The 57,671-nt window shown below is 70.7% G+C and carries 41 protein-coding genes and 4 pseudogenes (2 of these 45 cut by a window edge); 22 read left to right on the top strand and 23 right to left on the bottom strand.

Annotated elements, in window-relative coordinates:
* The 8 genes from ACZ5VQ_RS38350 to ACZ5VQ_RS38315 form a co-directional block, all read right to left on the bottom strand.
* Positions 1-3,877, bottom strand: partial view of a wHTH domain-containing protein gene (locus ACZ5VQ_RS38350; RefSeq protein ID WP_469109017.1) — the 5' portion only. It extends 77 nt beyond the left edge of the window; the window shows 3,877 of its 3,954 coding nt (coding positions 1-3,877); its start codon is at positions 3,875-3,877; its stop codon lies beyond the left edge, outside the window.
* 71 nt (positions 3,878-3,948) lie between these two features.
* Complete coding sequence (locus ACZ5VQ_RS38345) at positions 3,949-5,223, bottom strand: helix-turn-helix domain-containing protein (protein WP_469109029.1); 1,275 nt, start codon at positions 5,221-5,223, stop codon at positions 3,949-3,951.
* A gap of 337 nt (positions 5,224-5,560) precedes the next feature.
* A complete protein-coding gene (locus tag ACZ5VQ_RS38340) occupies positions 5,561-7,195 on the bottom strand; it encodes an acyl-CoA dehydrogenase family protein (RefSeq protein WP_469109016.1) in 1,635 nt (544 codons plus the stop codon).
* 85 nt (positions 7,196-7,280) lie between these two features.
* Complete coding sequence (gene sbnA, locus ACZ5VQ_RS38335; RefSeq protein ID WP_469109015.1) at positions 7,281-8,270, bottom strand: 2,3-diaminopropionate biosynthesis protein SbnA; 990 nt, start codon at positions 8,268-8,270, stop codon at positions 7,281-7,283.
* A gap of 62 nt (positions 8,271-8,332) precedes the next feature.
* Positions 8,333-9,403, bottom strand: coding sequence for a 2,3-diaminopropionate biosynthesis protein SbnB (sbnB, locus tag ACZ5VQ_RS38330; protein WP_469109014.1), 1,071 nt, complete (start codon positions 9,401-9,403; stop codon positions 8,333-8,335).
* Positions 9,400-10,404, bottom strand: a complete 1,005-nt coding sequence (locus ACZ5VQ_RS38325) for a TauD/TfdA family dioxygenase (RefSeq protein WP_469109013.1) — start codon at positions 10,402-10,404, stop codon at positions 9,400-9,402. Before ACZ5VQ_RS38325 ends, sbnB begins: the two co-directional genes overlap by 4 nt.
* Before the next feature lie 120 nt (positions 10,405-10,524).
* Positions 10,525-12,876, bottom strand: coding sequence for a non-ribosomal peptide synthetase (locus ACZ5VQ_RS38320; RefSeq protein ID WP_469109012.1), 2,352 nt, complete (start codon positions 12,874-12,876; stop codon positions 10,525-10,527).
* A 102-nt stretch (positions 12,877-12,978) separates the two neighbouring features.
* A complete protein-coding gene (locus ACZ5VQ_RS38315) occupies positions 12,979-15,474 on the bottom strand; it encodes a Pls/PosA family non-ribosomal peptide synthetase (RefSeq protein ID WP_469109011.1) in 2,496 nt (831 codons plus the stop codon).
* Positions 15,475-16,275: 801 nt separating this feature from the next.
* On the opposite strand from ACZ5VQ_RS38315, the gene ACZ5VQ_RS38310 reads away from it, so the two are divergent.
* On the top strand, positions 16,276-17,427 hold the full coding sequence (locus ACZ5VQ_RS38310) for a YihY/virulence factor BrkB family protein (RefSeq protein WP_469109010.1): 1,152 nt from the start codon (positions 16,276-16,278) through the stop codon (positions 17,425-17,427).
* An 85-nt stretch (positions 17,428-17,512) separates the two neighbouring features.
* Here the strand turns inward: ACZ5VQ_RS38310 and ACZ5VQ_RS38305 are convergent, their stop codons facing one another.
* Positions 17,513-18,349: an NAD(P)H-binding protein gene (locus ACZ5VQ_RS38305; protein WP_469109009.1), complete on the bottom strand. Its 837-nt coding sequence runs from the start codon at positions 18,347-18,349 to the stop codon at positions 17,513-17,515.
* Positions 18,350-18,429: 80 nt separating this feature from the next.
* Here ACZ5VQ_RS38305 and ACZ5VQ_RS38300 point away from each other — a divergent pair, with 80 nt between their 5' ends.
* Together ACZ5VQ_RS38300 and ACZ5VQ_RS38295 are read left to right on the top strand one after the other, a co-directional pair.
* Entirely contained in the window at positions 18,430-19,365 is a 936-nt protein-coding gene (locus ACZ5VQ_RS38300) for an AraC family transcriptional regulator (protein WP_469109008.1), read from the top strand.
* 10 nt (positions 19,366-19,375) lie between these two features.
* Positions 19,376-20,110 (top strand): helix-turn-helix domain-containing protein, encoded by a 735-nt coding sequence (locus ACZ5VQ_RS38295; RefSeq protein ID WP_469109007.1) that lies wholly within the window; start codon positions 19,376-19,378, stop codon positions 20,108-20,110.
* 95 nt (positions 20,111-20,205) lie between these two features.
* Here ACZ5VQ_RS38295 and ACZ5VQ_RS38290 read toward each other — a convergent pair whose 3' ends face one another.
* Both ACZ5VQ_RS38290 and ACZ5VQ_RS38285 read right to left on the bottom strand, forming a co-directional pair.
* Entirely contained in the window at positions 20,206-20,607 is a 402-nt protein-coding gene (locus ACZ5VQ_RS38290) for a VOC family protein (protein WP_469109006.1), read from the bottom strand.
* Positions 20,608-20,683: 76 nt separating this feature from the next.
* Positions 20,684-21,178: pseudogene (locus tag ACZ5VQ_RS38285) on the bottom strand (LysR substrate-binding domain-containing protein); the annotation flags it as partial.
* Between ACZ5VQ_RS38285 and ACZ5VQ_RS38280 the strand changes: the two are divergent.
* Both ACZ5VQ_RS38280 and mmuM read left to right on the top strand, forming a co-directional pair.
* Positions 21,176-21,313 (top strand): annotated as a pseudogene (locus ACZ5VQ_RS38280) (dehydrogenase); the annotation flags it as partial. The pseudogenes ACZ5VQ_RS38285 and ACZ5VQ_RS38280 overlap by 3 nt on opposite strands.
* A gap of 41 nt (positions 21,314-21,354) precedes the next feature.
* The gene (mmuM, locus tag ACZ5VQ_RS38275; RefSeq protein WP_469109005.1) at positions 21,355-22,359 is read left to right on the top strand and encodes a homocysteine S-methyltransferase; all 1,005 of its coding nucleotides are present in this window, start codon (positions 21,355-21,357) and stop codon (positions 22,357-22,359) included.
* Here mmuM and ACZ5VQ_RS38270 read toward each other — a convergent pair.
* Complete coding sequence (locus tag ACZ5VQ_RS38270; protein ID WP_469109004.1) at positions 22,306-23,400, bottom strand: LacI family DNA-binding transcriptional regulator; 1,095 nt, start codon at positions 23,398-23,400, stop codon at positions 22,306-22,308. The two genes, mmuM and ACZ5VQ_RS38270, sit on opposite strands and share 54 nt — an antisense overlap.
* Positions 23,401-23,791: 391 nt before the next feature.
* On the opposite strand from ACZ5VQ_RS38270, the gene ACZ5VQ_RS38265 reads away from it, so the two are divergent.
* Positions 23,792-25,378 carry a carboxylesterase/lipase family protein gene (locus ACZ5VQ_RS38265; protein ID WP_469109003.1) on the top strand — a complete coding sequence of 529 codons (1,587 nt, stop codon included), beginning with the start codon at positions 23,792-23,794 and terminating at the stop codon, positions 25,376-25,378.
* A gap of 25 nt (positions 25,379-25,403) precedes the next feature.
* Here ACZ5VQ_RS38265 and ACZ5VQ_RS38260 read toward each other — a convergent pair whose 3' ends face one another.
* Together ACZ5VQ_RS38260 and ACZ5VQ_RS38255 are read right to left on the bottom strand one after the other, a co-directional pair.
* Entirely contained in the window at positions 25,404-26,081 is a 678-nt protein-coding gene (locus ACZ5VQ_RS38260; protein WP_469109002.1) for a ThuA domain-containing protein, read from the bottom strand.
* A 91-nt stretch (positions 26,082-26,172) separates the two neighbouring features.
* Complete coding sequence (locus ACZ5VQ_RS38255) at positions 26,173-26,886, bottom strand: hypothetical protein (RefSeq protein WP_469109001.1); 714 nt, start codon at positions 26,884-26,886, stop codon at positions 26,173-26,175.
* Positions 26,887-26,901: 15 nt separating this feature from the next.
* On the opposite strand from ACZ5VQ_RS38255, the pseudogene ACZ5VQ_RS38250 reads away from it, so the two are divergent.
* Positions 26,902-27,291: pseudogene (locus ACZ5VQ_RS38250) on the top strand (serine hydrolase); the annotation flags it as partial.
* A 31-nt stretch (positions 27,292-27,322) separates the two neighbouring features.
* Here the strand turns inward: ACZ5VQ_RS38250 and ACZ5VQ_RS38245 are convergent.
* Complete coding sequence (locus ACZ5VQ_RS38245; RefSeq protein ID WP_469109000.1) at positions 27,323-28,450, bottom strand: endonuclease/exonuclease/phosphatase family protein; 1,128 nt, start codon at positions 28,448-28,450, stop codon at positions 27,323-27,325.
* Between the two features lie 164 nt (positions 28,451-28,614).
* Here ACZ5VQ_RS38245 and ACZ5VQ_RS38240 point away from each other — a divergent pair, with 164 nt between their 5' ends.
* Together ACZ5VQ_RS38240 and ACZ5VQ_RS38235 are read left to right on the top strand one after the other, a co-directional pair.
* Positions 28,615-29,310: a response regulator transcription factor gene (locus ACZ5VQ_RS38240; RefSeq protein ID WP_469108999.1), complete on the top strand. Its 696-nt coding sequence runs from the start codon at positions 28,615-28,617 to the stop codon at positions 29,308-29,310.
* Positions 29,311-29,320: 10 nt separating this feature from the next.
* A complete protein-coding gene (locus tag ACZ5VQ_RS38235) occupies positions 29,321-30,415 on the top strand; it encodes a sensor histidine kinase (RefSeq protein WP_469108998.1) in 1,095 nt (364 codons plus the stop codon).
* A gap of 24 nt (positions 30,416-30,439) precedes the next feature.
* Here ACZ5VQ_RS38235 and thrS read toward each other — a convergent pair whose 3' ends face one another.
* On the bottom strand, positions 30,440-31,735 hold the full coding sequence (gene thrS / locus ACZ5VQ_RS38230) for a threonine--tRNA ligase (protein WP_469108997.1): 1,296 nt from the start codon (positions 31,733-31,735) through the stop codon (positions 30,440-30,442).
* A gap of 206 nt (positions 31,736-31,941) precedes the next feature.
* Here thrS and ACZ5VQ_RS38225 point away from each other — a divergent pair, with 206 nt between their 5' ends.
* Positions 31,942-33,069 carry an aminoglycoside phosphotransferase gene (locus ACZ5VQ_RS38225; protein WP_469108996.1) on the top strand — a complete coding sequence of 376 codons (1,128 nt, stop codon included), beginning with the start codon at positions 31,942-31,944 and terminating at the stop codon, positions 33,067-33,069.
* An 84-nt stretch (positions 33,070-33,153) separates the two neighbouring features.
* Here ACZ5VQ_RS38225 and ACZ5VQ_RS38220 read toward each other — a convergent pair whose 3' ends face one another.
* Positions 33,154-35,346 (bottom strand): autotransporter, encoded by a 2,193-nt coding sequence (locus tag ACZ5VQ_RS38220; protein WP_469108995.1) that lies wholly within the window; start codon positions 35,344-35,346, stop codon positions 33,154-33,156.
* A gap of 242 nt (positions 35,347-35,588) precedes the next feature.
* Here ACZ5VQ_RS38220 and ACZ5VQ_RS38215 point away from each other — a divergent pair, with 242 nt between their 5' ends.
* From ACZ5VQ_RS38215 to ACZ5VQ_RS38200, 4 genes are all read left to right on the top strand, one after another.
* Positions 35,589-36,671, top strand: a complete 1,083-nt coding sequence (locus ACZ5VQ_RS38215; protein ID WP_469108994.1) for a glycoside hydrolase family 43 protein — start codon at positions 35,589-35,591, stop codon at positions 36,669-36,671.
* A gap of 1 nt (position 36,672) precedes the next feature.
* Positions 36,673-38,085 (top strand): RICIN domain-containing protein, encoded by a 1,413-nt coding sequence (locus ACZ5VQ_RS38210; RefSeq protein ID WP_469108993.1) that lies wholly within the window; start codon positions 36,673-36,675, stop codon positions 38,083-38,085.
* Positions 38,086-38,103: 18 nt separating this feature from the next.
* Entirely contained in the window at positions 38,104-39,177 is a 1,074-nt protein-coding gene (locus tag ACZ5VQ_RS38205) for a rhamnogalacturonan acetylesterase (protein ID WP_469108992.1), read from the top strand.
* Positions 39,178-39,261: 84 nt separating this feature from the next.
* Positions 39,262-40,989 (top strand): DUF2264 domain-containing protein, encoded by a 1,728-nt coding sequence (locus ACZ5VQ_RS38200; protein ID WP_469108991.1) that lies wholly within the window; start codon positions 39,262-39,264, stop codon positions 40,987-40,989.
* 9 nt (positions 40,990-40,998) lie between these two features.
* Here the strand turns inward: ACZ5VQ_RS38200 and ACZ5VQ_RS38195 are convergent, their stop codons facing one another.
* Positions 40,999-41,421: a hypothetical protein gene (locus tag ACZ5VQ_RS38195; protein WP_469108990.1), complete on the bottom strand. Its 423-nt coding sequence runs from the start codon at positions 41,419-41,421 to the stop codon at positions 40,999-41,001.
* A 271-nt stretch (positions 41,422-41,692) separates the two neighbouring features.
* Here ACZ5VQ_RS38195 and ACZ5VQ_RS38190 point away from each other — a divergent pair, with 271 nt between their 5' ends.
* Together ACZ5VQ_RS38190 and ACZ5VQ_RS38185 are read left to right on the top strand one after the other, a co-directional pair.
* Positions 41,693-41,890, top strand: a complete 198-nt coding sequence (locus ACZ5VQ_RS38190; protein ID WP_469108989.1) for a hypothetical protein — start codon at positions 41,693-41,695, stop codon at positions 41,888-41,890.
* Between the two features lie 61 nt (positions 41,891-41,951).
* Complete coding sequence (locus ACZ5VQ_RS38185; RefSeq protein ID WP_469108988.1) at positions 41,952-42,374, top strand: NUDIX hydrolase; 423 nt, start codon at positions 41,952-41,954, stop codon at positions 42,372-42,374.
* A 54-nt stretch (positions 42,375-42,428) separates the two neighbouring features.
* Here the strand turns inward: ACZ5VQ_RS38185 and ACZ5VQ_RS38180 are convergent, their stop codons facing one another.
* The 3 genes from ACZ5VQ_RS38180 to ACZ5VQ_RS38170 all read right to left on the bottom strand — a co-directional run bounded on the left by ACZ5VQ_RS38180 (position 42,429) and on the right by ACZ5VQ_RS38170 (position 45,285).
* Positions 42,429-43,154 (bottom strand): hypothetical protein, encoded by a 726-nt coding sequence (locus ACZ5VQ_RS38180; protein ID WP_469108987.1) that lies wholly within the window; start codon positions 43,152-43,154, stop codon positions 42,429-42,431.
* Positions 43,155-43,170: 16 nt separating this feature from the next.
* Positions 43,171-44,565 carry a hypothetical protein gene (locus tag ACZ5VQ_RS38175; protein ID WP_469108986.1) on the bottom strand — a complete coding sequence of 465 codons (1,395 nt, stop codon included), beginning with the start codon at positions 44,563-44,565 and terminating at the stop codon, positions 43,171-43,173.
* 141 nt (positions 44,566-44,706) lie between these two features.
* Entirely contained in the window at positions 44,707-45,285 is a 579-nt protein-coding gene (locus tag ACZ5VQ_RS38170) for a TetR/AcrR family transcriptional regulator (protein ID WP_362081970.1), read from the bottom strand.
* A gap of 153 nt (positions 45,286-45,438) precedes the next feature.
* Between ACZ5VQ_RS38170 and ACZ5VQ_RS38165 the strand changes: the two are divergent.
* Positions 45,439-45,654 (top strand): annotated as a pseudogene (locus tag ACZ5VQ_RS38165) (MmyB family transcriptional regulator); the annotation flags it as partial.
* Positions 45,655-45,739: 85 nt separating this feature from the next.
* On the opposite strand, the gene ACZ5VQ_RS38160 reads toward ACZ5VQ_RS38165, so the two are convergent.
* A complete protein-coding gene (locus ACZ5VQ_RS38160) occupies positions 45,740-46,231 on the bottom strand; it encodes an FBP domain-containing protein (protein WP_469108985.1) in 492 nt (163 codons plus the stop codon).
* A gap of 71 nt (positions 46,232-46,302) precedes the next feature.
* Here ACZ5VQ_RS38160 and ACZ5VQ_RS38155 point away from each other — a divergent pair, with 71 nt between their 5' ends.
* The 4 genes from ACZ5VQ_RS38155 to ACZ5VQ_RS38140 all read left to right on the top strand — a co-directional run bounded on the left by ACZ5VQ_RS38155 (position 46,303) and on the right by ACZ5VQ_RS38140 (position 55,148).
* Positions 46,303-46,872 (top strand): TetR/AcrR family transcriptional regulator, encoded by a 570-nt coding sequence (locus tag ACZ5VQ_RS38155; protein WP_469108984.1) that lies wholly within the window; start codon positions 46,303-46,305, stop codon positions 46,870-46,872.
* 104 nt (positions 46,873-46,976) lie between these two features.
* On the top strand, positions 46,977-48,155 hold the full coding sequence (locus ACZ5VQ_RS38150) for a GDSL-type esterase/lipase family protein (RefSeq protein WP_469108983.1): 1,179 nt from the start codon (positions 46,977-46,979) through the stop codon (positions 48,153-48,155).
* A 303-nt stretch (positions 48,156-48,458) separates the two neighbouring features.
* A complete protein-coding gene (locus ACZ5VQ_RS38145; RefSeq protein WP_469108982.1) occupies positions 48,459-54,677 on the top strand; it encodes a DNRLRE domain-containing protein in 6,219 nt (2,072 codons plus the stop codon).
* 105 nt (positions 54,678-54,782) lie between these two features.
* Positions 54,783-55,148: a hypothetical protein gene (locus ACZ5VQ_RS38140; RefSeq protein WP_362081957.1), complete on the top strand. Its 366-nt coding sequence runs from the start codon at positions 54,783-54,785 to the stop codon at positions 55,146-55,148.
* A gap of 135 nt (positions 55,149-55,283) precedes the next feature.
* Here the strand turns inward: ACZ5VQ_RS38140 and ACZ5VQ_RS38135 are convergent, their stop codons facing one another.
* The gene (locus ACZ5VQ_RS38135; RefSeq protein ID WP_469108981.1) at positions 55,284-56,609 is read right to left on the bottom strand and encodes a jacalin-like lectin; all 1,326 of its coding nucleotides are present in this window, start codon (positions 56,607-56,609) and stop codon (positions 55,284-55,286) included.
* Between the two features lie 264 nt (positions 56,610-56,873).
* On the opposite strand from ACZ5VQ_RS38135, the gene ACZ5VQ_RS38130 reads away from it, so the two are divergent.
* Positions 56,874-57,671 carry the 5' portion of a PHP domain-containing protein gene (locus ACZ5VQ_RS38130; protein ID WP_469108980.1) on the top strand. The gene runs 906 nt beyond the window's last position, so only the first 798 of its 1,704 coding nucleotides appear in the window; the start codon lies at positions 56,874-56,876; the stop codon falls past the right edge of the window.

The following is a 57,671-nucleotide window of genomic DNA, read 5'->3' as shown; positions in this document are numbered from 1 at the left end:
CCGTCAGCCAGAAGTGCACCCGTTCGATCGGCTCGTGCATCAACCGGGCCCGCGAGAGCAGGTTCTGGAAGGAGACGTGCTGGTCGGCCGACAGCAGCATGTCCTCTTCGTTCGTGCTGAGAAGCATCAGTGCGTTCGGGTACGAGAGTCCTTCCGGCAGTTTCGAACACGACAACTGGATGCCGTGTGCGGTCAGTCGGGCCGCGATCTCCTCCGGGCTGGTGAGGAGCCTGCGTGCGGCGGCCAGCACATGGGCGAAGGGCATGCCCTCTGCGGCCGTCACGCCGAACCAGGAAAGGGGCCCTTCTTCGGTGAACAATTCCGGGTCCAACGCTGAGAACGAACGGGGTTCCTGGAGCGGGATGTCGAGACCGAACTCGCGCAGACGGGCGGCAACGTCCCACACTGTCATGTCCAGTTCGCTTGCCGTGTACAACAGGTGGGTGTAGTTGACGGGGCCGCCCTGTCGCAGAGGCGCCTCGATGCCGCTGTAGTCGTCGGAGTGGTCGGTCAGTAGACGCTCGTCCGTCGGCTCGATCTCGTCGGGAAACGGCTTCGGCGGAAGGAACCCGAGCTGCTCGTACCACTCGACGGCCTCGGCGGGAGTGAGCTGCAATTCCTCGGCGGCGAGTAGAACGTGCAGGGGAGGGACCGGTTCGGTGTGAGACAACCCCGGTTCGACGTCATGTCCCAGATAGCCGAGTGCCTCGCGCAACAATGCGGCCAACTCCTCCGTCGGCTCCGTCGGCAGATGCGTTCCGTCCGCCTCCAGACCGCATCGCACGAGGCGGTCACAGAGATCGGGAACCGTGATACCGAGCTCCAAGGCCGTGGAAACTATGTCCGCGCGGTGGACCGGGGTACCCGGCACGAGCCAGGACACTCTGTCCTGGCTCAGGTGGGCGAGCAGCACCTCGTCCCTCTCGACAGCCGCGGCAGTCACGTACACCTCGTCCGGTACCACGACGCCCCGCTCACGCCACAGGTCTGCCGTATCGCCGACCGTGGCCCCGGTTTTCGCCGCCTCACGCACCAGTGAGGACACCGTGACGGTCTTTCTGCGCGCGGCGGTCTCACGTTGTGCGTTCCGGACGAGCTTCTTGACGGTTCCAGGGGACACCGGGACGTCGGGGAACGCCTCCGACGGCAGGTCGTGCAGGCCCAACCGGGCCGAACGCAGAGCGACTTCGCGAGGCGTCGTCCCGAGGGTCAGAGCCGCTGCCGTGAGTCGCTCGTGTCTGTCCTGGGCGTAGTCGTCCATCCTCAGTCCCATGGCCAGCAGGTGGTGGTCGGAGGGCAGGGCGGGCAACACGGAGGCCACGACCGTGATTTCCGGGCACAGCTCGGCGAGCTGGTTCACCGTCTGGTGCGGTCGGTGGGCCAGTAGCCGCCACAGGAAGACATGATCGGGCACCACGGACGTGTCCTTCAGCAACGGATTGGGCTGCTGTGACGAGTAGGGGACCAGGTCCCTCCGGATGAGGTGGGCATCCATGGGCAGGAACCCCGTACGGGCGGTGTCGAAGAACGATTTGCCACCGCGGAGCCGATGGCCTGTCGAAATGCACTTCTTCGCGATCAGGTCGGCCGTTGCCATGCTGCCGTGGGCGACATCGCACAACCAAGGAAAGTCCAGGATCGATGCGCCGTCCGACACGAGGCACTCCAACGCGCCGGTCAGCAGCTCTCGGACGGTGTGGCGCAGGTCGTCGAGCACCTGGGACCGGTCCGCCGACAGCCGCTCGGGCGAGAAAGCCCCCGACAGGTTGACGACGACGCCGGTCAGTCCGGACGGCTGCGACGACAGCACATCACCGCGTGCCGCCGGCTGGACCACCAGGCCATCGACCAGCAGACCGCCGCCGTGCCCGCACCAGATCACCTGCGCCCCCGCGGGCGCGTCCGGCCAGGGCACTTGGACGCCGGCAGCGTCGAGACCGAACAGTTCTCCGTCGGGCCGCGTACGGCCGCTCAGCTCCCCAGGCGTCCAGTGGAGGACATCGCTTCCGTGCCGTGCCACCGTCGGGAACTCCGCGATCCCCAGCAGCCGGCTCAGAACATCGGTACAGGACCAGGCCGAGCCTTCCTCCTCGGACCGCTCCTCACCCCGCCGCAGGTAGATCCGGACGACGGTGCCCGGCTCGTCCCCCCGCTCCGCCACCCGCACAATCCGGAACAGGTGCCCTGGCCCGAAGATCGACACCTCGAGAACCGGACCCGGTGTACCCGTCGGACCCATCCGGCAGGTGGTCACTCGGATCTCGTCGGCCAGCATGAAGTAGCTGAGTACGCCGATACCGAAACGGCTGTTGGGATGGAAGGCCACCGGTGGGTCGAGTCGGCCCCAGGCCGCGCGTTCCTCCTTGAAGTCCGGCTGCTCGGCGAACCGGGCGCCCGCATTGGAGAAGACGCCGCGGAGTTCCGCTTCACCCATGCCGATGCCGTTGTCGTGGCACTCCAGGTACGCGCGGCCCTCGTCGTCGGTGTCCTGGTCGAAGGAGACGCGGCCCTCATACGTGTACGAGGCGGCCGAGTCGGAGCGGTCGAGGTACTCGGTGCGGGCCCGCCGGTAGCGGCAGGCGTCGAGCGCGTTCTGGTACAGCTCGCGCACCGCCAGGTCGCGGTCCTTGTATAGCTGGACCCCCATCAGCAGGTCCCGGATACGCCTTTCGTCGAGGCGGAAGCCGGCCCAGGCGGTGAAGGCGCCGTCCGAGGGCCGTACACCGTCGCAGGACAGCCGGCTGGGGAGCGCGGGCATCGGCTGGTTGATCCGGTCCCGGACTGTGCGGCTGACGGTGTGCAGCAGTTCGTCGGCCCGCGCCGTGTGGGCCCGCAGGCCCTCGATGACCGCCTCGTGCGCACAGTACGCCCGAAGCACCGGCAGATCGGGCGCTCCGCCCCAGCTCGACTTCTCCAGAGTGCTCCGCAGCCGGGACAGGTCGACCGGGTGCGGGATGCCCAGGTGCTCGGCCACGATGTCGGGCAGCGCCGTCATCTCGACGGACACCGCGTAGGCCAGGGCGGTCACGAGCACGAGTCGCTGGTCGCGGACTCGCTGATGGCCGGGCCCGCGCAGCCGATCGTCCACGGGGAGCACGTCCAGGTACTCGGGGTTGCAGACGTCGGGACCTCGCCGGAGCCCGTGCAGCAGCCTGCTCACACGGGTCGCGTCGAGTGCGTCGCCCAACGCGTCGGCGGGTTCACCGATGGCCCGCAGCAGCTGCACCACCGAGCCGTCGTCTCCGTACGCGTCCTGCTGCACCAGCCAACGGTGGAACAGCCACCAGCCGATCGGGTTCTCCGACTCCCGACGCAGCAGCGCGCGTTGTACCAGGAGACTGTGCTCGTGGGCGAACGCCTCGAACGAGTTCCGCTCCGACCCGCCGGCGTCCGCCACGGGTTCCAGTGTCCAAGGCCGTACGTCCAGTCGCCGCACGGCGGTCTGCAAGGCATGGACGCGGTACAGGTACGGGGTGAGTACGAGCAGTGCGGCCTCGGCCGGATACAGGTCGAGAGCCGTGCCGTGGCCGGGCTCGCCGAGCAGCCACTCGATGCGTTCGGCGAACCGGGGCGCGAACCCTGGCTCCTGCCAGGGGTCTTCGGCCACAGTCGGCTCTGCCTCGTCGCGAAGGACGGCGAGGCGTGCGGCCGTGGACGCGGCCAGTTCCCGGTACCGGGCAGTATCACGGTTCTCTGGAACATGCTCCCAGACGCTCGAACCGCGCGCGTGTGCCGCCCAGCCGTCCTCGGCGGCCGACGCGGACTGTTCTGCCGACGTGGCCTGCTGAATCATCAGTCGATCGACCGACCCGATCTGCACGACCGAACCCGCCACTGTGCAGTCGCCCACCACGTTGTGGCTGTTGGGTTGTTGCATGTCGCTGTGCCCTCCGACCCTCCAGAGAAGGACAGCGTAAGAGGCGCGGACGCATGCCCGGGCGGTTCCTTTCAGCGCTGTCGCGCCACCCGAGCTTTCAACACCCCGGGAGCCGTCGAGTGCGGAAGCAGGTCCAACGGGTCGTCCGGCATGAGTAGTTGGACCTCCGCCGCTTCGCAGAAACGATACGGCCGGTGGTCCAGGACCGCCCCCAGATATCGGCGTACGCGCGACATCTCGGCTCGTACGGTCACCGTGCGGGCGGGGTCGCCGAACAGGTCGTCGGCCAGGGCCGCGGCGCTGAGGCCGGTGCGGTGCAGGGCCAGGAGGCAGAGCAACTCCGCGTGGCGCGGGCTCAGTTCGTGGGTCCAGGTGCCGGTGACGCCCGCCACGGTCACCGACCAGCGGCGCGGCTGCGACAGGTCGAGGGCGATCCGGGTGGCGCCGCGCGGCGCGGGCTCCTCGTCCGAGGCACGCACCAGCCAGCCGCCGGGCAGCGGTTCCACCGAGCACGGGCCGAGCGTGGGCAGCCAGATCCCGTCGGCGCCGATCGTCCTGGGCAGCGCGAGCCTGTCCACGTACGGCATGCCGGTGATCGCGGCGGTCCAGCCGTCCTTGTCGACGGCGAGCGCGCGGCCGGTGACCCGGGCGAGGACCGGAGCGGCCACCGCGCGCAGCCGGTCCAGCGCGGTCAGATGCCGCTCCCGCAGCCGCGCCTCGGCGAGCTTGGCCACCGAGTCGACCCAGGCGAGCGTCGCCGGGTGCATGGTCTCCCAGGGCCCGCTGATGTCCACGACCCCGATCAGCCGGCCGTCGCGCGGGTCGGTGATCGGCGCGCCCGTGCAGGTCCAGGTGGCGTGCGTGCGTACGAAGTGCTCGGCGGCGAAGACCTGGACGGGGCGGCGGACGACGGCGGGCGTGCCCACACCGTTCGTGCCGACGACCTCCTCGCCCCAGTCCGCGCCGATCTCGAAGCCGAACCCGTCGGCCTTGCGCAGCACCGACCGGCTGCCCTCGCGCCACAGCACCCGGCCCTGCGCGTCCGCCACGACCATGATGTGGTGGGTGATGTCCGCGACCGACAGCAGCCCCTGCCGCAGGACCGGAAGGACGTGCCGCAGCGGGGAGTCGCGCCGGCGCCGCTCGATCTCGTCGGGACCGAGCACCCCGGCCCGGAAGTCGTGGTCGGGGTCGACGCCGGAGCGCAGCATCCGCCCCCAGGACTCCCCGATGACCGGCCGCGGGTCGAGCCGGGCGCGCTCTCCGGCCAGGGTCGCGTTGCGCACCTCGTCGAGCACCCGTGCCGCCTGCGCTGCGTCCACCGCGGCGAGCCGCGTCACGTCCATCGGCGAGTACACCACTGGGTCCTCCCGGAGAGCCTGAGCGGGCAACCGGTCCCGGCCGCCCGGCCATGGGACCCGAAACCCGTACTGACTGCACGTCTCATAGTGCCGTCTGTCCGTCGCGGAGGGCGACAGTCCGGACGCGGAGCGGAGATTTCGCGCAGGGTGCGGAGAGGTTGCAACCCCCTGCAACCCTGGTGAACTTCCCCCGCGTGTCCAAAAATTGGCGCAACGCCGCCTCGTGCGGTGTGCGTGCTCCGCTCACCGGGGCCATGGAACGGGGGTGGTGCCGTGTCGGCGCAGCACCACCCCCGTGCTCCGTACGTCTGTTGACGGCGGCTCAGGAAACGGGCCGCGCCCGCTCCACGACCGAGCCGAGGTCCAGGGTGTGCGGCAGGGTCCCGAACGACGCTCCCCAGTCCCCGCCGAGGCGTGAGGCGCAGAACGCGTCGGCGACCTCCGATGGCGCGAACCGGACCAGCAGCGAGCCCTGGAGGACCACGGCGATCCGCTCGACGAGTCGCCGGGCGCGTCCCTCGATGCCGTCCAGGTCGGCGAGTTCGGTGAGCAGGTTCTTGATGGCGCCGTCCAGCCGGTGGTCGGCGCCGCGGGCCTTGCCGACCTCCTGGAGGTAGGCGTTGAGGGCCGCCGGTTCGCGTTGCAGGGCGCGCAGGACATCCAGCGCCTGGACGTTGCCCGCGCCCTCCCAGACGGAGTTGAGCGGCGACTCGCGCAGCAGCCGCGGCATGCCCGACTCCTCCACGTATCCATTGCCGCCGAGGCACTCCAGGGCCTCGACCGCGACCGGCGTGCAGCGCTTCGTCACCCAGTACTTCGCCGCCGGTACCGCGATCCGCAGGAACGCCCGCTCCTGCTCGCCCCCGTCGTCGTACGCGGCCGCGAGGCGCAGCCCGAGCGTCGTCGCGGCCTCCGACTCCAGGGCCAGGTCCGCGAGGACGTTCCGCATCAGCGGCTTGTCGATCAGCCTGCCGCCGAACGCCTCGCGGTACGTGGAGTGGTGGACGGCCTGCGAGACGGCCTGCCGCATCAGACCCGCCGAGCCGAGCACACAGTCCAGCCGGGTCGCCGCGACCATCCCGATGATGGTGCGCACCCCGCGGCCCTCGTCGCCGACCCGGCGTGCCCACGTGCCGTCGAACTCGACCTCGGCCGACGCGTTCGACCGGTTGCCCAGCTTGTCCTTGAGCCGCTGGATGCGGAACACGTTCCGTGTGCCGTCCCCGAGGACCCGCGGCACCAGGAAACACGTCAGCCCGCCGGGAGCCTGCGCCAGCACCAGGAAACCGTCCGACATCGGCGCCGAGCAGAACCACTTGTGGCCGGTCAGCTCGTACGTCCCGTCCTCGGCCAGCGGCCGCGCCTCCGTCGTGTTGGCGCGTACGTCGCTGCCGCCCTGCTTCTCCGTCATGCCCATCCCGAAGAGCACACCGGCCTTCTGCTCCGCGGGCCGCAGATCCTGGTCGTAGACCATGGACGTGAGCCGGGGCTCCCACTCCGCGGCGAGCGCCGGGTCGGTGCGCAGCGCGGGCACCGCCGCGTGCGTCATCGACAGCGGACAGCCGTTCCCCGCCTCGGCCTGCGTCCAGACCACGAAGGCGGCCGCGCGCCGCACATGCCCGCCGGGCTGTGACCACGCCGCCGTCAGGCCCGCCGAGACACCCTTGCCGAGCAGCCGGTGCCAGGACGGATGGAACTCGACCTCGTCGACCCGGTTGCCGTAGCGGTCGTGGGTGCGCAGCTTCGGCGGGTTCTCGTTCGCCAGCGCCCCCCACGCCTGGACCTGCGCCGATCCCGAGGTCCGCCCGAGGGCCGACAGATCGCCGCGCGCCTCGTCGAGCAGCTGTGGGTCGAGGTGCCGCTCGACCGCCCCGACGAGGGCGCGGTCGGCGTTGAAGACGTCGTACGAGACCAGCGGCGGAGCCTGGTTGGTCACGGTGTGGGTGCTGGCTGCCATGTCTGGGAACCTACCCCTCGGTACGGCGGTCGTCACCAAACTCCCGCCGCACCGGGCCGCGTCCCCTTGTCGCCCGCCGTACAGGTCAGGCGGGATGCGACAGGGCGGCCAGTTCGCCGGAGCCGCCGAGTGTGTCCTCGCCGTGGATGTTCACCCCCCAGCCGGGGCGGTGGACCGTGTCGAGGTAGCGCTCGCCGAGGTCCGGGGCGATCGCCACCGCCGTGAGGTTGCGCCGCCCGTGGCGGGCCAGCCAGTCGGACGCGCCGCTGACCACCGTGCCGGTGGAGCCGCCGAACAGGAAGCCCCGGGCGGCCAGCCGGCGGCAGGCACGCAGCGTGTCCGGCTCCGGGACGTGCACCACGTCGTCCACGTAGGACTCGTCGAGCAGCGGCGGACGGACGGCCATGCCCAGACCGGGGATCATCCGGGGAGCGGGCGGCCCCCCGAAGGTCACCGAGCCGACGGTGTCCACGGCCACGATCCGCACCCGGCGCCGCTGCTGCCAGAACCAGCGCGCGCAGCCCATCAGGGTGCCGGTGGTGCCGGCTCCCACGAACAGCACGTCCAGGTGCGGGAAACGGCGGGCGATGGCCGGTGCCGTGGTGCGGTAGTGCACGCGCCAGTTGCCCTCGTTGGCGTACTGGTTGAGCCAGACGTACCGGTCGTCCGAGGCGCACACCGCGCTCACGTACGCGATCCGCGCGCCCAGGAAGCCGCCGTGCAGATCGGGCTCGTCGATCACGTGGACGACGCTCCCCAGCGCCTCCATCATCCGCCGGGTCGCCGGATTGCAGCGCGAGTCGGTCACGCACAGGAACCCGTAACCACGGCTCGCCGCGATCATGCTCAGCGCCACGCCGAGGTTCCCGGACGACGACTCGACCATGACGGACCCCGGTCGCAGGGTGCCCTCGCGCTCGGCCGCGTTGACCATCTCGGTCGCGGCCTTCAGTTTGACCGACCCGGCGAAGTTGAACCCCTCGCACTTCAGGAAGAGCGGCAGCCCCAGTGCCGCCCGCAGGTCGACGTAGAGGTCGTCCTCGTTGAACTGTGTGGGCTCGGATATGACGGGCATGATGTCCCCCCTCTTTCATGCGGCACCGCGCTGCGCTCCCCGCGTGGCGCGGTGCCCGCCGGTCAGCCGTACCGGCGCAGTTCGTGGAAGAAGCCGTCGACGACGTGCGGCTCGCCCCTTCGGGCCACCTCGTCGTGGACGAACTTGCCGACCGCGAGGTCGAGGACCCCGAGGCCGAAGGGCGAGAACACCACCGTCCGGTCCGCCGGTACGGTCACCCGCCCACAGAGCACGTCGTCCAGCGTGCCGTCGAGGAACTCGCGGCCGCCGGTGAGCTGTTCGGCCAGGTGCGGTGAGGTGTCCGCCTTGAGGCAGTGCTCGACGTCGTCCACGAAGTTGGCCGAGTCGAGCAGGACCTCGGGCGCCAGGTCGCGCAGCGACACATGCAGCACCAGTGGGGCGTGGGAGAACCATGCCGGGTCGTGGATGTGCGGCTTCGCCGCGACGGTGGCGAAGACCAGCAGGTCACTGGAGCGGACCAGCGACTCGGCACTGTCGTGCACGGTGATCCGGCCCTTGGCGCCCGACCGTTCCAGGTAGCCGCTGAAGCCGGCCGCGCTGTCCGCGGACAGGTCGTACACCCCGGTTTCCTCGAACGACCAGCCGGTGGCGGCCAGATGGGTGTGGATGTAGCGGGCGATCAGACCCGTCCCGACGAACCCGACCCGGGTGGGCCGGGCGCGGTCGCGGCTGAGCCGGTCGGCCGCGAGGGCCGCGGAGGCCGCCGTCCGGGTGGCGCTGATGATGGAGCTCTCCAGGCACGCGAACGGATAGCCCGTGTCGTGGTCGTTGAGGATCAGCACCGCCGAGGCGCGCGGCAGTCCGCTCGCCGTGTTCCCGGGGAAGCTGGAGACCCATTTCAGGCCGTCCACCCCCACCGGCCCGCCGATCGAGGCGGGCAGCGCGATGATCCGGGACGACGGGCGGTCCGGGAAGCGCAGGAAGTACGACGGAGGGTTCACCGAGTCGCCCGCGCCGTGCAGCCGGTACACCGACTCGACCAGGTCGACGATCTCGGACTCCCGCCCGTGCAGGGCCTCGTGGACCTGGGCGCCGGAGATGACGGAGAACGAGGGAGGCGTCAGCGTCCCCGGTTCCGTGCTGGTCGTGCCGTTCTCGTCCGTGGTGGTCATGCGGCCCTCACTTCGATGGTCGGTGCGCAGTCGGTCAGCCGGACCGGGTCGCCCAGGGCGGCGAGCACCTCACGGGGCCCCTCGAAGGGCTCCCTGCTGTGCGCGGTGCGGATGTTGTCGACGAGCAGCAGGTCACCGGAGTGCCACGGCTCGCGTGCGGTGTGGGCCCCGTACACCTCGTTGATGATCAGTACGACGTCCTCGTCGATCGGGTCGCCGTTGCCGTAGCGGGTGTTGAAGGGGAGCCCGTCGGAGCCGTAGACGTCCACCAGGTACTCGCGCACCTCGGGGTCCATGGTCCACTCGTTGAGGAACGCGATCTGGTTGAACCAGCAGCGCCGCCCGGTGACCGGGTGGCGGACCACGGCGCTGCGGCGCTGCCGGGTGCGCAGGGAGCCGTCGCCCTGCCAGGCGAACTCGATGGCGTGCGCCCGGCAGTACTGCTCGACGGCCGCGCGGTCCTCGGTGCCGAAGGCCTCGGCGAGCGTCGCCCCTATCTCGTCGTTGTACGTCCGGGTGAGCAGCCAGCCCTCCCGCTCGAACCGTGCGGTGAGGGAGGCGGGCAGCGCGTCGAGCACGGCAGGCGCGTCGGCGACGGCGGTGGCGCCGCCCTGGTCGGGCGCGTCGAGGCAGGCGTACAGCATCAGGCCGGGGAACTCCAGCGCGTAGCTGAGCTCGTGGTGCATGCACATCTGCTGGTTCGGCGGCCATTTGGACGAGGAGTACACACCGTCCTCGTAGGTCCGCCGGGGTGCGAAGGACTCGCGGTCGGGCATCAGGCCGGTGGCCAGCCGGCGGAAGACGGCCGCGGTCGTGTCCGGGTCGCGCAACCCCAGGCCGCGGACCAGCAGGCTGCCGTGCTCGGCGACGACGGCCCGCAGCGCGTCGCGGTGTTCGGCCGCCCAGAGCGCCGTGTCGCCCGCGGCGTCGGCGCGCAGGATCGGAGGGCTGCCGGGACGCAGGTCGACGTCCGGTAGCAACGTCGGAGATGAAGACGACATCAGGTGCTTCCTTTCGGCCTTGCGGTGTTCGGTCGTGCGGGTGTGCGGTGTTCCGGTCATGGGTGTCGTCGGTGCCTTCGGTCTCGTCTCTTCCGTGTGGTCGGCGTGGTCCGCCGTGGTTCAGGAGGGGGCGGGGGTGTCCAGGAGCCCCGCCAGGTCCGCGAGGACCGGATGGCGGGTGACGTCCTTGAGGGTGATCGCCCGGTCGAGGGCGATCGCGAGCTTCACCGCCGCGAGCGAGGTGCCGCCGCGGTCGAAGAAGTGGTCCCGGCGGCCGATCCGGTCGCCGGGGATGCCGAGCACCTGGGCCCAGGCCGCCGCCACCCGGCGCTCGCTCGCGGTGCCGGGCGCGTGCGTGCCAGGGCCTTCGCCCGAACCGTTCCCGGCGGAGTCGAGCTCACCGGCGAGCCTGGTCAGCGTCTTCCGGTCGGTCTTGCCGTTGGCGGTCAGCGGCAGGCTCTCCCGCCAGTGGACGCCCGAGGGGACCATGTACGCGGGCAGGGACACGGCCAGCCGCTCCCGCACGGCTCCCGCGCCGAGCCGCTCGGATCCGGAGCCGGGCGCGTCGGACCCGGCGCAGAACGCCACCAGCCGCGTGCCGCCCACGACCACCACGGCGCCGTCCCGGACCCCGGGCACCCGCAGCAGCGCGTTCTCGATCTCGCCGATCTCGATACGGAAGCCACGGATCTTGACCTGGTTGTCCCGGCGGCCGAGGAACTCCAGCTTCCCGTCGGGCAGCCAGCGGCCGTGGTCACCGCTGCGGTAGAGCCGCTCACCCGGGCGGTACGGGTCGGTGGTGAACGCGGCCCTCGTCCGCTCCGGGTCGTTGACGTACCCGCGCCCGACACAGACCCCGGAGAAGACGATCTCGCCGGGCGCCCCGAGTGGTACGGGCGACAGGTCCTCGTCGACGACGTACACCCGCACGTTGGCGACCGGCCGCCCGAGCGGGACCCGGTCCTGGTCCGGCACCCGGGCCATGACCTCGTGGTTGGTGTCGTCCGAGGTCTCGGTCAGCCCGTAGGCGTTGACCAGTCGGATGCCGGGCTCGGCCGCGAACCAGCGCTCGACGAGTTCCTTCTTCACCGCCTCCCCGGTGACCGACACGCAGTGCAGGTCCGGCAGTTCGCGCGGGCGCTGCTCCAACTCGGCGAGCACGGCCTCCAGATACGAGGGGACCACCTGGAGGACGTTGACCCGGCCCCCGGTGATGGTGTCCACGAACCGCGGTACGTCCAGGATCACTTCCTGTTCGACCAGCAGGGTCCGGCCGCCGACCAGGAGTGCGGAGACCAGCTGCCACAGCGAGATGTCGAAGCACTGGGGCGCGGTCTGGGCGACCACCTGGCCCTCGCCGACGCCGAGGTCGTCGAGCTTGGCGTGGACGTGGTTGAGGAAGCCGGCGTGCTCGCACATCGCGCCCTTGGGCTCGCCGGTGGAGCCGGACGTGAAGTAGATGTAGGCGAGTTGGCCGGCGGCGACGGGGATGCCGAGGTCGCTGTCGGGGTGGTTCTCCGCGTAGGCCGCATCGACATGCAGGATGCGGGCGTCGGTGTCCGCCTCGTCCAGTGTGGTGGTGCTGCCGTGTTCCGTCAGGACGAGTGCGCAGCCGGCGCGGTGGAGCGTCGCCGCGATGCGTTCGGCGGGGAAGTGCGGCTCGATGGGCAGGTACACGCCGCCCGCCTTGAGGACGGCGAGGACGGCGGCCATCCAGTCCAGATCGCGTTCCATGACCACGGCGACGACTTCCTCGGGGCGCAGCCCGCGGGTCAGCAGGGCCCGACCGAGCCGGTTCGCCCGGGAGTTGAGCTCCTGGTACGTCCACCGCTGGTCGCCCTGCACGGCTGCTACGGCGTCGGGGTGGGCCAACGCCCTTTCCTCGAACAGCTCGTGGACCCGGCGGTCCGGCAGCTCGCGGTGCGGTCCCGCCAACCCGTCGAGCTGGAAGCGGAGTTCGTCGTCGGACAGCAGACTCCGTCGGCCGGGTTCGGCGTCCGGGTCGGCGGTGAGGTGGGTGAGCGCGGTGAGGTGGTAGCCGGCGATCCGGGCGGCGGCGTCCGCGTCGAGGACGTCGGTGCGGTAGCGCAGGCGCAAGGTGTGGTCCTCGAACGCCACGTGCAGCACGGTGTCCTCGGGGCCCCGGCCGCCGTGCGGATCGAGCACCGTCTCGAAGGCCGCAGGCTCGTCTCCCGCCCCCCGCGCGGCCAGGTCCGCCTCGGCCTCGCGTATGTGGTCCAGCAGGTCGTGCCAGGAGCCGGTGCCGACGGTCAGCGAGCACAGCCTCGGCCGCTCGCCCTTCGCCGCCACGTATCCGACCGTCACCTCGCGCTCGCCGGACAGTGCGGCGAGGACCCGTGCGTGTGCGGCCAGGAGAGCGCGGGGTTCCCGCGACAGCCCGTCGGGCAGCGGGACTTCGTACTCCGCGGTGCCGGGCACCGGGTCGAGCGTCCACTTCGGGATCGTTTCCATGGTCCTGCTTCCCCCTGTTGTCCTTACTTGTTCTGTGCCGCGGATCTTGTCCGTGTCGCGGAGCCTGTCCGGGGCGCGGAGCTCGTCCGTGTCGCGGAGCCGTCAGGCGTGCCGCTGGGCGACCGCCGGGTTCCCGCCCCAGTGGGCCCCCGCCGGTACTTCCTCGCCCTTCATCAGGAAGGAGTCGGCGGCGAGTACGGCTCCGTCGCCCATCGACGCCCCGTAGTGGACGAGCGCGCCGACGCCGAGCGTCACGCCGTCGCCGATCTCGATGTGGTCGGACTTGAAGGTGCCGTCCTCCTGCGAGTGCGACTGCACCTTGCTGTGCGCGCCGAGCGTGCTGTCGCTCCCGATGGCGGTGAGCGTCCGCTCGGTGATGTAGGCCCCGTCGTCGAAGACCCTGCGGCCGATACGGACCCCGAGCAGCCGCCAGAGCAGGTTCTTGAACGGGGTGCCGTTGAAGACGGCGATGTGCGTGTCGGGGATCTTCCACAGCCGCTCGTGACGCCAGAAGAGCGGGTCGTAGATGGAGTGCAGCCGGGGCTCCAGCGGACGGAACCGGCAGAGCAGCCGCTCCACCAGCACGTAGTAGCCGGTGGTGAACGCGAGGCCGACGATCAGGGACGCGCCGATCAGCAGACCGCCCGCTGTGCCGAGTTCCCCGTACAGGTCGAAGGCGGCGAAGCCGAGGACCGTGAGGGCGAACCAGTCGAACCACCGGATGAACAGGAACAGGCCCATGGTGCGCAGGTTGTGCCCGTTCTTCGCGGCCAGGCGGCGGCGCAGTTCGTCGCCCTCGCGGAGGTGGTCGAAGCGGGTGTCGCGCTCCACGGTCCTCGGGATCTCGAAGGGCGGCGAGCCCAGCAGGCCGACCCCTTCACGTATCTCGCCGTCGAGCGGGACCATCACCTTCGTCGCGAGCAGGCAGTTCTCGCCCGTGCGGCCCCCGGCGGGGTAGGCGATGTGGTTCCCGAGGAAGTTGTGCGCCCCGATCGACGTCTGCGAGACGCGGAACGACGTGCCGGAGAACTCGGCGTTCATGATCGACAGCCCGTCGGCGACCATCGTGCCGCTGCCGACGGTGGCCAGGTACGGCGTCTCGTGCCCCACCTCCGTACCGAAGTTGGAGCCGGTCTGCTCGACGTGCGAGAGGTCGTATCCGAGGGCCCGCAGGTAGTGGACGATGTACGAGCTGTCCCCGCACAGCCACTTGAAGAACTTGACGTTGGTCAGGCGTGCGACGGCACGCTGCACCGAGTAGTGGAAGCCGTAGAGCGGATAGACCCGGTCCGGTTCGAGGACCAGGTTCAGCAGCCGCGGCACTACGGACACGGTGGCGAAGCCGATCAGGATGAAGCCCACGAAGAGCGCGAGCGACAGACCGAGGGCCTCGGCGTAGAACCGCGCCGACGTGATGTGCTGCGTCTCCCGGTCGAGCAGCACCTCCAGCGAGGGCGCCACCGTGAGCAGCATGTACGTACCCCCGACGAGGAGCGGCACGTAGAGGAACAGCGTCTGCAGCACGGTGGCCAGGCCGTAGCCCACCCGCCGCGCGGTGCCGCAGTCGGCGGGCGCCACCCGTACGTAGTCGACTTCTGTGCGCTGGGCGGGCGAGCCGTGCCAGTGCTGCCCGTCCGGCACCGATGCGCCGCCGTACAGCGCGGACGAGTGGCCGAGCTGGGAGCCGTCGCCCATGGAGGTGCCGATGTCGAGGACGGTCTTCTCCCCGACGAAGACGTCCCGGCCCAGGGTGACCGGGCCGGTGCGTATCCGTCCGGCGTGCGCCTGGTAGCAGAGGAAGTACGAGTCCTTGCGGATCACGGTGCCCGCGCCGACGGTGAACAGGTCGGTGCAGACCGGGACCGAGTGGGAGAGGATCGTGACGCCCTTGCCGATCTTCGCCCCGAGCGCCCGCAGATAGAGCACGTAGAGCGGGTTTCCGGCGAACAGGACCATCGGGTTGGCGTGCAGCAGTGCCTTGACGGTCCAGAAGCGCAGATAGGCGAGGCTCCAGACGGGGAACTCGGTCTCCTTCCAGCGGCCGACCAGCACCCACTTGGCCACCACCGGCAGCGCGCACACCCCGACGAAGACGGCACCGCCGAAGAGGGCCGACCGCAGGTAGACGTCCACCACGCCCTCGCCGGCCGAGACCCAGTCGTACCCCTGGGCGGTGACGAGCCCGGAGAGCAGGCAGTACGCCGCGAAGACCAGGAACTGGAGTGCTCCGCACAGGACATACCGCGCGGTGCTGCCCGGCGGGGGAGGCTCGGCCGGTTCGGGCGCGGGCGCCGGCGGCTCGTCCGGGACCTCGGCGAGCGCCGCCGCCAGGCCCCGGATCGTCGGGTGGCCGTAGACGTCCCGCATCGACACGGCCGGCAGGTCGGGGTGCTTCCTGACCCGGGCGCAGAAGTGGGCCATCACCAGGGAGTTGGCCCCGAGGTCGTCGAAGAAGTGGCTGTCGACGGGCACCTGCTCGACGCGTACGACACCGGCGAGCACCTCCGCGAGGGCGTGTTCGGTGCCGTTCGCCGGGGCGTGGGTGGTCAGGGAGCCGGCCGGAGCGGCGGTCGTGATCTCACCCGGATTTACCACCACTTGATCTCCTTGCTGATGATTATTGCTACTTGTTGACTGTTCGGAGTGATTGGTCCTCCGGATGGGAATACGAAGGAATCACGCCCGCAGTTTCATCGGGCAGCCGAATTGGCTATGCCTGAGGCGTGGGTGAACCAGGGTGATTCCAATGCGATTCCGGTGTGCCGGAAGAAAGAGTTGTTCCGGAAGGAAGGCTCGGGCCGGAAGGAAGAATTGTGCTCAATGGAAATGAGATGGCAGACGGGAGGAGATTGTTCGCCGAGTTCGCCGAGTGTCTGGAGTGGCCGCGTGAAAAGGTGCAGAGCAGCACGGCATGATCCGCGTGGTTCCCACGCGGATCACGGGTAACGCGGCTGTGTCGGGCCCTGGTCCAGGCCTTTCTGAGTCCCCCGTGTCGTGGTGCACTGAGCCGTCCCCACGTGCCCAGCGGAATGCAATCCGAATTGTTTCTGTGTGCTCATGAACGGGTCAAGGGCGTTTCGGCCTATGGCGCTTTCTCGCCGTTCGAACCTTCATCGATTACACCCCTGAACCGCCCGCTCCGTACGCGCCACCGGGGAACTCACTTTATGGATGGCGTATATGCGCTCGCGCCTTCCGTTTCTGGAGGGCGACTAATTCGGCCAACGTGGTCATGACAGAAAGCCGGTTCGATTTTCCTTTACGATTTCTGTCGGGTTGCTGCCGCTTTTCTTTCGTATGACGGAACCGGGAGGGGCGGAGGCGTGCCGCCGGGCACGTCGGACCCGGTCGTGGTACCGCGGGATGAGTGCGACCTCGCACGGCGGATACCTTTAGGGCGTGCAGCCAGCAAGTGAACCCCCTCAGAGCGCGTCCGGCCGTCTCCATCGGGCCCGTGCCCTCTATCGGAACGTCTCCAAGCGCAGGACCGCCTGGCTGCTGATCAAGGACACCGTCAACTCGTGCATCGAGTACCGGATCCTTGGACTCGCGGCGGAGGCGGCGTTCTTCACGCTGCTCTCCGTGCCGCCGCTGCTGCTCAGCATGCTCGGCCTGCTGGTCTACGTCGACGACTGGACCGGCGCCGACACCATCGCCAGCGTCGAGACCAACCTCCTGGAGGCGTCCCGCACGATCCTCACCGACAAGGGCGTCACACAGATCGCCGAGCCCGTCCTCCACGACGTCATGGAGGGTGGCCGCCCCGACGTCATCTCCCTCGGCTTCCTGTTCGCCCTGTGGTCGGGCTCGCGCGCGGTGAACGTCTTCATCGACACCATCACCGTGATGTACGGCCTCGACGGCGTGCGCGGCATCGTCAAGACCCGGCTCGTGGCCTTCGCGCTGTTCCTCGCGGCGCTGCTCATCGGTTCCATCGTGCTGCCGCTGGTCGTCGCGGGCCCGGACGCCGTGGTGGACGTCGTCCCCTGGTCGGAGAACGTCGTACAGGGTTTGTACTGGCCCGTCGTCATCGTGCTGTCCATCGCCTTCCTGACGACGCTGTACCACGTGTCGGTACCGGTGCGATCGCCCTGGGTCGAGGACGTGCCGGGCGCCCTGGTGGCCCTCGCCATGTGGGTCCTTGGCAGCTTCCTGCTGCGCATCTACCTGACCAACACGGTCGAGGGCCCCAGCATCTACGGCTCCCTGGCCGCGCCCGTCGCCGTGCTGCTGTGGATCGGTGTCTCCGCCTTCGCGGTCCTCGTCGGCGCCGCCGTCAACGCGGCCATCGACCGGGTCTGGCCGGCCGCGGCCACCGCTGCCGCACGAGCCGTCAACGAGCGGCTGCGTGCCGCGCAGGCCGCCGACCTCGTCGCCCGCGCGGCCGCGGCGAGGGCCCACCTCACCGACGACCCGGACGACCCGGACATGCCCTCCGAGTTCCCGGAGCGCTGGTCCCGCTTCCTGCCCCCGGAGGACGTGACCTCCCGGCTGCGCACCCACGCGAAGACCACCCCCAAGAACGGCGACGAGACGCCCCCGCCGCAGTGACCGTGACGAGACGCCCCCGCCGCAGTGATCGCGACGGGGGCGCCAGGACGCGCTCCGGAAACTTTCGGGGGTACGCCGGTGGCCGTCAGCCCTTCCACACGCCGGTCGCCGCGAGCTCCCGCGCGAAGTCCGTGAAATCGCGCGGCGCGCGCCCCAGAACCTGCCGGACGGTCTCAGTGGTCCGGGCGTTGCCGCCGTCGAGCAGCCCGTCGAAGACCTCCTCCATGAACGCGACCTCCTCGGGCGGCAGCCCGAACCCGGCCAGGATCGCCCCGTACTCCTTCGTCGACACCGGCACGTAACGGATCTCCCGGCCCGCCGCGGCGGTGATCTCCGCCATGGCCTCCCGGAACGAGAGCAGCCGCGCCCCCGTGACCTCCAGGGTCCGGCCCGTGTACGAGGAGTCCGTCAGCGCCTTCACGACCACGTCCGCGAGGTCCCGTGTGTCGATGAACGGCACCTTCACCTCACCGGCGGGGAACACGAACTCACCACTCTGCACGCCCTCCAGCAGCAGACCTTCGCTGAAGTTCTGGAAGAACCAGTCGGCCTGCACGACCGTCCACCCGGCACCCGACTCGCGCAGCGCCCGCTCGGCCGGCTCCGCCTGCCGCTCGCCGCGCGCCGACAGCATCACCAGACGACGCACACCGAGCTCCTGGGCCTGCCGCGCGAGGGCGGCGATGTTCTCCGCGGCACCCGGGGCGCCGATGTCCGGCGTGTACGCCAGATACGCGGCGTCCGCGCCGCGCAGCGCCTCGGCCCACGTCGAGGAGTCGTACCAGTCGAAGCGCACCTCGCTGCTGCGCGAAGCGGCCCGTACCTCGAACCCGGCGGCCTTCGCGGACTGCGCCACCTGACGCCCCGTCTTGCCCGAGGCCCCCGTCACCAACACCGTCTCGTTCCGCGTGTTTTCCGTCATGAGCCCAGTCAACGGCCTCGCACGGAAAGGGAACATCGCTGAAGCTCTCGTTCCCATAAGGGCGCGTCTACTCTGAGGTCATGGACGCACTCGCAGGCCTTCTGGAAGGTCCACGCGCGCGTGGCGCCTTCATGATCCGAGCGTGTTTCGAGCCGCCCTGGTCCCTGCGCATCGAGGACCGTGCCCCACTCACCGTCATGCTCCTGGTGCGCGGGCATGCCTGGATCATGCCCGAGGAGGGGGAACGGGTGCGGTTGCGGGCCGGCGACCTCGCCATCGCGCGCGGCCCCGACCCGTACACCTGCGCGGATGACCCCTCTACCGTGCCCCAGGCGGTGATCCTGCCGAACCAGGTGTGCACGTACCCGGACGGCCGTTCGCTGAAGGGCCGGATGGACCTGGGCGTCCGCACCTGGGGCGCGCGGATCGACGGCTCGATGGTGATGCTGATCGGGACGTATCCGATGCACGGCGAGGTCAGCGCGCGGCTGCTGGACGCGCTGCCGGCGCTGCTGACCCTGCCCTCCGACGTGTGGGAGTGCCCGCTCACGCCGCTGATCATGGAAGAGATCGTGCGGGACGAGCCCGGCCAGGAGGTCGTCCTCGACCGGTTGCTCGACCTGCTGGTCATCGCCGCGCTGCGGGCCTGGTTCTCCCGCCCCGAGGCCGAGGCGCCCGCCTGGTACCAGGCGCTGGCCGACCCCGTCGTGGGCCGGGTCCTGCGGCTCCTCCAGGACGACCCGGCGCACCCCTGGACGGTCGCCTCCCTCGCCGCGAAGGCGGGCGTCTCGCGGGCCGCGCTCGCCCGCCGCTTCAGCGAACTCGTGGGCGAACCTCCGATGACGTACCTGACCGGCTGGCGCCTCGCCCTCGCCGCCGACCGGCTGCGCGGCACCGAGGACACCCTGGAGGCGATCGCCCGCCAGGTCGGCTACGGCAGCGCCTTCGCCCTGTCCAGCGCCTTCAAACGGGTCTACGGGGTCAGCCCCCAGGAACACCGGACGCGGGCGGCGTAGCCTTTTGCCCGTGGACGAGTCGTACGTGGACGAGTCGTACGTGGCCGTGGCGCCGGACCCGTACCGGGAGCGGGCGTCGCGGCTCCCGGGCGCGTTCGTCTGGACCCGCACCGCCGTGCCGGGCGACCGGGCGCCGGTGCTGCCCGACGGCTGCATGGACCTGTTGTGGACCGAGGGGCGGCTCTTCGTCGCCGGGCCCGACACCCGCGCGTACGTGAGCGAAGCGGCCGGCGGCACCCGGTTCGCGGGCGTCCGGTTCTTCCCCGGGACGGCGCCCGCCTATCTCGGCGTCCCGGCGCACGAACTGCGCGACCGGCGCGTCGACCTCGCGGATCTGTGGAGCGCGGGGGCCGTCCGGCGGCTGACCGAGCGGGTGGACGCGGCGGCCGATCCCGCCGCCGCGCTGGAGGCCCTGGCCGTTGCACGGGCGGGCGACGTCGATCCGCCCGATCCGTGGGTGCGGGGCGCTGTGGCGGGGCTGTCCGCGGGACGTTCGGTCGCCTCGGTCGCGGACGCGGTGGGGTGGAGCGAGCGGCAGCTGCACCGGCGGGCGCGGGGCGTCTTCGGCTATGGGCCGAAGACGCTGGCCAGGATTCTGCGCCTGCAGCGGGCACTGGGGCTGGCGCGGGACGGGGTGCCTCTGGCGGACACCGCCGTGCGGGCCGGGTTCGCCGATCAGGCTCACCTGGCGCGTGACGTACGGGAGTTGGCGGGGGCGCCGTTGGGGGAGTTGCTGCGGCGCTGAGGTTGGGGGGAGTGGGGCGTGGTGGGTGGGTGCGGGTCCGGTGGGGGCTGGTCGCGCCCCGCGGCGGAGCCGCACATGTCACAGCCCCGCGCCCCTTATGGGGCGCTGCTCAGCGGTGCGAACAGGTCCACGCCGTTGCCGTCCGGGTCGCGTACGACCGCGTAGCGCATGCCCCAGTCGGCGTTCCAGGGCTTGAGTTCGGACGGGTAGCCGGCTGCCACCAGCTCCTCGTATGTGGTGTCGACGTCCGCCGGGGTGTCGCAGGCGAAGGCCAGGCCGACCCTTCCCTCGCCCGTCGGCGGCTGCCAGCCGGGGTGGAAGGAGCGGATCGTGTCCTCCGTGTCCAGGGCGAAGCGCAGTCCGCCGGGCAGGTCCGCCTCGACGTGCGGCTGCTTCTCGGAGCCCTCGGGGAATTCGAGTCCCAGGCGGCGGTAGAAGGTCAGGGAGGCGGCCATGTCGGAGACGACGAGGCCGATGAGGTCGAATCGTGGAGTCATGGGACCACCGTAGGGAGAGCGGCGGACGGCGGTCTTGAACGAATCGGACAGGGGCGGGGCGGCGGCGTCGCGACGGTCATAGCCGTGTCGCCGTGCGGACCAGGCCGGCGAGGGCCAGGGAGCGGCTGTGGGCGGGCCAGGCGATGTGGGTGACGACCGCGGGTGCGTCGGTGAGGGGGACGGCGGTGTGCTCGGCCCAGAGCCAGGCGCGGGCGGATTCCGGGAAGGCGGCCACCGTGCGGCCGAGGGCGATCAACTGGGCCAGTTGCGTCAGGTCGTGGACCTCGGGGCCCGGGCCCGGCGGGTAAGCGCCGTCGCTGGGCCAGCGGGCGAACGGGAGGCCGGGGACGTCGGTGGTGTCCGCCAGGGACAAGGTCTTGCGCGCGGCGAGGGGGTGCCAGGCGGGCAGGATGGCGATCTGGCTCTCGGCCAGCAGTTCCTCGCTGTCGAACCCGGCGAGGGAGTTGAACGGCGCGTGCATGAGCGCCACATCGGCGCGGCCGTCGCCCAGCAGCCCTCACTGCTCGCAGATGCCGCACAGCAGCACCTCGATCTCGGCGGCATCCTGGTCGCGACCGACTTCACCGGCTTCCAGGGACCCCGTACCCCTGAGCAGGGCGCGGCCACGGCGATCCGGCTCGCCACACTGCCCGACGGCGGCCCGACCGGTTCGTTCTTCGAGGACGACGGCGTCATCCCCTGGTGACCCCGGCTCTGGTGAACCCGACCTACCGCTAGCGTCGTGACATGACCAGCGACACCACCAGCGACTCCTCACCGGCCGCCCCGCGCACCCTCGCCGAGGCGCTCGTCACCGGCACCGTCGTCCTCGACGGCGGTATGTCCAACCAGCTCGAATCGGCGGGACACGACCTCGGTGACGAGCTGTGGTCGGCGCGGCTGCTCGCCGAGCGGCCCGAGGCGATCACCGAGGCGCATCTGGCGTATTTCGAGGCGGGCGCGAACGTGGCGATCACCTCCAGCTACCAGGCGACCTTCGAGGGCTTCGCGCGGCGCGGCATCTCCCGCGGGCGCGCGGCCGAACTGCTCGGACTCAGTGTCGAACTCGCCCGCGAGGCGGCCCGGCGGGCCGGGGCGAAGGGCGTGCGCGAGCCGTTGTGGGTGGCGGCGTCGGTGGGCCCGTACGGGGCGATGCTCGCGGACGGTTCGGAGTACCGGGGCAGATACGGGCTGAGCGTCGCCGAACTGGAGGCGTTCCACCGGCCCCGCCTTGAGGTGCTGGCCGAGGCGGGGCCCGACGTCCTGGCCCTTGAGACCGTGCCCGACGCCGACGAGGCACGGGCACTGCTGCGGGCGGTGCGCGGGCTCGGCGTACCTGCGTGGCTGTCGTACAGCGTCGCCGGGGGCCGGACCCGGGCCGGGCAGCCGCTGGAGGAGGCCTTCGCGCTCGCCGCCGACGCCGACGAGGTGATCGCGGTCGGCGTCAACTGCTGCGCCCCCGACGACGTGGACGCCGCGGTGGAGGCCGCCGCACGCGTCACCGGCAAGCCGGTCGTGGTCTACCCGAACAGCGGCGAGACCTGGGACGCCGAGGCACGCGCCTGGACCGGCCGCTCCACCTTCACCCCCGAACAGGTCGGCGGCTGGGAGCGGGCCGGAGCCCGGCTGATCGGCGGGTGCTGCCGGGTCGGGCCGACGGCGATCACGGGGATCGCGGAAGCACTTGCCCCACTCGGCTCACTCGATTCGCCCAACTCGTTCGATTCGCCCGACCCGCTCGACTCCGCGTGAGGGCGGGGCGGGCCGTCGGTGTGCCGTGCTCGCCCGTACCACCAGCCGCGTGGACAACTCCGTACGCGTTCCCTCCGGCTGCTCGCCCGCCATCATCCGCACCAGCAGGCGCATCGCCGTCGCCGCCATCTCGGCGAGCGGCTGGCGGACGGTCGTCAGGGCCGGGGAGGCCCAGTGAGCCTCGGGCAGATCGTCGAAGCCCACCACGCTGACGTCGTCCGGGACGGAGAGACCCCGCTCGGCGAGCGCGCGGTACGCACCGAGGGCCATGCGGTCCGAGCAGACGAAGACGGCCGTGGGCGGTTCCGGCAGATCGAGGAGCTCCAGCATCCGCCGGTGCGCGGCGCTCTCGTCGAAGTTGCCGTGGCGCAGGTACTCCGGGCGGTGGCGCAGTCCGGCCGCCGCGAGCGCCGAACGGTAGCCGGCGACGCGCGCGGTGCTGCACATCTTGCGGCGGTAGCCGGCGATGACGGCTATGCGTTCGTGGCCGAGGGAGAGCAGATGCTCGGTGGCGGTCACCCCGCCGTGCCAGTTGGCCGCGCCCACCGAGACGACCCCGGACGGCGGTTCCAGCACCGGGTCGATCAGCACGAACGGGATGCGGTGCTGGTCCAGCCAGGCGTACTGCGACGCGGTCAGTTCGGAGAGGTTGAACAGCACCCCCGAGGAGCCGCGCGTGGACAGCTTGTCCAGCCAGCCGCGCTCCGGCCGGCCGCCCCGGGTCCGGGTCAGTCCCGCCGAGACGACCACCTCAAGCCCCGCGTCGTGCGCCGCCTCCTCCACGCCGTGCAGGATCGAGCCCGACCAGGAGTTCTCCAGCGAGTGGACGACGAGGTCGACCAGGCCGGGCGACTTCACCGCGTCGAACCGGGGTCTGCGGACATAGCCGAGCCGGTCGAGCGCCTCCGTCACCCGGCGGCGGGTCTCCGGCGCCACGTCCTCACGGCCGTTGACGACCTTGGAGGCCGTCGGCACGGACACGCCCGCCTCGCGTGCGACGACCGCGAGGGTCGGCCCGGCCACGCTTCCGGTACGCACCATGGAAGCCCACCTCTCCAGGCCCCGTCCCGAGGGCCGTCGAAAGTTTCGGGTAGAAAGCGCTTCCTACAGTAAGGCCGCGGTGACACGCCGTGGAAGAGCCGGTATTCAACGGAATTTCGCGGAGCCGAAACTTTCGAAATGTCGAACACGCAGGTCCTGGGCGGGTCGGCCGTGCCGCCCTGCCCTGCCGGACGGGCCGCCGCGCGCCGGATTTCGCCCTTCTCAGTAAGCGTCTGGGGCCGCCCTGGGACTGGCCCGGGACCGCCCTTGGACTCCCGTGGGCTGTCCTCGGCAGCCCTAGGGGCCGCTCTGGGGCTGCGTGACACAGGTGTTGTGTGATGCGCTGAGGGGGCAGGCCCTGTGGTTCCCGCTCAGGTGAGGAGATGGTCGAATGGCCGAGGGTCCCGTGGTCAGCACCCCCTACGGTGCCGTCCGAGGCCGTTACGAGAACGGCCTCGCCGTGTTCCGAGGCATCCCCTACGCCGCCCCTCCCCTCGGCCCCCGCCGCTTCCGGCCGCCCGTTCCGCCCGAGCCGTGGGACGGCGTGCGCGACGCGGGCGCGTTCGGGCCGACGCCGCCCAAGCCGCCGTACTCCGAGGCCTTCGCGAAGCTGCTCTCCGACCCGGTCGTGCCGGGCGACGACATCCTCAACCTGAACGTGTGGACACCCGAGCCGGGCCCCGGCGCCCGCCTGCCCGTCATGGTGTGGATCCACGGCGGGGCGCTGACCCGCGGCTCGTCGGCGGTACCGGTGTACGACGGCCGGGCTTTCGCCCGCGACGGGCTGGTGTTCGTCTCCCTCAACTACCGTCTGGGCGTGGAGGGTTACGGCCTCTTCCCGGACGCCCCCGCCAACCCGGGCCTGCGCGACCAACTCGCCGCGCTGGAGTGGGTGCGGGACGCGATCGCCGGGTTCGGCGGTGATCCGGACCGGGTGACGGTCTTCGGCGAGTCCGCCGGCGCGATCAGCATCGGGGCGCTTCTGGCGAGCCCGCGTGCCCAAGGGCTGTTCCGGCGGGCCGCGCTGCAGAGCGGCCCGCCCGAGGTGACGGAACGGGACAAGGTGCGGCGTCTGGTGCGGCGGATGGCCACGCGGCTGAAGATCCCCGCGACCGCCGAGGCGTTCGCCGCCGTCGACCGGGCCGCCCTGGCCGAGGCGCAGGCCGAGGTCGGCCGCCGTGCCAGCCCGGTCCTCGGTGGCCCCGCGTTCGGCATCGTCGTCGACGGAGACCTCGTCCCGCGCGACCCGCTGGAGGCGCTGCTCGACGGAGACGCGGCCCGGGACGTCGACCTGCTGCTGGGCTGGACCAGCGAGGAGTACCGGCTGTGGCTCGCGCCCACCGGCCTCCTGGAACGCATCGACCGGCTGGGCCCGGTCGCCCTGGCCGGCGCGATGGCCCGCTGCCGCTGCGGCCCCGAGGTCCCGCGCGGTTACCGGCTGGCCCACCCCGACGCGAGCACCGCCGACCTGGTCGGCCAGCTGGTCACCGACCATCTGCTCCGCGTGCCGCTGCACCGCCTGGCGGACGCCCACCCGGCACCCTCGTACGTCTACGAGTTCGCCTGGCCCTCCAACGTCCCCGGCCTCGGCGCCTGCCACGCCCTGGAGCTCGGCTTCGTCTTCGACACGGCCGACGTGCCCGAGTCCGCGAAGCTCGCGGGACCCGGAGCCCCGCAGTCTCTCGCCGACGAGATGCACTCGGCGTGGGTACGGTTCGCCGGCGAGGGGGATCCGGGATGGCCGCAGTGGGACGCCATGCATCCGGTACGGGTCTTCGGCGCGGGCGAACCCGCGATCGTGCACGGACCTCGGGATCGCGAACTCGCCCTGTGGGAAGCCGAGTTCGCTGCCTCGAAGGCCGCGGTCGACCCTGCCGATCAGAAGACACAGAAGACACAGAAGACGCCGAAGCCGGGTGCGGTGCCGTTGTCGGTCGTGCGGCGCCTTCGGAGGCCGGGAGGTGTGCGACGGGGGTGACCACGGTGGGAGCGTCGTCCGTCCGTCACAGGCCGCGGATTCGCCCCGCCCAGCCGATTCCGCCGAGCAGGTGCTGTCGGAAGTCCGGGTCCTCGTACGCCTCCGAGGCGTGGCCGAGGGCGGTGTAGAAGACCCGGCCCGCGCCCTGTTCGCGGCACCACACGAGCGGATGGTCGTCCCCCATGCCGCCTCCGTCGTACGAGGACTCGTCGGCGGAGACGAGCACGCGCACCGCGTCGCGCGGGTTCGTGCGGAAGTCGTACCACTCGTCGGTGAACTCCCAGACGGCGGGCAGATGCCGGGTGGCGGGGTGGTCCCGGTCCTCCACCACCGCCTTGCCCGGCTGGTGGTCGGGGTGGCGCGCGAACCTGGCGCCGAGCAACTCGCCGTAGTAGGGCCAGTCGTACTCCGTACAGGCCGCCGCGTGCACGCCGACGAAGCCGCCGCCCGCCTCGACGTACGCGGCGAGGTGCTCCCGGCCGGCCGGTGTCAGGATGTCGCCGCTGGTGGAGAGGAAGACGACGGCCGCGTAGGGGCCGACGGGGGCGTCGAAGAAGTCTGGGGCCTCGGTCGCGTGGACGGTGAAGCCGTGCGTGGCCCCGAGCGACCGTACGGCCGCTGTGCCGTCGGGTATCGACTCGTGGCGGTAGTCCGTGGTGCGGGTGTGGACGAGGACACGGGGTTCTGGGCGCTGGGCTGCCATGGGATCCGACTCTATGGCGCGCTGTCGCGGGGATCGGAGGGTCGACGGCACAGGCGGGGGTCCGAAATTTTCGGTCCGGCGGGCCGGTCGCTCAACCCGACGCGCCCACCTCGTTGTTGGGCGCACCGTCGCCGACCGGCGGCAGATCCCCGCGCTCGACCGGCTCGGTGGCGGCGCCGCCGTCGGGGGCCGGCGGCAGGAGGGCGGTCAGTTCGGCGGCGTCCGGGTGGTGTGTCGCCTCCGCGGCCCTGCGCAGGACGGCGCGGTCCAGCCTGTTCGCGTCGCCGACGAGCCGGATCACATGGCCGTCGCGCGGCACGGCGTACTCGTGTTGGCCACCGGCCTTCCGGTACCAGGCGTCCCCGTCGCGCTCACAGGCGACCGACTCGCCCGACCCCTGCCCCACTTGGGTCTTCGGGCAGTTCTCCGCGGTCAACGTGCCCCGGTCCACGAAGAGTTCGAACTGGGAGTGGGTCTTCTGGGAGAAGTACGCGGTATGGAACCCTTCGCCCCCGAACACCCCCACCGACTGCTGGGCCACGGCGAACCCAGGGGCCTCGGTGACATAGACGAGTTCCGGGGCGATCCCCAAGGCCCGGGCACGGGCGGCGAGTTCGGCGGGATCGGCGGGGGTGGCGGGGGCGGCAGAACTGCCCGTGCCCTTGTCCGTACTGCCCTTCCCCTTGTCGGCACCTGCCGTGCCCGTGCCCGCCCCGGCCCCCGCCTCCTCCGTACCGCAGGAAACGAGCAACAGGGGCAGGAGCAGCAGCGGCAGGACACGCACGGCACGCACGACACGGATCATGGGTGCCATCCTGCCGCACGGGTGTTCCCCTCCGGTGCGCCTTCTCCGCCGGGCAGGACCCATTGGATGATCTCGACCGTCAGGGACGTGAACACCTTTCTGTCCAAGCTGCTGGCAGGTGAGCTGCTGCCGCCCGGTCAGCAGCGGCAACTGCTCGACGCGGTCCACGTCGACGGCGACAAGGGACACGGCGGCCCGCAGGACCGCTACGGCCTCGGCATACGGCACTTCAAGTTCAAGGAGGGCCGCTGGGTGTGGGGCCACGGCGGCATGATCCCCGGCTCAGCGACCCGGACGCTCGCCTCGGCGGACGGCCCGCGCGTCATGACCATGAACCGCAACGGCGACCGGGGCGAGCAGCGACTGGAGGACGCGGCCGTCGAGACCGAGTTCTGCGAGCGCTGACAGCGCCTGCCTGCCTGCCTGTACGCGGTGTTCACCAGCTGATCCTGGCCGCCACCGGCAGATGGTCGCTGCCGGTGTCCGGCAGTACCCACGAGCTCTGCGGCTCCACGCCGCGGACCAGGATCTGGTCGATCCGTACGACCGGGAACCCCGCCGGCCAGCTGAAGCCGAAGCCGTCCCCGGCCGTCTCCTGGGCCGAGCTCAGCTGCGAGGTGAGGCCGGTGAACGCGCGGTCGTCGGTCGTGCCGTTCAGATCGCCGAGCAGCACCACCCGCTCGTTGTCCTCGGCCGCGACGGCCTCGGCGAGCTCCCGCGCGCCGTCGTCCCGCTGACTCGTCGACAGGCCCGCCCTGGGATTGACGCGTACGGAGCCCAGGTGGGCCACGTACACCGCCAGCGGCCCGTGGTCCGTGGCCACCGTGGTGCGCAGCGCCCGGGGCGTGGCCGCCTTCTCCTCGGCCGACAGGTGCTCCGCCAGCGGCCCGGCCATGCCCAGCATCGCGACGTCGACCGTCCGGGTGTCCGACAGCGGCAGCCTGCTCCACAGCCCGACCGTGCCCTTCACCGTGTGGTACGGATACGCCTTCGCCAGCTCCTTCTCGTACGTGCCCCGGTCCTGCTCGGTCAGCTCCTCGAGAGCCAGCACGTCCGCCCCGGAGGAGGCCAGGTCGCGGGCGGTGCCTGCCGGGTCGGGGTTGTCGGCGCCGACGTTGTGGCTGACCACGGTGAGGTCGCCGCCCGGGTGGGACTTGTCGCCGAGCAGCCCGCCGAAGAGGCTGAGCCACACCGTGACCGGCAGCAGCAGCGCGACCACCGCGGAGGCGGAGCGGCGCCACAGCGCCCCGGCCAGCAGCACCGGGACGAACAGACCGAACCACGGCAGGAAGGTCTCCACCAGGCTGCCGAGGTTCTTCAGGCCGTCCGGGATCCGCGTGTGCAGCAGCATGAGCAGGCCGAGGAGCAGCGCCAGGGCCGCGAGCACCGGGCCGCGCTTCCAGGGCTCCGGCCGGGAGGCGACGCGGATCGCCCGGCGGATGCCCGCGCGCCAGGCACCGGAGCCGCTGTCCCGGCGGCCGTCGCCGCCCTGTCCGGCCTCCGCGGTGTCCCGTGTGTCGGCGGCCACGGTTTCCTGAGCGTCCTGCTGGGGGGTGGTCGTCATCGCGTGGAGGCTCCCGGTCGACGGGGCCGAAGCCGGCCACGGCCGGTTCCTGTTCGTGGTGCTTCGCTGCGGGACATGCCCCCAGTCAAGGGAACGTCGTGTTGCCGGCACGTATGCCGTTTTCGATATGTCGACGATATGCGTCGGCTCGTAGCATCGAGCGTATGCGTGTGCTGATCGTCGAGGACGAGCCCTTTCTGGCAGAAGCCATCCGCGATGGGCTGCGCCTGGAAGCGATCGCCGCCGATCTCGCGGGCGACGGCGACACCGCTCTGGAACTGCTGGGCATCAACACCTACGACATCGCCGTCCTCGACCGTGACATCCCGGGCCCCTCCGGCGACGAGATCGCCAAGCGCATCGTCGCCTCCGGCAGCGGCATGCCGATCCTCATGCTCACCGCCGCCGACCGGCTCGACGACAAGGCCTCCGGGTTCGAACTCGGCGCCGACGACTACCTCACGAAACCTTTCGAACTCCGCGAACTCGCGCTCAGGCTCAGAGCGCTCGACCGCAGACGCGCCCACAACAGGCCGCCCGTGCGGGAGATCGCGGGTCTGCGTCTGGACCCGTTCCGCAGGGAGGTCTACCGCGACGACCGCTACGTCGCGCTCACCCGGAAGCAGTTCGCCGTGCTCGAAGTCCTCGTCGCCGCCGAGGGCGGTGCCGTCAGCGCCGAAGAACTCCTGGAACGCGCGTGGGACGAGAACGCCGACCCGTTCACCAACGCCGTGCGCATCACCGTCTCGGCACTGCGCAAACGCCTCGGCGAACCCTGGATCATCGCCACCCTGCCCGGCGTCGGCTACCGCATCGACACGCAACCGGAGGCCGGACACGGGGGAGGGGGCCGTGGATAGGCGGCCTGGTATGAGCGTTCGCCTCAAACTCACCCTCAGCTACGCCGGATTCCTCATGATCGCCGGCGTCCTGCTGCTCGCGGCGGTGTGGGTGTTCCTCCTGCGTTACGTCCCCGATCGCGCGATGCTCAACACCGCCGACGATGAAACACTCACGAACGGTGTTTTCCCCATCCGGTCCGTTCTTCTCGGCGTTTTCGCTCCGAGGGCGGCCGCCGTACTGGCGTTCCTGCTGGTGTTCGGCCTCGTCGGAGGGTGGATCCTCGCCGGCCGCATGCTCGCCCCGCTGACCCGCATCACGGACGCCACGCGCACCGCCACGAACGGATCGCTCTCCCACCGGATCCGGCTGCCGGGCCGCAAGGACGAGTTCCGTGAACTCGCCGACGCCTTCGACGCGATGCTCGCCCGGCTCGAAGCGCACGTCGCCGAGCAGCAGAGATTCGCGGCCAACGCCTCTCACGAGCTGCGCACCCCGCTGGCGGTCTCGAAGGCACTTCTCGACGTGGCACGCGCAGATCCGTACCGGGACTCCGACGAGGTCATCGACCGCCTCCACGCCGTCAACACCCGGGCGATCGACCTCACCGAAGCACTGCTCCTGCTCAGCCACGCCGACCAGCGGTCCTTCACCCGGGAACACGTCGACCTGTCCCTTCTGGCGGAGGAAGCCACCGAAACGCTCCTCCCCCTCGCCGAGAAGCGTGGCGTCACCGTCGAAACCTCCGGCGACATCGCCCCCACTCTCGGATCGCACGCGCTCCTGCTGCAGCTGACCACGAACCTCGTGCACAACGCGATCGTCCACAACCTGCCCGAACAGGGCACCGTGCGGGTCGACACCAGCGCACGCCCCGACACGGTGGTCCTCACGGTCGAGAACACCGGCGAGAAGCTCACCCCACAACGGGCCTCGACACTCACCGAACGATTCCAGCGCGGCACCGAACGCGTACACACGGACCACGCCGGCATCGGACTCGGCCTGGCAATCGTCAAGACCATCACCCAGGCACACGACGGAACACTCACCCTCACCCCGCGCTCCGACGGCGGGCTCCACATCACGGTGGAACTACCCGCCGCGGCCTCCGGGGCGACCTGACCTGCAACGGACTGCGGGCCGCGGTCAGGCCGAGCCGTCCCACAGCTCGGTGCTGTGGGCCCCGGTCAGTGAGGCGACCCGGTCGACGACCTCCTCGGCCGGTCGCGGTTCGAGGCGGCGTCCGTCGCGCAGCCGCAGTGCCACCCGGTCGTCCACGGCCTCCTTCGCGCCGATCACCGCCTGGTACGGGACCAGACGGGACCCCCGGATGCGGGCGCCCAGGCTGCCGCTCTCCGGGCCGGCGATCTCGGCCCGCAGACCCCGTTCGGCGCAGCGCCGGGCGAGGGAGACGGCGTTCGGGAGCTCCGCGTCCGAGATCGGCAGGATCACCAGCTGGGTCGGGGCGAGCCAGGGCGGAAAGGCACCGCCGTGCTGCTCGACGAGGTGCGCCACGGCACGCTCCACGCTGCCGATGATGCTCCGGTGGACCATGACCGGCCGGTGCTTGGCGCCGTCCGCGCCGATGTAGTGCAGGCCGAACCGCTCGGGTTGGTGGAAGTCGACCTGCACGGTGGACAGGGTGGACTCACGGCCCGCGCCGTCGGCGACCTGGACGTCGATCTTCGGACCGTAGAACGCGGCCTCGCCCTCGGCCGCCTCGTACGGCAGCCCCGAGCGGTCCAGGACCTCGGTCAGCAGCGCGGTGGACCGCCGCCACAGCTCGGGCGCGGCGACGTACTTGCCGCCGGGGCCGGGCAGGGACAGCCGGTACCGGACCGGGTCGATCCCGAGCGCCTCGTACGCCCGGCGGATCATCTCCAGCGCCGCCCCCGCCTCGTCGGCCACCTGGTCCAGGGTGCAGAAGATGTGCGCGTCGTTGAGCTGGATCGCGCGTACGCGGGTGAGACCGCCCAGTACACCGGACAGCTCGGAGCGGTACATGCCGCCCAACTCCGCCATTCTGAGGGGGAGTTCACGGTAGCTGTGGGAGCGGGAGCGGTAGATCACCGCGTGGTGGGGACACAGGCTCGGGCGCAGCACGACCTGCTCCGAGCCCAGGTCCATCGGCGGGAACATGTCCTCGCTGTAGTGCGACCAGTGCCCCGAGATCTCGTACAGCTCCCGCTTGCCGAGCACCGGCGAGTAGACGTGCCGGTAGCCGGCCCGCCGCTCCTCGCCGCGGATGTACTCCTCCAGGGTGTGCCGTACGGTCGCGCCGTCGGGCAGCCAGTACGGCAGCCCCGCGCCGATCAGCGGATCGGTGTCGAACAGGTCCAGCTCACGGCCGAGCCTGCGATGGTCGTGACGGTCGCCGCGCTCGTGGCTGTCGTCGGTGTTGCTGTTGCTGTCGCTGTTGTGGTCGATGTTGTTGTCGTTCATGGTGGCGGTCTCCTCGCGGACGGGAAGGTGTCCGGGCGAGTGACCGGGTACGCCGAAGCCCCGGGGCACTCGCCCCGGGGCTTCGGACTGGCTCATGAGTCAGCGCGCCGGGACACTCTCCGGCGTCGTCGTCATATGGGCGCGCTTCATGACAGGGACGGTAGCAAGGGGCCGGGGGAGTGCGCACGGCCTTTTAGGATCACTGCATGAGTGCTGCCGCACCTCTCACCCCGCAGCTCGTCGACGAGGTCCGCAAGGTCTTCCAACTCCCGCCCGGGCGCGCCGAGTTCACGCCTCTCACGCACAACCCCAGGAACGGCGTCACGGCTGGCGTCTGGCGCGTTACCGCAGACGGGCGCTCCGCCGTCCTCAAGGTGCTGACCCGCGCCAAGGACACCACCGAGACCTGGGCGGCCTCGGAGGACCCGCGCCACTGGAACTTCTGGCGGCGCGAGGCCCATGTGTACGAGGAGGGGGTCGCCCGGGTCTGGCAGCCGTGGGGCATCACCGCGCCCGAACTGCTCGCGTCCGTCGAACGGCCGGACGGAGACGTGGCGTTGTGGCTGGAGGACGTGCGCGACGGCGAACCCGCCACGGCATGGCCGGTCGTGCGCCATGCCCGGCACGCCGAGCGGCTGGGCGCGGCCCACGGCGGGGCGCTGGCGGACGGCGTGGTCCTCGACCGGCCCTGGCTCAGCCGCGGTTTCCTGCGGGACTACACCTCGGTCCAGACAGTTGGCCGGGAGCTGCTCGACGACGACACCGCATGGCAACAGCCGCTCGTACGCGACCACTTCCCCCACGGGCTGCGCGAGCGGATGGTGCGGCTGCATCACGAACGCGAGTGGTTCCTGCGGACCATGGAATCGCTGCCCCGGGTCTTCAGCCACCTCGACCAGTGGCCCGCCAACCTCGTCTCGCACCACGGCGAGAGCGTCCTGCTCGACTGGGCGTTCGCCGGTGACGGCGCGCTGGGCGAGGACATCGGCAACTACATCCCCGACACGATCTTCGACCTGTTCCTGCCCGCCGCCCGGCTCCCCGAGCTGGCGACCGCCGTGTACGAGGCCTACGTACGCGGCCTGCGCGCGGGCGGCTGGCAGGGCGACGAGCGCCTGGTCCGCCTGGGTGTGTGCGCCTCCGCCGTCAAGTACGACTGGCTGACCGCCCTGATGCTGTCCCGCGCGAGCGACGAGCGACAGCTCGACTACGGCGGCGACCGCACCGTCGAGGCCGAGCGCCGCTACCGGGAACGCGGTGTGGTGCTGGCGTTCCTGGCGGACTGGGCGGACGAGGCGCGGCGGCTCGCGGACGACCTGGGTTTCCCCCGCTGAACACGGTCGCCCGCCGAGCCTCACGAACCGACCTCACGAACTGAGGGGAGGCGGGTGTCCCCGGGTGTCCCGTCACCGCGCGGATCACCGCGCCGACGCGTGCCGCCCGCCCCTCCCGCGCCCCCGCCGACGCCTGGTCACCGGGATCATCAGCGTGGCCAGCAGCCCCAGCGCGGCGGCGACCAGCCACCAGGCACGCGGTATGGAACTCTCGTCGGCAGCGTTCTGCGTACGCGCGGCCTTCGTCGCGGCCGACTCCGCGGCTGCGGCGGCGCGGGCGGTCGCGGCCGGGCTCTCGGTGGCGGCGGTCAGGACGACGTCGTTGCCGTCACCGCCCCGGTAGCTGATCCGGTACTTGGCCTTGCCCACCTCGACCGTGGCGCCTTCCTTGAGCCCGGTGAACGTGCCGGTCGTCTTCGCCTTGCCCGCGTGATCGATGAGCGTGACCGTCTCCGTCTCCGTGTCCGTCTCGGTCTCCGTCTTCGTCTTCGCGCCGCCCTTTGCCTCCGCCTCCGCATTCGCCTTCGCCTTCGAGGAAGCGACCGAGCGTGCGTCCAGCTTCCCCGCCAGCGCGACCTTGCCCCCGACCTTCAACGCCTCGCCCCCTACGACGAGTTGACCGCCCGAGCGCTGCGTGTAGTCCCCGGTCACCGTCACCCCGCCCGAGACCTTGCCCGTACTCGTCACGGAGCCGACGACCGTGCCCTTGCCGGACAGGGAGGTGGTCAGGTTCAGCACCGAGCCGGGCGCCTTGCGGACGTCGAACCGCGCGCCGGATGCCGTGAGACGGATCGCCCTGCTGCGGGCCAGGCCCGTCCCGTCGAGCGCGAGCGTGCCCTTGGTGACGGTCGTCGTCCCGGTGTACGTCACCGCCGTGCCCGTCAGTGTGGTCGTCGCGGCGCCCGACTGCGTGAGGGACCCGCGGCCGCTGATCCGGGACAGGACCAGCGGCTTGGACGTGTTGCGCAGCACCAACGAGCCGTCGTCGACCACCTTGTAGAGGTCGCCCTTGGTGTGGAGCCCGCCGTCACCGCCCGCCTTTCCGCTGCCCAGCCGCAGGACCGCGCCCTTCTGGACGGTCGTGGAGCCGTTGTAGTACTGCACGGCGGCGAAGGTGACGTCGTTGCCCTTGGTCCCCTTGATGACGACGTCCCCGGCACCGGGCGCGGACAGCGTGTCGTGGAACCGGCCGCCGCCGATGGGCGCACCGAGTGTCACGGGCCCGTTGTAGTCGAAGGTGAGCAGTGAACGGGACCTGGCGGCAAGCAGGTTGATGTAGACCGTCTCGGCCGTCCCCGGCATGAAGATCCTGTTCGTGGTCCCGTCGCCCCACTGGACGTTGGCGCCCTTGATGTTGGTGCCGCGCTTGTTGACGTTCTTCGTCGCGGGCCGCCAGTTGAGCGCCGGGTCGCTGAGTGAGGGGTTGCTGTCCCCGCCCTGGTTCGACCAGCTGTACTGGCCGGTGAGTACGACCTTGCTGCCGGGCCGCGACTGGACGTTGATGTCGCTGCCGTACTCCCGCTGGTAGAAGTTCTGCCGCAGGGTCACGGTCTGGCCGAGTGGGGTGTCGACGGTCCAGGTGCCCTGGTTGAGGATGGCGCGGGCGTTCGGCAGGGACACCGGGTACTCGGACTTGCCCGCGTCCATCGCGGTGCCGTTGTCGATCACCCCCGTGAACGGGTGCGTGCCCGCGATGTCGAGCTTGCCCCACATGAACCGCGGCTGGCTGACCAGCCCCGAACCGCTGATCGTGCCGAGGTTGAAGGTCCGTACGAGGGAGAGCCGCAGTGTCCCGTCGACCTTGATGTTGAGCTGGTTCAGCTGGTAGCCCGGGGTGTTGTACGGGAAGTGCCCGATGAGACCCGTGCCGCCGCCCGTGCCGTACTGGAGGGTCGCCCCGCGCTCGACGGTGATCGCGGGCGGGTCCGGGTTGCTCACGGTGGTGTACGGGTGGTTGCCGCCCTGGGTGGCGACCCGCTGCCGCTGCCGGGACTCGGGCAGCGTGAAGTCGCTGTCCTTGGTGAGGACCAGGGTGCCGGAGCCGCGCACGGTGAGCGTGCCCTCGCCACGGAACACCCCGTCGTACGTGGTCTCCCCGGCCGGCACGGTCACCACCGTGTCGCCGCTCAGCGTCACGTCCCGGTCGGCGAGCACCGCGGCCGTGACGTCCTTCGCCCCGGCCGGCGCCGCCACCGCGGCCGGTGCCACGACCGCTGTCGCCACGACGACGGCGAGCGCCCCACCGGCTCCCGCCACCCGTCCGCGTATCCCCGCCACTCGTCCATGAATCCCTGACGCCCGTACGTGAGTCCCTGCCGCCGGTACGCGGATGTTCTTGTTCACGTCCGTGGAGACGGACGTGGCCCGGGGCCGATAACAGAAACTTCGGTCGCAAAAGTTTCGCTCCTCGGATCGCTCCCGATCCGTTGACCTCCCCGGAACGCGCCCTTACGGTTTCGGCGTTTCTTAATGTCAGATGTTGTTCGAAATTGTGAACATGAGCGTGGAGGGGCACACGCATGAGCCGCAATGACGTCGACCCGTCCGAAGTCCCCAGCCGCAGACTCCTCCTGAAGGGCGCCCTGGCCGCGGGCGCTCTCACGGCCGTACCCGGGGTCGCCGAGGCCGCCGCCGACAGGGCCGGACCGGGCGGCCGGTACGTCAACCCGCTCGTCCGCAACCGCGCCGACCCGCACATCCACCGTCACCGGGACGGCCACTACTACTTCACGGCCACGGCCCCCGAGTACGACCGGATCATCCTGCGCCGCTCCCGGACCCTGCGCGGGCTGACCGGGGCCGCCGAGTCCGTGATCTGGACGAAGCACGCGAGCGGTGACATGGGAGCGCACATCTGGGCGCCGGAGATCCACCACATCGACGGCAAGTGGTACATCTACTTCGCCGCCGCGCCCGCGAACGACATCTGGGCCATCCGCATCTGGGTGCTGGAGAACGCGAGCCGCGATCCCTTCCGTGGGGAGTGGGTCGAGAAGGGCCAGTTGAAGACGGCGTGGGAGACCTTCTCCCTCGACGCCACCACCTTCACCCACCGGGGCACCCGCTATCTCGCCTGGGCGCAGCACGAGCCCGGCATGGACAACAACACCGCGGTCTGGCTGTCCGAGATGGCGGATCCGCTGACCCTGACGGGACCTCAGGTCCGGCTGACCACGCCGGAGTTGCCCTGGGAGGTGATCGGCTACAAGGTCAACGAGGGCCCGTCGGTCATCGAGCGCCACGGCCGTGTCTTCATGTCGTACTCGGCGAGCGCCACCGACTTCAACTACTGCATGGGCCTGCTGACCGCAGACGCGGACAGCGACTTCATGGACCCGTCCAACTGGTCCAAGTCGCCCACGCCCGTCTTCACCAGCAACGACACCACCAAGCAGTACGGCCCGGGCCACAACAGCTTCACCGTCGCCGAGGACGGCCGCACCGACGTCCTCGTCTACCACGCCCGCCAGTACAAGGACATCGTCGGCGACCCGCTGAACGACCCCAACCGGCACACCCGCATTCAACGGCTCGGCTGGAAGCCCGACGGCACCCCCGACTTCGGCATCCCCGTGGCCGACACCTCGAAGGAGAGTGTCTGAGATGAGACGTGCGTACGCGGTACTCCTCGCCCTCTGTCTGGCGCTGGCCGGCGCACTCGCCACCGCCGGTCCGGCCCAGGCGGCGCCCCAGACCGTCACCAACGGCACGCAGTTCACCGACACCAGCGGCAACCCCCTGCACGCGCACGGCGGCGGGGTCATCAAGGTCGGCTCGTACTACTACTGGTTCGGCGAGAACCGGAACGCCGACAACACCTTCAGGTACGTGGACGCCTACCGCTCGACGGACCTGAAGAACTGGGAGTTCCGCAACCACGTCCTCACCGAGGCGAGCGACCCGGAGCTGGCGACCGCGAACATCGAGCGGCCGAAGGTCATGTACAACGCGTCCACCGGCAAGTTCGTGATGTGGATGCACAAGGAGAACGGCGTCGACTACGGCGAGGCCCGCGCGGCGGTCGCCGTGTCGGACACGGTCGACGGCAACTACACCTGGCAGGGCAGCTTCCGGCCGCTCGGCACGCACATGTCCCGTGACATCACGGTGTTCGTGGACACCGACGGCGCCGGCTACATGATCTCGGCGGCCCGCGAGAACTACGACCTCCAGATCTACCGCCTGACCGCCGACTACACGGGCATCGCGAGCCTGGTCGCGGACCCCTGGCACGGCGGCCACCGCGAGGCCCCGGCGCTCTTCAAGCGCAACGGCGTCTACTTCATGCTGACTTCGGGCGCGACGGGCTGGAACCCCAACCAGCAGCAGTACGCCACGGCGACCTCGATCGCGGGCCCGTGGACGGCCATGACCAACGTCGGCGACTCGACGACCTACGGCTCGCAGACGGCGTACGTCCTTCCCGTGCAGGGGAGTTCGGGCACCTCGTACCTCTACATGGGCGACCGCTGGGGCAACGCGTTCGGCGGCACGGTCAACGACTCCCGTTATGTGTGGCTGCCGTTGACCTTCCCGAGTTCGACCACGATGTCGATGTCCTGGTCACCGGAGGTCACCGTCGACACGACCGCCGGGACGGTCACCGGAACGAGCGCCACGTACAACACGCTGATCGCCCGCAACTCCTCCAAGTGCGCCGACGTGACCAGCCAGTCGCTGTGGGCGGGCGCCCAGATCAAGCAGTACACCTGCAACGGCGGCAACAACCAGAAGTACTGGTTCAAGTCGCTGGGCAGCGGCTACTACCAGCTGAACGTCCGAGGCAGCTCCCTGTGCGTGCAGGAGAACGCCAACACCGTCACCCAGGAGAACTGCAGCTCCTCGGCGGCCAACCAGCAGTGGTCGCTCACCACCAGCGGCTCCTACGTGACCATCACGTCCCGCGCGAGCGGCGAGTGCCTGGACGTGAACGGCGCTTCCACCGCCGACTCCGCCGCGATCATCACGTACACGTGCAACGGGGCGACCAACCAGCAGTGGACCCGAGGGACTTGAGGGAATTGAGGAGTCGCGTTGAGACGCACGACGATCACCCTGCTGGCCACGCTGACCGTCGCCACGGCCCTGTCCGCCGTCCCGGCCCAGGCGCACGGCAGTGGCACGGGGATGGGCACAGGGATGGGTACGGGGGTGGGCACGGGGATGGAGAACTGCACCGCGACGGCATGCCACTTCGACGTCGCACCCGGCACGTACGACGTACGCGTCCGGCTCGGCGGTGACACCGCGGCGAGCACCGGCATCACCGGTGAGACGCGGCGCACCCTGCTCGCCGAGACGCCCACCGCGGCGGGCGAGCCGGTGACCCGCACCTTCACCGTCAACGTCCGCACACCCGAGGGCGAACCCACCGGAGCCGAGGGCACGCCCGGTCTCGACCTGGTCGTCGGCGGCTCGGCGCCCGCGCTCGCCGACATCCGCGTCACCCCGGCCGCCGCCCGGCACACCCGGCAGATCCTCCTGGTCGGCGACTCCACGGTCTGCGACCAGCCGGGCGAGCCCTACTCCGGCTGGGGCCAGCAACTCCCGCAGTACCTCCGCAAGGGCGTCTCGGTCGCCAACTACGGGGATTCCGGGGAGAGCACGGTCACCTACCTCGCCGACCCGCGGCTCTTCGGGACCGTCCAGCCACTGATCCGCAAGGGCGACCTCGTTCTCATCCAGCTCGCCCACAACGACAAGCAGACCGACGAGGCGACGTACCGCGCGAACCTCGAAACACTCGTCGCGGGCGTACGGGACAAGGGTGGCCGACCGGTTCTGGTCACCCCGATCGTCCGCCGCTGGTTCAACAGCGACGGCACGCTCAACAACGGCACGGCCCTGCTGGTGAACGGCCTCGGTGTCGACCACCCGGCCGTCACCCGCTCGGTCGCCGCCGCCCACGACGTGCCGCTCATCGACCTCACGGCCAGGACGAAGGCCCTGGTCGAGTCGCTGGGCGTCGAGGGCTCCAAGGCGCTCTACCTCTACAACGAGAAGAGGGACAACACCCACACCTCCGCGTACGGCGCGACGGCGTACGCGCAACTCGTCCGCGACGAACTCCTTGCCCAACACCTGGTGCCGGAGCGCCTGTTGAGGTGAGCTGGACTCCTGGGGCGTCCCGTCCGGAACCGGGGCGTCCCAGGTACCGCCCGTTCCACCCGAGCGAGACAGGAAGCCCGACCGATGTCCGCAGGCCCCGCCGGAGTCCCCGAGGACCGCACCCTCAGCCCGCACACCGGCTACACGCGCGCCCACTGGGAGGCGGCGGCCGACTCCCTGCTCGCGGCCGTGGAACCGTACGCCACCGAGCACCGCGCCCTCTACCACCTGCCCGGGGAGCACACGAGCTGGTCGGGCCGCCTCTCCGACGGCCTGGAGGGATACGCCCGTACGCTGATGCTGGCGGCCTTCCGCCGCGACGAGAAGGCCCTGGAGCGGTACGCCGAAGGCCTCGCAGCCGGGACGGCCGGCGTCTGGCCGCGCATCGAGGACCGCAGCCAGCCCCTCGTCGAAGCCGCCTCCATCGCCCTCGCCCTCCGCCTCACCCGGCCCTTCCTCTGGGACCGCCTCGACGACGGCGTACGACAGCGGGCCGCCGCCTGGCTCGGCGACGCGCTGACGGCCGAACCCTGGCCCTGCAACTGGGAGTTGTTCCCGGTGACGGTCGGCGGCTTCCTGGAAGAGATCGGGTACGAGACCACGCTGTCCCGTGCCGCGATCGACCGGGGCCTCGACCGCATCGAGCAGTGGTACGTCGGCGACGGCTGGTACACCGACGGCGACGGGCGCGCCTTCGACTACTACAACGGCTGGGCCATGCACCTGTACCCGGTGCTGCACGCCTGGCTGGCCGACGACGAGCGGCTGCTGGACCTCTACGGAGGCCGCCTCTCGGCTCATCTCGCGGACTACGCACGCCTGTTCGGGGGCGACGGAGCGCCGATGCGCCAGGGCCGCTCACTGACGTACCGCTTCGCGACGACCGCCCCCCTCTGGCTCGGCGCGCTCACCGGCCGTACGCCCCTGTCGCCGGGGGAGACACGGCGGCTGGCGTCCGGCGCGCTGAAGTACTTCCTCGACCGGGGAGCCGTCGACGACCGCGGCCTGCTGACCCTCGGCTGGCACGGCCCCGACTCGGCCGTCCTGCAAGGCTATTCGGGCCCGGCCTCCCCGTACTGGGCGAGCAAGGGTTTCCTCGGCCTGCTGCTCCCGCCGGACCACGAGGTGTGGACGGCGGCCGAGGAGCCCCGACCTGCGGACCGTGCGGACGGGTCCCACTCGATCGGCCCGCCCAACTGGCTTATCCAGTCGACGAGTTCGGACGGCCTGGTCCGCCTCCACAACCACGGCAGCGAGGACGTCCGCTACGACCCGCACTACACGCGCCTCGCGTACTCGACGGTGACGACGCCCTCACCGTCGTACGACAACAGCGTGATCGTCGGGGACGACCCGAGCCGCACCGGCATCGAGCCGTTGGGTGTGGGCGAGGGCTGGGCGGCCTCCCGGCACACGACGACCTCCGGTGTCCGCGTAACGAGCCTCGTGCTGGCCGAGGGGGCGGTGGAGGTACGGGCGTTCCGGGTGTCGGGCGCGCCCGAGGGGACAGCGGTACGGGTCACGGGATGGGCGGCGGGGGAGGGCGGCGCACGCGCCGAACTCCAGCCCGTCCATGGCCTGTTGAGCGCGTCCGACGGCCTGACCGGTGTCACGGCCGCCGCCGACACCGTCTTCGTCGCCCTCGCCCGTCTCACCGCCGAGCCGGAGTCGGTCCCGCTGGAGGAGTCGGTGGCCGTGACCGTCCTGGACGGGACGGACGAGATCCACGTCCGCTGGAGCGGTGGGCGCGAGGTGCGGGCCGGGCTGGACGACGGCGCGGTCGTGGTCGGCACCGCGCGGCCGGGCGCCTGAGCGCGCGGGTCACAGGCGTCGCTGCTGCGGCAGCCGGGTGATTCCGACGAACACGGCCACGGACACCGCCGTCGCCGGAGCGAAGGCGGCGAACTCGCCCCAGTGGGAATCGTCGAGCTCCGGCACCGTCGAGGACAGGAGCCACGCGAGGCCCCAGCAGGCGACCCACGAGGTCAGGAAGGCCGGCCAGCGGTGCCGCACACCCTTGATCACGTCGTCGAGCGTGGCCACCCACACGACGACCGTCATGATCGACGGCGTCAGGACGTCGTCGTCCGGGGTGAACACCGCGAAGAGGGCACCCACGGCCAGCGCGAACAGCCAAGCCCGCACCAGAGGCCCCGCCGCAGCCGGACGGCGTGGCATGTCCCGGGGCAGCCAGAAGAACCGCCGCACGCTCCGGACGAAACCGTGCTTCCCCTTGTCGGCCATCGCGCAGTCCTCCCCCGTACTGAGCACGCAGGGGTGCCCGGCGCTGGTTGAGACGCCCGAGTCCCGGCAGGGGTTGCACGGACGGGGTGGCTCCGCCTCGCGGCCCCAGGACCGTCGGGCAGGAGCCCCGGGACTGTTCGGCGAGTACCGAAGCGTTCCGCCCCTGGCGTTGCCGTATGGCCACGTCCGAAGCACCCGCCGCGACGCCCGCGGCCTCCGGGGACGACGCCCCGGCCACCGACCACCGCGACCGGCGGAAGCCGTCACCGCCATGGTCGACCACGTCCTCGCACTGGCCGCGACCTTCGGCTCGCTCCTCTACCGCAGGGCCCTGGGCGCGACGGTGGAGACGGCGGCCCTGATCCGGGCGGGCCGGTCCGTGGAGGGGCCCGCGCCGACGTACGGCGAGGTGCAGGCGCTCGTACGGCCCGGCTCCCAACGGCCGGACACCCTTGGGCGACCCTGGTAGCGTTGATGTTTTCGTGGGTATAGAACCCTGTGGACTCCGACCGGCGAGGGACCGAGGAACCATGGACATGGAGATCCCCGGCGACAAGCGACTGGCGGCCGCCGTCGTGATGCACGAAGGCCGTGTGCTGTTGGTGCGCCGCAGCGAGACCGAGCGGTTCCTGCCCCTGGTGTGGGGCGTTCCCTGCGGAAAGCTGGAGCCCGGCGAGAGTCCCGAGGACGGTGTGCTGCGGGAGCTCAAGGAAGAGACGGGCCTGCTCGGCGAGGTCGTCCGGAAGGTCGGCGAATCGTCGTTCGTGAGTGAGTACCAGGGGCGCGAGATCAAGAACTGGCAGGAGAACTTCCTGGTCAGGCCCCTTTCCTGGCACATCACCCTGCAGAAGCCGGATCAGGAGTACGTCTGGCTGAGTCCCGCCGAGTTGCACAACGTCGACATCGACGCGTACAACCTGGACATCGTCCTACAGGCCCTCACGGACTTCTGACCCTCACGGACTTCTGACCCTCCCGAGCTTCTGACCTTCGCGAGCGTCTGGTCTTCACGAGCTTCTGAGCAGCTCCGCCAGCGCGTCGAGTTCGGCCAGATAGTCGGCCACGTCGAGTGGCACCTTCGGCACCGACCCCGGATGCGGCCCCGCCGCCGTGAACACGTCGGTGTGCTCCCGCCGTCCGTTCCCCGTCTCCAGGAAGAGCGTCACCGTCGGCTCGGCCGTGTCGCACCATGCCCGGTGCAGGGTGTGCGCGGGAAGAGCGTAGGTGCTGCCCGCCGCGTACTCCGCGACCTGCGTGAGGTGCAGCCGGGCCGGACCCGTCGGCTCCAGCAGCCAGTCGGCCGACTCGTCCGCCAGGGACTCCCGGTAGCGGTCCGCCTCGACACTGCCGCCCTCCCGGGGCGCGTACAGCTCCATCGCCAGCCGCCCCCGCACGACGTAAGAGGCAAGCGGGGAACGGTGGTTGTGGATGTCCTCCTTGCCGACCGCCCCACGTCCCGCGTGCCACAGATGGGCGCGCAGCATGTGGTGCGGGCCGCCGTCGATGAGCAGGAGCTTGTCGAAGCCGAGGACATGGCGGTACGAGAGGCGGGCACAGCCGTCCGGGTCGCCCTCACCGGAGGCGAGTTCGGCGGTCAGCTCCAACAGGCGGTCGGGGGAGCCCAGTTCGGCGACGACCGAGCGGGTCGCCAACACCCGTTCGTGCTCGGGCAGTTCGACGTCCAGCGCCTCGGTGAGCAGCCTCCGCGCCGCCAGGACCTGCCGACCACCCATGCACGCTTCTCCTGTCTCAGCCATTCGGTTGGTATACCCATACGGCATGCGCCCGCAGCGCCGAAAGACCCTGATAGGTCATCCACATGGGGCGGCGCAGCTCGCTGGTGTCGTCGCGGACCCAGGTCCATATGCCGTCCGTCTGCCCAGCCCACACCGCGCTCACCGCGCCGTTCAGACGCTCCCGCCACTCCTTCTCAAGGCCGTCCTCGCGCGCGATGTCCCTGGCGCCGGGGGTGAGCAGGGCGCGGACGACCCAGGAGGCGGTGAAGTGCCGTACGTTCAGGACCTCGTGGCGGGTCGGGTCGTCGGTGCGGGGCCTGCGCACCTCCTCGCGGAGGTTGGCCAGATCCAGGCAGGCGTCGTGCGGGGCGTCCGGACAGGCCAGCAGCCAGCGCACGCCGTCCTCACGGGCCGCGCGGCCGTTGGCGCTCTCGCCGCCCAGCACCCGGGCCGCACGGTCCAGGGCGACCACGGCCTGTGCGGTGTGCAGCGGCGACGGCGGGCCGTGGAAGGGCGCGAGCCGGTACCCCCAGCAACGCCGGTGCTGACGACGCGGATCGGTGACCGCGCCCTCGACGAGCGCGTCCCGCAGCAGCGACAGGGCGTCCGAACCGGGCGCGGCACGCAGCAGCCCGCGCAGCACGGTCGTCACGACATGCGTCAACTCCCGCCCCGTACGGTCCATTTCATGGGTGAAGCCCGCCTCGCAGACCGCCACCTCGGCCGCCAGCCGCTCCCGCGAGGCGCCCGCCCGGGCCAGCGCGCCCAGCACGAGGGCGGTCACCTCCGGGCGGGCCTGGGAGCCCTGCGAGCGCGCCGACCAGCCGCCGTCGGGCAGCCGCAGTCGCCACAGCGTGTCCACCAGGTCGCCCGCGCCGATCCGTCCCTCGGGCATCCCGAGGTCGAGCATGATGTGCAGGCCGTACGCGGTGCCCACCGAGGTGGGCCGGCCGGGGCCGCTCTCGCCGAGGGAGTGCGCCCATCCGGTGAGCCGCCCGCGGACCGGGTCGTCGACCACGCAGACCTGTTCGGCGAGGGTGTCGTACGCGGCGGAGAAGAGCGCCGGAAGCGGTCCCGGCCCCGACATGGCCGCGGCGTTGGCCGTCAACTGCCCCGTCAGTACGGGGGAGTTGCCCGTGTCCGCGTACCGGGACCGGAGCAGCGCTGCCGACAGCCAGGCCGCGACGGCCGTCGCGAGGCCGCTCACCACGGCGATCGCGTACCGCGCGGACTCCCCGTCGATACTGTCCGGCAGTACCCCGACCAGGGACTGGAACACCGCGTAGCCGGCGGCCGCGCAGCCGAAGCCGCCCAGCCAGCGCACGATTCGCGCGGGGCGCGGGCCATGGGGCAGGTGCGGATCGGGATCAGGCCTGGACGGGCCCCGTCGGAGCTGCTGTTGGGACACTGCGCGCTCCCTCCCCCCAGGGCGGCACCCGAAACCGGCGAAGTTTCCAGTCTAAGTGGTCAGGGGGGCACCTGGGGTAGGGGCAACTCATGGGTGAAAGGCGTGTGTTCGTCGTGGCAGTTCAGGCAGTCGTCCGCGCCGCTACGGGGCGCTCGCCCTCGGCCAGTTCTCCAGCAGCACGTGGAGGGCGTCGATCGTCCGGTTCCAGGACGCGTGTACGTCACGGGGAGCGCCGAAGCCCCCGGAGGCCTCCAGGGCGCAGTAGCCGTGGAAGGTGCTCCTCAACAGGCGGACGGCGTCGGTGAGATCGGGTTCGTCGAGGCCGTACGCGCGGAGCATCCCGTAGGTGACCTCGGCGGTCCGGGCGAAGGCGGGGGAGGCGGCGACGAGGGTCTGGTCGATACGGATCTGGGTGGCCGCGTACCGCCCCGGCCGCTCCAGCGCGTACTCCCGGTAGGCGTCCGCGAAGGCGGCCAGGGCGTCCTTGCCGGCCCGTCCGGCCACCGCCGTGGAGATCCGGTCGATCATCTCGCCGCCCGCGAGGAGCGCGACCCGGGTGCGCAGGTCGTGCAGGTTCCTGACGTGCGAGTACAGGCTCGCGTCCTTCACACCGAACCGCCGGGCCAGCGCGGACAGCGTGACGCTCTCGAAGCCGACCTCGTCCGCGAGATCGGCGGCGGCCTCGACGAGCCGCTCGGCCGTGATCCCGGCACGGGCCATCAGCAACCATCTCCTAGGGGTTCAAGCCAGAAACCTGGGGATGGTAGCAAGGTGACGGATCCCGGCCTCGGGCGGCGGGCGGTCAGCCTGCCAGGTGCTTGCCGAAGACCTCGGTGAGCCTGGCGACGGCGGGGGTGACGTACTCGTCCTTGTGTTCTCCGGCTCGACGACGGCGAGCGTGCCTACCTGTTCGAACTGTCCGGCAAGGACGCCGCCCGGCCCCGCCGGCGCGCCACGCAGAAGGTCCAGCCGCAGCGGCGTCTGCTGGACGACCTGGCCACCACACCGGCGGTCGTCCTGGGCCGGCGCACGGACATCCTCGCCTGGAACCCCATGGCCGCCGCCCTGTTCACCGACTGCGACCGGCTGCGGATCCTCGCCCCATGGGCCGCGCGGTCCACCAGTCACTCCGTGGCGGACCGTTGGACGCCGGAGACCCGCCCGGACGGCTGCTTCAGGCGGTGACCTTGGCGATGAACGCGCCGAGGTTCGCGACGGTCCGCTCGATCTTCTCCTCCAGGGTGAGCGACTCGGGGAGCCGCGCACCGACGCCCGCGTCCTTCCTGCCCCGCACATACAGCGGGCAGGCGAGGTCGCTGCACATATAGGCGCCCACGGAGTTGCCCTGCTGCCCGGCCCTGCCCGCCTTGGCGGCGACCATCAGCGAGACGCCCCCGGTGTGGGTGGTCAGGCATATCGAGCACATGCTGCGCCGCGTCTGCCAGGAAGCGGCACCGGTGCCGCGCAGCGCGAGCGCCACCGGACGGCCGTCCAGCTCGGTGGCGAGGTAGGCGCGGTCGGGGGCCTGGGGGTCGCGCCAGCCGAGGAAGTCCAGCTCGTCCCAGGGCCGTTCGGCCAGGTCGCGGGGGACGGACAGACGCTTCGCCTCGCCCTTGGTGCAGTTCACGAACGCGGTACGGATCTCTTGCTCGGTCAACGGTTTCATAAGAGGCAGGCTAATTTGCCTAAAGGTGTTAGGCAAATGCATAATGGCTGTCGGCAAGAGGAAGGATGGTTATGGTTCGCGTAGGGCTGACCACGGAACGCCTGACCCGGGCGGGGGCGGAGCTGGCCGACGAGGTCGGCTTCGACCGGGTGACCGTCTCGGAGCTCGCCCGGCGGTTCGACGTCAAGGTCGCGAGTCTGTACTCGCACGTGAAGAACTCTCACGACCTCAAGACCCGGATCGCCCTGTTCGCGCTGGAGGAACTGGCCGACCGGGTCGCCGCCGCTCTCGCCGGGCGGGCCGGCAAGGACGCCCTGGCCGCCTTCGCGGACGCCTACCGCGACTACGCCCGGGAGCACCCCGGTCGCTATGACGCCGCCCGGTTCAGGCTCGACGCCGAGACGGCGGCCGCCAGCGCCGGAGTGCGGCACGCGCAGATGACGCGGGCGATCCTGCGCGGCTACGACCTGACGGAGCCGGACCAGACGCACGCGGTCCGGATGCTGGGCAGCGTCTTCCACGGCTACGTGAGCCTGGAGATGGCCGGAGGCTTCAGCCACACCGCCGTCCCCTCGCAGGAATCCTGGGCCTGGACCCTGGACTCCCTCGACACCCTGCTGCGCAACTGGACCACGCCCTGACCGGCGGGGACCGCGCCGCCGGAGGCGGCCCGCCGCGCGGCATGCCTCGGCGCCTCCGGCACCATCCCGGACCATCCGAAAATCCTGATCAACAGGTTGAGGCAATGAACACCGAACACGACTGGATCACCACACCCGTCACCGCGGACATGCTGCGCGGTTTCCTGGACCTGGAAACGACCCCGCACGGCCTGCTGCCGCATCGCCTGCCCGCCCGGGCACGGCGGCAGATCCCCGACGACCGGCTGGCCGTGGCCGAGGCGCAGCCCTCCGGCGTGCGGCTGGTCTTCCGTACCCGGGCCACCGTCGTCGAACTGGACACCCTGCCCACCAAGCGGGTCTACCGAGGCTTCCCGGCCCCGGCGGACGGCGTGTACGACCTGCTGGTCGACGGCCGCCTCGCTGGCCAGGCCACGGTGGACGGCGGCAACGTACGTACGATCGTCGACATGGTCACGCAGGCCGCCGAACTGACCGAGGGGCCCGCCGGCACCGCCCGGTTCGCCGAACTGCCCGCGCGTGACAAGGACATCGAGATCTGGCTGCCGCACACGGAGATCACCGAGTTGATCGCCCTGCGCACCGATGCTCCCGTCGAGCCGGCGCCGGACCGCGGCCGCAAGGTGTGGCTGCACCACGGCAGTTCCATCAGCCACGGCTCGAACGCCACGCACCCGACGGCCATTTGGCCGGCCCTGGCCGCAAGTCGGGGCGGGGTGGAGCTGATCAACCTGGGGTTCGGCGGCAGTGCGCTGCTCGACCCGTTCACCGCGCGTGCGATGCGGGACACCCCCGCGGACCTGATCAGCCTCAAGATCGGCATCAACGTCGTCAACGCCGACGCGATGCGCCTGCGTGCCTTCACTCCCGCGGTCCACGGCTTCCTGGACACCATCCGCGAGGGGCATCCGACCGCACCGCTGCTGGTCGTTTCCCCCGTCCTGTGCCCGGTCCAGGAGGACACCCCCGGCCCCCTCGCGCCCGAACTCGTCGGCGGGACCCTCCGGTTCAAGGCCACGGGCGATCCCGCCGAGCGTGCCGCCGGGCGCCTGACGCTCAACGTCATTCGCGACGAACTCGCCCGGATCGTCGAACAGCGGACGGCCGACGATCCGAACCTGTTCCACCTCGACGGCCGTGACCTCTACGGCGAGAAGGACCACGCCGAGTTCCCGCTGCCCGACGCGGTCCACCCCGACCCCGCGGGACACCGCCGCATCGGCGAGAACTTCGCACGGCTCGTGTTCGGCGAAGGCGGCCCCTTCGCCACCAGGACCGGCTGACCTGGTCCACCAGGACCGGCCGACCTGGGCGACCGCCCGCCGGACCCGGTCGGGGATCACTTCCGGTCACCACTCAATGGATCAAGCCAAAGATCAACCGAAGTCCGCTCGGGATCTTCACCTTTCCTTTTCAAATGTCCAAGATCAACGCTAAGTTCCCCCTTTGTTTGACGCATCCGCGTCAACGAATAGGGGAGGACAGTGAACATCCACAGATCCGGGGGCGGTCCCAGACGTACTGGGCTGATACACCCGAGCGGCAGACGCACCCTGCGCCGCGTAGCGATCGGCCTGGCGGTCGTCATGTCGACGTCCGCGCTGTACGGGGCCGAAGGGGCCCTGGCCGCCCCGCGGCAGCCCGTCGCGCCGGTCGAGAAGCCGAAGAAGCCCGCCGCCACCACGGCACCCGACCTCGCCTCCGCGCGCGTCGCGGCCCGCCTCAACGACAAGCGTGTCGAGGCCCTGTCCGAGCGCACCGAGACCTCCACGACCTGGGCCAACCCCGACGGCAGCCTGACCAGCGAACTGTCCGCCGGTCCCGTCCGCTTCCGTGACGAGGGCGACTGGCGCGATGTGGACCTGTCGCTCGTGAAGGACGCCGACGGCTCGGTCGCGCCCAAGGCGCATCCGCGAGGGCTCGAACTCGGCGAGAAGGGCGGCACGAAGCTCTCCGCGCTGGCCGACAACAGCAAGGCCGCGGCCCGCGACCTGGTCACGCTCGGCGAGGGCGACCAGCAGGTCCGGCTGCAGTGGCGGGGCGGTCTGCCCGACCCGAAGCTCGACGGCAACCGCGCGACCTACCCGAACGCGGTACCCGGCGGCGACGTGGTCGTCGAGGCGACCCGCACCGGCTTCGAGCAGTACGTCGAGGTCAGGGAACGACCTGCGGAGAAACGGTACTCCTACACGCTGCCACTGAAGGTGAAGGGCCTCAAGGTCAAGCACCTCAAGGACGGCAGCCTGCTCTTCACCGACAAGAAGAACAAGAAGCGGGCCGTGATGCCCGCTCCGGTGATGTGGGACGCCGCCGTCGACAAGCGCTCCGGCGAGCACACCCGCCAGTCCAGGGTCGGCATGAAGGTCGTCAGCACCAAGAACGGTGTCGACCTGGTCCTGACCCCGGACGCGAAGTTCCTCGCGGACCCGAAGACCACGTACCCGGTCACGGTCGACCCGTCGACCTCCTCGCTGAGCAACGTCTTCGACACCTATGTGCAGCAGGGCGAGACGGTCGACCTCTCGACGGACACCGAGCTCGACCTCGGCAACCCCGGCACCACGAACGCCGACGGCACCCCGCGCACCGCCCAGTCCTTCATCAGCTGGAACAGCACGCCGATCCAGGACGCGCTGGTCACCAACGCCAAGCTGAGCCTGTGGAACTTCCACTCGGCCAACACCGACTGCAAGGCGTACCCGTGGGAGGTCTGGGCCTCCCCGGCCGCGTCGACCTCCAGCAGGTGGTCGAACCGGCCGACGATGACCGCGAAGAAGGCATCCTCGACGGAGACCGTCGGCAACACGGCCTGTACCTCGCAGCCCGACGGCTGGATCAACGCCGACGTGACCACCCTCGTCCAGGAGTGGGCGTCCGCGAAGACCACCCGCGGCCACATGGGCCTGCGCGCCGCCGACGAGTCCGTCGTGTCGCAGTGGAAGCGGGTCAACTCCGCCAACGCGGCCGCCAATCCGCCGAAGCTGGTCGTCAACTACAACTACCGGCCGCGCACCGGCACCAAGCAGGAGGCTGGCCCGCCGTTCTTCTCCTACGGCGGCTCGTACGTCGTCAACTCGACCACGCCGACGCTGCGGGACACCTTCGTCGACGCCGACGGCGACAAGGTCAACGCCACCTTCCAGATCTTCGACAGCGCCACGGACACCCAGGCCGGTGAACTCCTGGTGTCCAAGTACGTACCGTCCGGACAGGCCGCCCAGGTGACCGTGCCCGCCGGAGTGCTGACCGACGGCAAGACGTACAAGTTCCGCACGTCGCCGTACGACGGGACGCACTTCAACACCGGCTGGTCGGCGTGGAAGACGCTCACCGTCGACACCAAGGCGCCTTCCGCCCCGACGAAGGTGGCCTCCACCGACTACCCGTCGGACAAGTGGGTCAAGGGAGCGGGCCAGGCCGGTGTCTTCACCGTCACCCCACCCGGCACCGACCACAACTGGCTGGAGTGGTCGCTCGACGGCGTGACCTGGACCAAGGTCGCCACCGGCGGCGCCACCGCGGCCAAGAACATCTCCGTCACCCCGGACCGCAACGGCACCCACACCCTCCAGGTGCGGTCCGTCGACAAGGCCGACAACAAGTCCGAGGCGATCGAGTACACCTTCCACGCCGGAGCCGGCGGCTTCGTACAGCCCGCCGACGGTGAGCGCACCGCCCGCAGGCTGCCGCTGCTCGCCGAGGCCGAGGCCGGCAAGTACGACAAGGTCTCCTTCTCCTGGCGCCGCTCCGAGGCGGACAACTGGACCGTGATCCCGGCCGCGCACGTCACCTCCGGCGGCACGGCGCTCACCGCCTGGCCGGTACCGCTGGTGAACGGCAAGAACGCCGCACTGGTCTGGAACGCCACGGAGACGGTCGACCCGGACGGCACCGTACAGCTCAAGGCCGACTTCACCGGCCCGAGTTCGGCCGCCACCAGCACCGCCCCGCTCTCCGTCGTGGTGGACAGGACCGCCGAGGGAGCGGCCGCCACCGAGATCGGTCCCGGCAGCCTGAACCTGCTCACCGGCGACTACACGCTCTCGGCGACCGACGCGTCGTTCTTCAACATGACCGTGTCCCGCACCGCCGCGTCCCGCACCCCGGGCCGGGGCGGCCAGCAGGCCGGCCAGGCGGCGATCTTCGGCAAGGAGTGGGTGTCCGGCACCGCCTTCGGGCAGACCGACGCCGACTACACGTACATACGCAGGATCTCCGACACCGCGGTCGACGTCGTCCTGGAGGACGGCGACGCCATCCACTTCACCGCGAACACCGCCAAGACAGCCTGGATCGCGGAACCGGGCGCGGAGGACCTGACCCTCGCCGGCAGCGTCAGCGACAGCTTCACGCTGACCGACTCCGAGGGCACGGCGACCAAGTTCACCAAGCCCACCGGCTCGACGACCTGGCAGGCAACCAGCTCGCTCATCGACGGTCTGTCGAACTCCACCACCACGGTCGTCCCCGAGACGGTGAGCGGCACCGGCCTCTCGCGTCCGCAGCGCGTCATCGCGCCGACCTCCGCGGTCAGCGCCGCCACCTGCACCACGGCGCCCGAGACCAAGGGCTGCCGCTCCCTGCAGTTCGTGTACGCCACCTCGACCACCGCCACGGACAGCGCCTTCGGCGACTTCACCGGCCAGGTCAAGGAGATCCGGCTGTGGTCCACGGCTCCGGGCGCGGCCACCGCGACCTCCAAGTCCGTGCAGATGTACCTGTACGACGGCAGCGGACGCCTGCGCCAGGCCTGGCACCCGCAGATCAGCCCGTCCCTGAAGACCGAGTACGCCTACGACTCGGCCGGCCGCGTCACCAAGTACACCTCGCCCGGTGAACTCCCCTGGACGCTCACCTACGGCAAGGCCGGAACCGCCGCCACCGCGGGCGACGGCATGCTCCTGAAGGCCACCAGGCCGGGGCTGAAGCAGGGCACGAAGGACGTCACCGAGGGCGAGGCCGCCACGAGCGTCGTCTACGGGGTGCCGCTCACCGGCACCACGGCGCCCCACAAGATGGGCGCCTCGGACGTGAAGGCGTGGGGCCAGCTCAGCGGCCCCACCGACGCGACAGCGGTGTTCCCCGCGGACTCCGTCCCGACGTCCAACGTCGGCAGCTCCCTCGCGGCGACCGAGTACAAGCGGGCCGACATCCACTACCTCGGTGTCTCGGGCCGCGAGATCAACTCCGCCGTACCCGGCGGGCACATCTCCATGACCGAGTACGACCGCTTCGGCAACACGGTCCGCACCCTGAGCCCCGCCAACCGGGCGCTCGCCCTGGGGACGACCGCGGCCCAGAAGGCGACCCTGACCGATCTCGGCATCATCGACCGGGCCGCCTCCGAACGCGCCGAGTGGCTCTCCTCCGTGTCGCTGTTCGACGCGAAGGGCACCCGGGAACTGGAGGAGTTCGGACCGCTGCGCCGGGTCGACCTGACCGAGGACCTCAAGGACGGATCCACCGTCCTGGTCGAGGCCGGCACCTCGGTGCCCGCCCGGTCCTGGTCCGTGTACGAGTACGACGGCGGCCGCCCCACGGACGGCACGGCGTCGGTCCGGGACCAGGTGACCATGGAGATCAAGGGCGCCCGGGTCCGCGACTACTACTCCGTCATGGGGGAGAAGCGGGTCACCGAGACCCAGTACGACTGGGCCAAGGGCCTGCCCAAGCTGACCATCCGTGACTCCGGCGGTCTCAACCTGAAGACCACCACCGGATACGACGCCCAGGGCCGGGTCACCGACCTGGTCCCGCCGGGCGGCACCGGCAACGACGCCGCCAGCACCGTCACCGACTACTGGGACGCGGACGGCACCGGCATGTGCAAGGGCCGTCCCGAATGGGCCGACCAGGTCTGCTGGACCGGACCTGCCGGAGCCATCACCGGAGGCGGCACCCAGCCCGCCCGGGTACCCGACAGCACCACCGAGTACGACTACTGGGGCAACCCCGCCAAGGTCGTCGAGACCGGGAACGGCGCGTCCCGCACCACCACGACGACCTACGACGCGGCCGGCCGCAAGACCAAGGCCGCCGTCACGGGCACCGTCGGCACGGCGATCCCGGAGATCACCACCACGTACGACCCGGCCAACGGCCAGATCGCCACGACCACGTCGTCGACCGCGGGCACGATCACCAAGGAGTACGACAAGCTGGGCCGCCAGACGTCCTACACGGACGCCGACGGCGGGAAGACCACCACGGAGTACGACCTCCTCGACCGCCAGGTCAAGGTCTCCGACACCGCACCCTCCACCGTGACGTACACCTACGACCACACCGCGGAACCCCGCGGAATGGCCACCGGTACGACCGACTCGGTCGCGGGCACGTTCTCGGCCACCTACGACGCGGACGGCTCGGTCGACTCGGAGAAGATGCCCGGCGGTTACACGCTGGACGTCACCGAGGACACCACCGGCGCGGTGACGGCACGGTCGTACACACGCACCAGTGACGGCACCCCCGTCTACGCGGACACCGTCAGCGAGTCCGTGCACGGCCAGGCCACCCGCCACTCCGGCTGGTCCGGCCAGACGTACCGGTACGACAAGGTCGGACGCCTGTCCACGGTCGACGACACCATCGGCCAGGCGTGCACCCGCCGGACCTACGTCTTCGACGAGCGCAGCAACCGCAAGTCCCTGACCACCGCGGCCTCGGACGCCGGCGCGGCCTGCCCCACCACCGGAGGAACCACCCAGAGCCACACCTACGACAGCGCGGACCGGATCACCGACTCCGGCCACACCTACGACGCCCTCGGCCGCACCACCGCCCTGCCGGGCACCACGGCCGAGTACTACACCAACGACCTGGTCCGCACGCTCACTTCGGGCGGCAAGCGCCAGACGTGGCAGCTCGACTCGTCGCTGCGCTTCAGGAGCTGGACGTCCGAGACGGGCAGTGGAAGCACCTGGACGCAGACCGACTCCAAGCTCAACCACTACGGCAACGACACCGACAACCCCCGCTGGATCGTGGAGGACACGGCGAGCGGCGCCCTGAGCCGGAACGTCTCCTCGGCATCGGGCGACTTCGCCGCCACCACCGCCAAGAGCGGCTCGACCGTGCTGCAACTCAGCTCGGTGCACGGCGACATCGCCCTGCAGCTGCCGCTCGACACCAGTGTCGCTCCCACGGCCTTCGACGCGGACGAATACGGAATTCCGCGCGACGGCCAGGAACCGGCCCGTTACGGCTGGCTCGGCGCCGAACAGCGGTCCGCGGAAACACCTTCCGGAATCACCCTCATGGGATCGCGTCTCTACAACGCGGAATCCGGCAGATTCCTCTCGCGCGACCCGGTTCCGGGCGGTAATGCCAACGCGTACGAGTACTGCTCGGGTGATCCGGTCAACTGCTACGATCTGAGCGGCAATTACGCCATCGGCGGTCTGCTTCCCGAAGCCGCTATCTGCGCACTCTTCATCCTGTGGTGCGCGGACATGATCTACGTCACCCACTGGGCACTCAAAGAGGCGAAGCGCGCCTACAAGAACGGCCCGAAGCAGAACGCGTACCGGCATTGCATCTGGCAGGCCCTGCTCACCTGGGCCGTGGGATCGAATTTGGCCAAGTCTCTCGGCTGGGCCCACGAAAAGGCCGCGGGCAGTTCCGCCGCCGCCAAACGCGATTCCAAGGCCGACAAATACAACAACACCGTCGGAAGGAAGATCGGTGGCCAGATCACGGCCTGGACGTACGGCGGGGCGAAGAAGGCCGCCTGCAACCGTTGCAAGAAGGCCGTGAAGAACCACAAACTGAAGTCCAACGCAAAGGGCAAGAACTGGGTGTGATCCACCCACCGCTCAACTGATCCAAAAGGCGGGGCCGACCGGAATGCCCGGTCGGCCCCGCCGTCACCGCCACCCCTCACATCCCCCACGTCCCCGAAAGCGACCATGCTGCTGTCACACCTCCCGGAAGGGCTCCGGGCGCGTCTCGTCCCCGTCGAAGCCGCCGCCACGCTCTTCTGCGCCCTGTGCTGGAAGATCCTCGCCTTCGCGATGTACGCGGAGGGCTACGACCTCGATCCCAGCGCCCCGGTCCAGCCCGCCGGTGACGACCAGATCGAGCTGCTCGCCCTGCTCTTCGCCTGCTCGGTCCCGGTCACCTGGCTGCTCGGCAAGGTCGCCCCGCCCGGCCTGCGCAGCGCCCTGGACAACGTCATCGTCGTGCGCCTCGCCGTGGCCCTGGCCCTCTCCCTGGTGATGTTCCTGGGCCTGCTCACCGGAATGCGCATCCCCCTGCTGGGCTGGAGGATCTGAACCGGCCACCGTGAGCCGAGCCGCTGAACGGCCCGGCACACAGCCCCGGACAGCACACAAACGCAGCCGCCCGGACAGGCCGTACAGCACCTGTCCGGGCGGAGGTTTGTCGGTGTGGGGCCGCCGTCGACGGGATCAGCCGATCGGCGCGTACACCACACCCAGCTTGTCGATCTCGTCGCCCGAGCGGCCCGTGAAGCCGACTATCTGCCAGCCGGTCGGAGCCGTGTAGGTCACCGCGTCGGAGGTGGCCGAACCGGCCGTCACCGTACGGGACTTGTCGGTGGTGAAGGCCGCCGAGAAGACCCGGGTCCGGCCGTCCTTCTGGCCCCGGGTGAGCTTGACCGAGGTGAGGTGCTCACCGGCGGCGAGGGTGAGCGACGCGGCCGTACCGCCCGTGCCGCCGTGGGTCAGGGACGTACCGCCGTCGAGCGTGAGCGACACCGCGTCCAGGCGGGAGCCACCGCGCAGCGTCAGCGTGCGCGGCGAGGGCGTGGCCGGGAGGTCGTCCGAGTCGTTGAAGGCGGTGCCGTGCGGGCCGCCGAACGTGTCGCTCGCCCGCAGCTTGGCGGGCAGTGTCCACGAGAAGTCGACGGCGTGCGGGAAGTGGTCGGAGAGATTGCCGCCCGCCGAGTCCAGGAACTTCGCCCACTCGTTGTTGTAGCGGGTGGCCGAGAGGTTCACCAGGTCGCTGCCCCGGTAGAGGACCTTGTCCACGACCTCGCAGTCGTTCGTGGGCGCGGTGGTGGGGCAGACGATCGCGTCGCTGCCCTGGGCCGGGGCGTTGCCGCCGCGCGCCAGCTGGACCCACGCGTCCGTCAGGCCGTTCGCGGTCGACAGCAGGCGGATGTTGTCGCCCGCGCGGGTGTAGCGGGTGTTGGTGTCGCCCATGACGATCACGGCGTTGCCCGAGGAGTTGGCCGTGATGAAGGCCGAGAGCTGCTCGACGTTCTTGCGGCGGGCGGCGAGGGCGTCGTCCGTGGAGTCCGCGTTCGTGTGCACGTTGTACAGGTCGACGAAGACGCCTTCCGCCAGCCGGACCCGTGCGAGCGAAAAGCCCTTGGGTGTAAGGCAGTTGGTGCCGGTGCAGTCGTTCCACCGCACCCGCTCGAAGTCGTCGAACGCGTAGTCCGAGAGGGTGTTGAGACCGTCACCGAAGGGCACACCACCGCTGGTCGCCGTGCGGTACGGGTGGTTGTCGCCCGCGTACAGCGCCGCGTGGTAGTTGAAGTCCTCCTGCACGTTGACGATGTCGTACGCCCCGAGACGCGGGGAGATCAGCGGGGTGTTCACTTCCGGGTTCCCGGAGCTCAGCCCCTCCGGCAGGCCCGCGACGTTGTACGTCAGGACGTTGAAGGTGCCGGAGGAGGGGGCGGCAGCAGCGGCGGGCGTCGAGGCGACGGCGGTGAGCCCGGCGAAGGCCAGCGCGCCGGCCATCAGGGAGCCGATGAGTCTTCTCATGGTGGGGGTGTCTCCAGTCGGAGGAAACAGCGGGGGAGATCAGGGGACGATGGGAGGAACCTGAATGTTCGGAACCTGAATGTTGTTCAGGTTCAAGGTCAACCAGTGTGACGGACAAGGGCAGTTGGGGGAACAGTGGGAGACGAGGCGACCTGCCGTGTCGGCGTCGCCCTGCGATCATCGTGGCGTTGACCAAAGTTCATGTTTCGCATCGAGTCTCCATACGCGCGTCCGCACCGGCGGCGCCGGACACAGGAGGCCGACATGGGGCACAGCCACGGACACGGGCACCACCACCATCACGACCACGGTCATGAGGGCGGTACGACGCTGCCCGCGGCCTTCGACACCTCCGTGCCCGACGACGCCCTGACGCCCGACCAGCGGTCGCGCCGCTCCATGCTGCGCCGCGCGGGCCTGCTCGGCGCGGGTCTGGCGACCGCCGGAGTCCTCGGCGGCGCGACCAGCGGGACGGCCGCGGCTGCCCAGCCGGCGTCCGGCGGCCGGAGAAAGAAGGGCTTCCTCTGGCTGGCGGGCGACCACCACATCCACACGCAGTACAGCAGCGACGGCAAGTACCGCGTCGTCGACCAGGTCCGCCAGGGCGCCAAGCACGGCATGGACTGGCTGGTCATCACCGACCACGGCAGCACCACGCACGCCAAGATCGGCGTCGACAAGGTCAACCCGGACATCAAGGCGGCCCGTGACGCCTACGAGGACACCCTCGTCTTCCAGGGCCTGGAGTGGAACATCCCGGGCGCCGAGCACGGCACGGTCTTCGTGCACCCCGGTAAGAACGAGGTCTCCGTCCTCAAGCAGTTCGAGACCGACTACGACGGCAGCGTCAAGAACGCCTCCGGTTCCTCGCCCGCCAACGAGGCGCTCGCCATCGCGGGCCTCGCCTTCCTCGGCGACCAGGTGAAGCGCCGCAAGGTCAAGGACGCGCTGATGCTCGCCAACCACCCGGCGCGTCGCGGTGTCGACTCCCCGCACGAGATCCGCGCCTGGCGCGACGCGACGCCCGCGAGCCACCAGATCGCCGTCGGCTTCGAGGGCGCG

Source organism: Streptomyces sp. NPDC033178, assembly GCF_055577685.1.
This window is presented reverse-complemented; position numbering and strand designations above follow the sequence as displayed.

What these genes read in the sequence shown, in the direction of transcription:
- ACZ5VQ_RS38345 (WP_469109029.1), bottom strand. Translation starts at nt 5,223, where the DNA reads ATGGACGTGACGCGGCTCGCCGCGGTGGACGCAGCGCAGGCGGCACGG.
- ACZ5VQ_RS38260 (WP_469109002.1), bottom strand. Translation starts at nt 26,081, where the DNA reads ATGGCAGCCCAGCGCCCAGAACCCCGTGTCCTCGTCCACACCCGCACC.
- mmuM (WP_469109005.1), top strand. Translation starts at nt 21,355, where the DNA reads ATGACCAGCGACACCACCAGCGACTCCTCACCGGCCGCCCCGCGCACC.
- ACZ5VQ_RS38145 (WP_469108982.1), top strand. Translation starts at nt 48,459, where the DNA reads ATGTCGACGTCCGCGCTGTACGGGGCCGAAGGGGCCCTGGCCGCCCCG.
- ACZ5VQ_RS38215 (WP_469108994.1), top strand. Translation starts at nt 35,589, where the DNA reads ATGAGCCGCAATGACGTCGACCCGTCCGAAGTCCCCAGCCGCAGACTC.
- ACZ5VQ_RS38135 (WP_469108981.1), bottom strand. Translation starts at nt 56,609, where the DNA reads ATGAGAAGACTCATCGGCTCCCTGATGGCCGGCGCGCTGGCCTTCGCC.
- ACZ5VQ_RS38225 (WP_469108996.1), top strand. Translation starts at nt 31,942, where the DNA reads ATGAGTGCTGCCGCACCTCTCACCCCGCAGCTCGTCGACGAGGTCCGC.
- ACZ5VQ_RS38195 (WP_469108990.1), bottom strand. Translation starts at nt 41,421, where the DNA reads ATGGCCGACAAGGGGAAGCACGGTTTCGTCCGGAGCGTGCGGCGGTTC.
- ACZ5VQ_RS38170 (WP_362081970.1), bottom strand. Translation starts at nt 45,285, where the DNA reads ATGGCCCGTGCCGGGATCACGGCCGAGCGGCTCGTCGAGGCCGCCGCC.
- ACZ5VQ_RS38255 (WP_469109001.1), bottom strand. Translation starts at nt 26,886, where the DNA reads ATGATCCGTGTCGTGCGTGCCGTGCGTGTCCTGCCGCTGCTGCTCCTG.
- ACZ5VQ_RS38190 (WP_469108989.1), top strand. Translation starts at nt 41,693, where the DNA reads ATGGTCGACCACGTCCTCGCACTGGCCGCGACCTTCGGCTCGCTCCTC.
- ACZ5VQ_RS38245 (WP_469109000.1), bottom strand. Translation starts at nt 28,450, where the DNA reads ATGACGACCACCCCCCAGCAGGACGCTCAGGAAACCGTGGCCGCCGAC.
- thrS (WP_469108997.1), bottom strand. Translation starts at nt 31,735, where the DNA reads ATGAACGACAACAACATCGACCACAACAGCGACAGCAACAGCAACACC.
- ACZ5VQ_RS38235 (WP_469108998.1), top strand. Translation starts at nt 29,321, where the DNA reads ATGAGCGTTCGCCTCAAACTCACCCTCAGCTACGCCGGATTCCTCATG.
- ACZ5VQ_RS38290 (WP_469109006.1), bottom strand. Translation starts at nt 20,607, where the DNA reads ATGACTCCACGATTCGACCTCATCGGCCTCGTCGTCTCCGACATGGCC.
- ACZ5VQ_RS38305 (WP_469109009.1), bottom strand. Translation starts at nt 18,349, where the DNA reads ATGACGGAAAACACGCGGAACGAGACGGTGTTGGTGACGGGGGCCTCG.
- ACZ5VQ_RS38210 (WP_469108993.1), top strand. Translation starts at nt 36,673, where the DNA reads ATGAGACGTGCGTACGCGGTACTCCTCGCCCTCTGTCTGGCGCTGGCC.
- ACZ5VQ_RS38270 (WP_469109004.1), bottom strand. Translation starts at nt 23,400, where the DNA reads ATGGTGCGTACCGGAAGCGTGGCCGGGCCGACCCTCGCGGTCGTCGCA.
- ACZ5VQ_RS38265 (WP_469109003.1), top strand. Translation starts at nt 23,792, where the DNA reads ATGGCCGAGGGTCCCGTGGTCAGCACCCCCTACGGTGCCGTCCGAGGC.
- ACZ5VQ_RS38180 (WP_469108987.1), bottom strand. Translation starts at nt 43,154, where the DNA reads ATGGGTGGTCGGCAGGTCCTGGCGGCGCGGAGGCTGCTCACCGAGGCG.
- ACZ5VQ_RS38140 (WP_362081957.1), top strand. Translation starts at nt 54,783, where the DNA reads ATGCTGCTGTCACACCTCCCGGAAGGGCTCCGGGCGCGTCTCGTCCCC.
- ACZ5VQ_RS38340 (WP_469109016.1), bottom strand. Translation starts at nt 7,195, where the DNA reads ATGGCAGCCAGCACCCACACCGTGACCAACCAGGCTCCGCCGCTGGTC.
- ACZ5VQ_RS38160 (WP_469108985.1), bottom strand. Translation starts at nt 46,231, where the DNA reads ATGAAACCGTTGACCGAGCAAGAGATCCGTACCGCGTTCGTGAACTGC.
- ACZ5VQ_RS38325 (WP_469109013.1), bottom strand. Translation starts at nt 10,404, where the DNA reads ATGTCGTCTTCATCTCCGACGTTGCTACCGGACGTCGACCTGCGTCCC.
- ACZ5VQ_RS38300 (WP_469109008.1), top strand. Translation starts at nt 18,430, where the DNA reads ATGGACGCACTCGCAGGCCTTCTGGAAGGTCCACGCGCGCGTGGCGCC.
- ACZ5VQ_RS38155 (WP_469108984.1), top strand. Translation starts at nt 46,303, where the DNA reads ATGGTTCGCGTAGGGCTGACCACGGAACGCCTGACCCGGGCGGGGGCG.
- sbnB (WP_469109014.1), bottom strand. Translation starts at nt 9,403, where the DNA reads ATGACCACCACGGACGAGAACGGCACGACCAGCACGGAACCGGGGACG.
- ACZ5VQ_RS38320 (WP_469109012.1), bottom strand. Translation starts at nt 12,876, where the DNA reads ATGGAAACGATCCCGAAGTGGACGCTCGACCCGGTGCCCGGCACCGCG.
- sbnA (WP_469109015.1), bottom strand. Translation starts at nt 8,270, where the DNA reads ATGCCCGTCATATCCGAGCCCACACAGTTCAACGAGGACGACCTCTAC.
- ACZ5VQ_RS38240 (WP_469108999.1), top strand. Translation starts at nt 28,615, where the DNA reads ATGCGTGTGCTGATCGTCGAGGACGAGCCCTTTCTGGCAGAAGCCATC.
- ACZ5VQ_RS38200 (WP_469108991.1), top strand. Translation starts at nt 39,262, where the DNA reads ATGTCCGCAGGCCCCGCCGGAGTCCCCGAGGACCGCACCCTCAGCCCG.
- ACZ5VQ_RS38185 (WP_469108988.1), top strand. Translation starts at nt 41,952, where the DNA reads ATGGACATGGAGATCCCCGGCGACAAGCGACTGGCGGCCGCCGTCGTG.
- ACZ5VQ_RS38150 (WP_469108983.1), top strand. Translation starts at nt 46,977, where the DNA reads ATGAACACCGAACACGACTGGATCACCACACCCGTCACCGCGGACATG.